This is a genomic window from Thermococcus sp. GR5, from assembly GCF_012027535.1.
Lineage (GTDB): Archaea > Methanobacteriota_B > Thermococci > Thermococcales > Thermococcaceae > Thermococcus > Thermococcus onnurineus.
This window is the reverse complement of sequence record NZ_SNUN01000011.1, coordinates 1-41,363: the sequence shown is the minus strand read 5'-3', so window position 1 is coordinate 41,363 and position 41,363 is coordinate 1. Positions and strand designations below refer to the sequence as shown.

Sequence of the window (41,363 nt, the reverse complement as noted above, 5' to 3'; positions counted from 1 at the left end):
TAAAAGAATTAAACATCGGCAAAATATAAAAACATTATGTAGCCCTTCTACCCTTTTCAGAGAACCCAATGCTCAAAGTTGATGATTATCTCGTTCACAACTGTCCATGCCATCAATGGGGCTTTGTAAAGGCTTATCTTCTTTCCGGGAATTTCACTCCTGAAGTCTCCGTGGGGAAATCCTCCGACAACCACCAGCGGGCTCTGGAGTCCTGCAAGGACCTTTCCAAACTCCTGAGGCTTCATGGACTCCCCGTTCTCGTGCATGACGAAGACTCCGTCCGGTTTTATTTCGTCGATGAGCTCAGCCAGGCTCTTCTCCTCCATGCGAAGCAGCTCAAGTCCCTCAGGCACAACACCGTTCTTGAAGAGACTTTCCATCAGACCAACGAAGCGGTTGTAGTTCCTCGGAATCCTTGTCTCTGGCTTGATGTAAATCACCTCGTCGTTCCTCGTGTGGACGTAAACGCGGAGCTTGCCCTCCTTGTTCGCTATGCTCTCAAGCGCGTTGAGGAGGCAGACGTGCACTATGTCTGGCCTCCCGCGCCTCTCGCCGTCTTCGAGCTTCTTGAGCGCCGAGTGGTGGTAAGTGCTGTCCAGGAGTACTTCCTCTGGCTTCTTGTTCCTCCTCTTGGCGTAGTTGACTATCGCTGGGTGATCAACTATCGACTTTGGAGCCAGCTCCAGCTCGGAGTCAGCTATCACCAGGTGGAGCATTCTCCCACCTCTCCAGCGTTATTCCTCTCTCGGCAAGTTCCTCAGTGATCCGTGTAAAGGTGTCTATGCGCATTCCGAGTATCTCCGGAGGTATAACACCAAAGATGCAGCCCTTCTCGGCGACGAGACGTGCTACTATCGCAGCGGTAAAGCCCGTGACTCTGGCCATGGACGTGAATCCCTCTTTCTCTTCATCGTAGAGGAGGTAGCCGATTTCCTTCTTTTTGCCGTCGAGGATTCCCCTTCCAACGACCTGCATTATCGAGAAGTCCGGGCTCTCATAGGTCATCAGGGGAGTTATAACTTCCAGTGTCTTGTCTATGTGCTCCGGCTTGAAAAAGCCCAGCTCCCTTAAAACTTTCATCTTCTCGAGGTGTCCCGGCCAGCGGAGTGTCCACTCTTCGAGCTTTTCAGCTTTAACGCTCTCTAATAAAGAGCGCAGACCGTCGCTCACGAAAGCCTCAAACTCGAAGTCACCAACGGTTACTCTCTCGATCTTCTCGAACGGGTCAACTGCCGTAACATTTCCGTTTCTTATCACTCTCGCCGGCCTCGTGTATTCTTCAATTAGATCTTTAGGTGACCATGTAATTCTGTAATACAGCGGTGGGCGGGGCTCCCTGGGAAGACCGCCGACGTAGATGTAGCCCTCCTTAAGCTCGTCTATCTCCTGCCATATTCTTCCCATAAGTATGTGGCTCAAGCCCGGAGCAAAGCCCGCATCAAAAATGACTGTAACCTGTGCTTTCTCTGCCTCCTCGCGTAGTTCCAGCGGGTTCTCGGGCATGAATGAGACGTCCACCATGTCAACGCCCGCCTTTATGGCGGCCTTGACCGAGGAGTAGCCAAACCTCCCGGGCAGAGCTCCAACGACGAGCTCAAAGCTCTTCATGGTTTCCACGAGGGAATCGAAGTTCGAGGCATCTATTTTTACAGTCTCGGCGAAGTCTTTAACGGAGTTCAGCCTCTCCTCACTCCTGTCCCCTACCCAGACCTCGAACTCGTCTCTTAAATCCCAGGCTATTGCCCTTCCAACGTTTCCAGCTCCAAGAACGAGAACCTTCATGGTAACACCAGAGAGAACCTTGGCGAAGGTATATATAAGCCCTGCTCCTAATTCCTAAGATGCCCATCAGACTCCCAACCTTCCGGAAAAAGGTACTGGAGCTGCTCGCGTCATCAGACGAAGTCAAGGTCATGCACGTAAGCGACACTCCGGAAAGTTCCTACCGCTTCATCGAAGAGCTCATCGAGAAGACGAAACCGAACTACCTGATCCACACTGGAGATTTTGCGGATAACATAAAGCTCGAGAGAAGGCCCGAGTTGAAGCCTCTATATCGGGAGGCGCTTAGAAAGCTCGCACGAATTTTAAAGGATTCTGATGCAGTAATCTACGTTGTTTCTGGCAACGAAGATGATCCGGAGATAGTGCGCGAGTTTTTCGGCGAAAGTAGTGTCGAACCGGGGAGCACCGTGGAAATAGAGGGTTTCCGCTTTGCCCTAGGTCATACTTGGAAAGACGTCGTCAGCCTTGAAGCTGACTTTAGGCTCTATGGTCACAACTTTAAGCTGATTGAGAGAGGTCTGAACGGTGTTCTTGGGGTTAACTTTGTCTTACTCCCGAGTAGGAGGACTTGTCGGGTGAAATACCCATCAGGAACGGATTTTGATAGGGGCTACAAACTCTGGAGGGGTATGTGATGAGGTTCCTGCGTTTTGGGCCCTTGATGGTCTTTTTAAGAACCAAAGACGTAGGGGCTGTAAAGTCCCGTCTCGGTGAGATTTTTGGAGTTGAAGAGATATCCATCGAAGATGCGATACGCGAGAGCAATGAGTTTGAGACCGTAGTCTTCGTCACAGACGAGTGGAAGAAGGAGACGATTCCGCCGGAGATGGCTTTTCTCATCGACAGACACGCTTCTGTTGTCTTGAGCGAGGTCATAAACCGAGCTCTACCCGTGGAGAAAGTCCACATAGAGAGTACCATAATAATGATACGCGTACCTGCCAACGTCAAAGAAGGCCTCAAACTGCTCGCGGAGAAATACAATGGGGAGATAATGAACATCAAAACGGCACTCGACAAAGGAGAAGCAAGCGATACGATAATAGCAGTAACTGAGAAGAAGCTCAACTCCCCAATAGGGCCGGAGGACATAAAGGGGGCCGTTCTCATAAAGAAGGACTTCTTCAGCGTTTATCGCGAGCTTAGCATAGACGCTTCGGTGCTGCTAATGAAGTTAATGCCGGAGTGGAAAGATATCACAATAAAAATCTACGATACAGACAAGCGCTACAATGAGAACATAGAGAGGCTTATGATGGTCATAGAAGACCTCGACCTGGGATTCATAGTTGCGGAGGGTTGGGACTGGGACTACCCGAGGCCGTTTATGCGCGTTCCGATCTACAAGCTCAAGCTGCTGACGTGGGAAGACCCTCTCCGGGTGAAGTTCCTACTGAAGGGGCTTGAGTACGTGGGCTACCAGAGGCTGTGCGACATAGATGTCTTTTTCGAGGGTAGGAAGATAAGCTGGGTAAGTGTTTCAAAGGGCTTGGAGAAGTTCGAACTCTCAAAAAAAGCGAGGGAGGAGCTCGAATCCCTATTAAGCGATGAAGTTAGAGAGAGGCTCAAGATCCTTGATGGGGCTCTGACTCGATAATATGGTTCATGGGTACAAGTATCTCGACTCCCTGTTCCTCGGGTTTTATGCTCTTCTTGATTTTTACCAATATGCCGTTGGAGCACTCCACTGAGATAACCCTTGTGGAGAGCTCTTCCAGCTGAGCCCGCGCACGCTCGCTGATCAGGCTGGGGTTGATGAAATAAACCGCGATTCTCTGGGGGACGTTAAGGAAGGATCTGAGAAGGTCCATAAAGAACATCTCATCCCTAATTCCGGCGTTGCTCTTCATAACGAACTCTTCCAACCCAAGGACAAGCAACACAGTTTTAGAATGAGAACTGAGGTACCTGCGGAACGTATCCCTGTACTTTCTAATGTAAACCCTTTCGTCGTGGGACACATCAATGTGTGCTATTATGTTTCCTGTTCTTAGCGTTCCCCCACCTTTTATAACATCAAGATTGTCTAGATCGACATCAATGCCGACGCTCTTAAGGTCTTGAACAATGATTGCTAGCCGGTCAAACCCATCTAGGATCAGAACGTTCGTACCCTTCTCCTGCGCGAACTTAAGGGCACTATAGAAAATAAGATGAAGCGGTGAACATGATGACAGCTCAACGGTTACAGTTTCTCCCATTTTGAACGACCTCACGAAATCTTCCAGAGCTTTCATGGTACCACCTCCAAACCAACGAACTCCAGACGAAGATGCTTAATGATCTCAGCTTTCTTTCCGCCCTCTTTGATCTCAAGGATAATTGGAAGGTAAAACTCCAGCTTCTCGAAAGTTTCAGGCCTCAGTACCCCTACATTGGCAAAGATGACACTGTGGAATCTCTTCTTGATACGGGTTTTCATGACCAACTCAATGAAGAACCTACTCAGGTCGTAGGGGTTGTTCTCCCAGATTGATAAGAGCTTTCCAGCCCCGAGGAAGAAAATCCTGGTTCCTGGAGTCGCAATCTCTTCAATTTTCCTGGCGAACTCTCGAGCAAAGATGGATACATCGTTGAATGGATTGATGGTTGATACGACTCTTCCCTCTTGGGCGATGCCCCCGATTCTAACTGTGGGTATGTCCTTCAAGAAAGTGACGTCCCTGCCACTCAATGCAAGAAATGTAGTAAAAATGTGGAACGTGCTGAAAGCATCTACAATAATTACGTTCTCTTCCTTTTCAAGCGCGTGCCTGACGGTACTGTAAAACAGGAGTTCCGGATGGTCGGTTGGGAGGTATCTAACTAAAATTGTATCCCCTAGAGTGGGAGATTCCAAAAACCTATCGATTCTCAATTTCATCAATGACCCCTCCTAGTTTAGCTACTTTATCTCTATGACTATATCTGATAAAAACTTTCCCTAAAGCTTCCTGAGCTTTGCCACGAAGAAGCCGCTGGTTCCATGTCTGTCAGGGTAAAAGCGCCTTGCCTTCTTTATCTCTCCGCTCAGCTTGACTCCGAAGGGCTTGATCAGGGCAGGCTCCCCGTATCTGAGAGGTAGAAGTTCGACGTCAAAGCTGTCGAGAGTCCACTGGATCACAAACTCGTTCTCTTCCGGCTCGAGGGAACAGGTTGAGTAGACGAGTATTCCACCCGGCTTGAGGTTTTCAAGGGCGACCTTAATCATCTGCATCTGCAGTCCCTGACAGAACTTTATATCTTCCATAGTTCTGTTGGACTTCCGCTCTGGGTTCTTGTGGATTGTGCCGGAGCCTGTGCATGGGGCATCGAGAAGGATTTTGTCGAACTCGATGCCAAGCTCACTCATGTGGAGTGAGGACTTGTGAATGAGTATCGTGTTGGTGATCCCGAGGCGAGAGAGGTTCAGGCGTGTCTCTTTTAACCGCTCTTCCCCAACATCAAAGGCGTAAATGATACCCTCGTTCTTCATGAGTTGAGCGAGATAGCTTGTCTTTCCACCGGGGGCGGCGGCCATGTCTGCTACAACCTCTCCGGGCTTCGGGTCTAAAGCCACGGGAGGGTACATCGAGCTGGCCTCCTGGATGTAGAGGAGGCCGCTCAGGTATTCAGGCGTAGAGGTTATCGAGAAAGGCTCGCGCGTGAGGCAGAAGCCTTCCCGAGCCCACGGAACGCGCCTGAACTGAAAGCCCTTCTTGTTGAGGAGCTTCGTGAGCGTTGGAATCTCAACGCGAAGAGTATTCACGCGGAAGCATCTTGGAAGGGGCTTTTCCATGGCCTCCGCTATTGCTAGGGCCCGCTCACCCCAGAGCTGGTAATAGCGCTCCGCGAAGGTCTTGGAGTAGCCGAGGCTGAAGAGTCTTTCTAGCATGAATAGAGTTTGAGCGGAGAATTTTAAACTTTTAGCCCTTTTTCGAAGATAATAGGGAAAAGAAAGCTCAGACCTTAATTCCACCCATAACCAGAGCCATAACCGCCTTCTGGGCGTGGAGCCTGTTCTCGGCCTCGTCGAAGACGACGCTGTTCGGGCTGTCGATGACGTCGTCAGTAACCTCATCGCCCCTGTGAGCCGGGAGGCAGTGCATGAAGATGTAGTCCTGCTTGGCGTGCTTGACGAGGTCCTTGTTCACCTGGAAGGGCTTGAATATCTTCCTCCTCTCCTCAGCCTCGGCCTCCTGACCCATTGAAGCCCAGACGTCAGTGTAGATAACGTCGGCGTCCTTAACGGCCTTGACAGGGTCGTGGAGGAGCTCAAACGAGCCGCCGCTCTCGGCCGCGTTCTGCTCGGCCCACTTGATTACGCGCTTGTCAGGCTCATAGCCTTCTGGAGTAGCAACCACGACGTGGGCACCGAGCTTGGTTCCGGCTATCATGAGGGAGTGGGCGACGTTGTTTCCGTCGCCGACGTAGACGACCTTAAGCCCCTGAATCCTGCCCTTCTTCTCGAGTATGGTCTGGTAGTCGGCGAGAGCCTGGCACGGGTGGGAGAAGTCGCTCAGACCGTTGATGACCGGAACGTCGGCATACTTGGCGAGGTCAACGACGTCCTGGTGGTCGAAAACACGAGCCATTATTCCATCCACATAGCGGCTGAGAACGCGCGCGGTGTCGGCTATGGTCTCGCCTCTCCTCAGCTGGAGGTCGTTGGCGTTGAGGTAGAGACCGTAACCGCCGAGCTGGTAGATTCCAACCTCGAAGGAAATCCTCGTCCTGGTCGAGGGCTTCTGGAATATCATAGCGAGAGTTTTGCCCTCGAGAACGCGGTGCGGCTTTCCAATCTTGTTCCAGATCTTCATCATTTCGGCCGTCTTGAGAATGGTCTCAATCTCCTCCCTCGTAAAGTCCTGAAGGCAGAGAAGGTCTCTTCCGGCTAGGCTAACCACCATGTGCATCACCGCTTAAAGCTGGCGCTCGGTTTTAATAACCCTTTCGTCGAATAAATCTGCTTCCTGCTGAAATCTTTTGAGCATTAACGCTCTGGAGCTTTCCAAACGTAATGGACATCAATGGATTACTTATGCCATCGGTGTCTTTCCGATGGAGATGTGTCCAAAAATTTATGGTTCAAAGTAGAAAGTCTTTTATAAGATTGAAACCACAGATACCTTGAGGTGTGGCTCATGGGGAAGCTTAGCAATGCCAAAATTCTCGGTGGGGTTGGTGCCCTGCTGGGTATCGTGGGACTTGGCTTTATAGGCTTCATACTGAAGCTGCTGGCCGTGAAGAATATATCCGAGGCCACGGGGAATGAGGAGATATTCAGCAAGTACCTCTGGGCGGCGATCTTAAACATAATAGCCGGCATAATACTGTTCATAGCGTTCATCCCAATGATGAGCGGTCGCGAGAAGATTGGCATGGCATCGTTCGGTATAGGCGGCATAATAGCAGTTGTCCTGATGATCGTCGGAGTCTGGTTCATGAAGCAGAGCTACGACATGATAGCAGAGGAAACCGGTGTTGGCATGTTCCACACTGTAGCACTTCTCTACATAGCCGGCGCAATCCTGCTGCTAATAATGATAGGAGCCCTGCTGATAGTCATAGCAGCCATCCTTGAGGTTGTGGCCTTCTTCTCCCTCCCGGACGAGGTTCCTGGGAAGGAAGAGGCTTCTCCGGCCATCTGATTTCTCTTTTTACCATGTTTTTAATTCCCATGTCTCTCCGAGTAAACCTAATAAACCTGAAGCGGTTTTACCTTCGGTGGCGCTCATGAGAGATGGAATCAAGGTCAGACTTGTCAATTATACGAAAAAACCCCTCGAAACTGTCACCTGGGCAGCACTGATAAGCTACTGGGACGAATGGGAGACGGAAGCTTTCGAGAGACTGGGCGAAAAAGACGTTGAGATGCATCTCCCGAGGATTCTCGGCTATGGTCACGAGTCGATTCTTGAACACGCGGTTCTTACGTTCGCGATAGAGGGCTGTTCTCGTGTGTGCAGCCATCAGCTTGTCCGCCACAGGATAGCTAGCTACACCCAGCAGTCTATGAGGTACATCAAGATAAATCCCAGGGATGTTGAAGAGACCTTTGTTATCCCGGAAAGCGTTAAGAAAAACCCAGAACTCTACGAGAAATGGAAGAAACTTATGAGGGAGACGATTCAACTATACGAGGAAACCTACAAAGCTGGGGTCCACCAGGAGGACGCGCGCTTCATCCTTCCCCAGGCGGTGAGGACCAAAATCGTCGTAACCATGAACCTTCGCGAGCTAAAGCACTTCCTCGGCCTTAGAGCCTGTGAGCGGGCCCAGTGGGAGATAAGGGATGTCGCCTGGAAGATGCTGGAAGAGATCGCCAAGAACGAAGAGCTGAGGCCGATAATCAGGTGGGCCAAGCTCGGGCCGAGGTGCGTTCAGCTTGGTTACTGTCCTGAAGGAGAGCTCATGCCGCCAGGCTGCTGGAAGAGGACGAGAGAGAAGTGGAAAGAAGTGGCTCTGGGGTGAAACCCCCGTTAAATTTCTTTTACAAGGTCAGCTCTTGGTGGGTGAAGCTTATGAGTGATGAGAGGAGGAGTATAACCGACGTTATACGGGAAGAGATAATGAGGAGACCCTTTGTGAGGGAGTGCATGAGCTTGGGAATTGTTAACTATAGCGCCCTTGCGAGACTTCTTGCTGAGGAGCTTGATCTGGACTCTTCGATTCCTGCCATTAAAATGGCACTGATAAGACTCGGCGAAGAGCTCAAAAAAGAAAAATCCCTCTTGGAAGGCAGGGTTAGGGAGGTTATCGGGAACAGCATTATAGAGTTGCAGTCAGATGTGAGCGTGATAACGGTTTCAAAGGATCGCATTACTGGAGTTATAAAAGATATCTCCGAGATAATGAGTGAGTCACGATTCCTCCAACTGACCCAAGGGAGAGAAACATTTACAATCGTTATTGCAAGTGAAGATGAGGAAAAAGTGTGTCAATTGGTGGGAGAAACCGTCAGCATACTGAGGGATCAAACGGCACTCACCATAATAAGCCCAGGGAGAATAATTGAAACTCCTGGTGTAGTGGCCTTCATGACATCAGCACTCTCATCAAACGGGATAAATATAACTCAAGTGATTTCCTGCTACAAAGACACGATCTTTGTAATTGACCGAAAAGACGCCCCAAGGGCATACCAAATTCTAGAAGAGCTGATAAGAAGGATGCGGTAAATCGTTCTAAATAAACTGTTTCAAATATAACAAAACTTGACTATTTTGAAATATTTGTTACAGAAAACATAAAAACGTTTCGATTATTCCTCGAGTGCTCCAGTTTCGGGACTTGCAGGATAGCGGATGGTTGCTGGAACTGTAAGGAGGGATGACCATGTCAGACTTTGGAGTGCTCTCACTCTTGCCGCCTCTGGTGGCTATAGGCTTGGCAATACTCACCAAAAGGGTCTTATTCGCTTTGTTTTTTGGAGTGTGGGTAGGTGGATTTCTGGTTGCAGGTGGAGATCCAGTAGGTGCAACCACTGAGACACTGAAGTGGATAGTCTTTAACATAGCTTCAGCATGGGAAGAAGACGGCCAGATCATGACAGATCTGTGGAACACTAGAATACTGTTGTTCGACGCACTCATTGGTGCCGGTGTCGCACTTATATACAAAGCGGGTGGAATGAATGCCATCGCCAAAGCCGTAACTCAGAAGGTCAAGACTAGCAGGGCCGCTTCATTGATGGCGGCTATCTTTGGTACCATAATATTCTTCGACGACTACACAAACACAATCATTGTCGGAAACACCATGAGGCCCATCACTGACAGGGCAAGAGTTTCGAGGGAGTTCCTGGCTTACGCTGACGATTCCACCGCCGCCCCGGTGGCAGTTCTGGCCGTGGTTTCAACGTGGATAGGCTACGAGCTTGGACTCCTAAAGGACGCCATAGCAAGTGTGGGCGAAAACATAAGCGCTTACTCGGCTTGGTTCGCGAGCTGGCCTTACAGGTTTTATCCAATCCTCGCGGTCATCCTTGTCTACCTCGTAGCAGCTACTCACAGGCACTACGGTCCGATGTTGAAGGCCGAGTACAGAGCCAGAAAGGAGGGTAAAGTGCTCCGCGACGGCGCCCAGCCGATGATGACCACCGAGATCGATGTTGGAATGCCTATAGGGGGCAAGGAAAGCGTCTGGGTATTCATACTACCCGTCCTAGCACTGGTTCTCATGACCTTCCTCGGCCTGTGGATCACCGGAGGTGGAAGTGCTGCCTATGCAGAGGGAGGATTCCAGGAGGTTCTGTCGAATGCAGACTCGACGTGGGCCCTCGTGTGGGGTTCGTTCTCAATGGTCATAGTTGCAATGGCGCTCGTCTTGGCTATGAAGATAATGACCCTTGAAGATGTCGAGCACACCTTGGTCGCAGGAATGAAGCAGATGCATTTCGCCATGATGATACTCATCCTCGCGTGGAGCATCAAGAGTGCCTGCGATGCCGTTGGAACTGCTGACTACATAGTCAGGGTGGCCTCAAACGTGCTCTCCCCTGGACTGGTTCCCTTCGTCATCTTTGTGGTGGCAGCGTTCATATCGTTCACGACTGGAACGAGCTGGGGAACCTTCGCGATAATGATGCCTATAGCGGTTCCGCTCTCCTACCAGCTCAGCGGAAGCTTTGGCCCGATTGTTTACGCCAGCATTGCCTCAGTCTTTGCGGGTGGAGTATTTGGTGACCACTGCTCCCCGATCAGTGACACAACCATCATGAGCTCGATGTTCTCTGGCTGCGACCATATCGACCATGTGAACACTCAGATACCCTACGCCCTCACCGCGGGTGTTGTTGGTGCAGTGATGCTTCTGCTCTTCGCCGCCGGACTAAGGAACGGCTGGGTGCTACTGGCGATAGCGGTGCTCCTTCTTGTGGTGCTTCACCTTGTCCTCAGCGAGTGGTACGGCAGACGGGCGGGTATCCCACACGGCAAGATTCCCATCTATATCGTAGAGGAAAGCTGATTTTTCTATTTCTTTTTGTGTATGCAGTCGTTGACGGGTTCCAAACCAACGGTTTAAGAAATCCTTTTTATGCCTTCTTCTTTACGAATCCTCGGTGAGGACACTGTGAAAACGAAAAGCTGGGAAGTAGAAATACCTCATCCATGGGAGAGTCTCGAAGTAGTCCTCAGCGAGCCTGAAAAAACGCTTCCGTTCTTCCCATACTTCGAGAGCATCAGCGGGGATACCGTCAGGTTCAAGGTACCACGTTTTATCTTCGACTTCGGCTACGAGTTCAAGCTTGCCGTTGGATTCCGGAAAATGGGTGCAGTATACACCTTCACCGGCGATAAGGGAGTACTCACCGTTACTTTCGAGATGATTGGGAACAAACTTAAGATCACGGCCAGCTGGTCGGGCTTTGGCGAAATGTTCATGGGAAAGCCTCTGGAGATCTTTGCCAAGGGCATAGCCGAGGCCATACGTGACTTCTGCAACGCTCAGGCAGCCTGTCCGGTAGTGGCAATAGCAGGAGAGGAAGGTATTGTAGAGCATATAACTCCTGAAACAGCCCCCGCTTTAATAAAAAGGATTTCGTGGGAACTGCAAGGGCAGGATTTTACCATTGAGGGAGTATCGGAGGATGGGACGATACTATCGGCAACGGTGAAAAATGGCTATCTTGTACAGCTTGCGGTCAGGGACGCCCAAGGAATGGAGACGACGATAGAAGCTGAGGTTCCCGTACTGGAGCTCACGTCTGAACTCTTTGAGGGACTACCTCTCCGTGAAAAGTTCAAAATAAAGGTGAAAAGGCTTTAGGGCTTTTCTTCCTCTCTTAGAACTTCTTCCAGAGCTTTCTTCAGTTCGTCGTAGGCTTCTTCGAGTGACTCTGGAATTACTTTAGTGTCAGCTATGACGGGCATGAAGTTCGTATCACCGTTCCACCTCGGCACGATGTGGAGGTGCACGTGGTCATCTATGCCCGCCCCTGCAACGCGGCCAATGTTCACGCCCATGTTGAAACCGTGGGGATCCATAGCTTTCTTCAGGGCCTTTATCATGATCTGGGAGAGCTTCATAATCTCGAGGAGCTCCTCATCTGTTAGCTCTTCCCACTTTCCGACATGCCTGTAAGGAGCGATCATGACGTGACCCGGATTGTAGGGGTAGTTGTTCATTATTATGAAGCTGTGCTTTCCGCGGTAGAGTATGAGCCTCTCCCTGTCGCGGTTCTCCTTCGGGAAGTCGCAGAATATGCATCCGTCGTATTTAGGTGAGCGTATGTACTCTATCCTCCAAGGTGCCCAGAGCACTTTCATTCTCTCACCTCCAGTGGGAGAAACGGGGCGGAGTTAAAAGCTTTTTTGAACAATCTGAAATACCTTTCGAGGTTCAGAAACATCTGACAAAGCTTTTAACGGTTGGCCACCAACCACCTCTGGTGATAGACATGAAAAGGAAGGGACTTCTGATAATCCTCGATGGTCTTGGAGACAGACCAATCAAAGAGTTCGGCGGAAAGACCCCACTCGAGTACGCGAATACGCCTAACATGGACAGGCTCGCCAAGATGGGAATCCTTGGCCAGCAGGATCCGATAAAGCCGGGCCAGCCAGCCGGCAGCGATACCGCTCACCTTTCGATATTCGGCTACGATCCATATAAGGTCTACCGTGGCAGGGGCTTCCTCGAGGCGCTGGGAGTTGGCCTCGACCTTGACGAGGACGATCTCGCCTTCAGGGTTAACTTCGCCACCATCGAGAACGGCATCATAACCGACAGGAGGGCAGGAAGAATAAGCACAGAGGAAGCCCACGAGCTCGCCAGGGCCATTCAGGAGAACGTCAAACTGCCTGTTGACTTCATCTTCGTTGGGGCTACCGGCCACAGGGCCGTTCTTGTGCTCAAGGGCATGGCCGCCGGCTATAGAGTCGGCGAGAACGATCCCCACGAGGCCGGAAAGCCGCCCCATGAGTTCACCTACGAGGACGATGCGAGCAAGAAGGTGGCGGAGATCCTGGAGGAGTTCGTGAGGCAGGCCCACGAGGTTCTCGAAAAGCACCCGATAAACGAGAAGAGGAAGAAGGAGGGCAAGCCGGTAGCGAACTACCTCCTCGTCAGGGGCGCGGGAACTTATCCGAACATACCGATGAAGTTCACTGAGCAGTGGAAGGTTAAGGCTGCTGCAGTCGTCGCCGTTTCCCTCGTCAAGGGCGTTGCAAGGGCGATAGGCTTTGACATATACACGCCCGAAGGGGCGACCGGGGAATACAACACCGATGCGATGGCCAAAGCCAAGAAGGTCGTTGAACTCCTCAAGGACTACGACTTCGTGTTCCTCCACTTCAAACCTACCGATGCTGCTGGCCACGACAACAACCCGAAGCTCAAGGCTCAAATGGTAGAGAAGGCCGACGAGATGATAGGCTACATCATTGACAACATCGATCTCGAGGAGGTTGTCATAGCAATAACCGGCGACCACTCAACTCCATGTGAGGTTATGAATCATAGCGGCGACCCGGTTCCGCTCCTCATCGCCGGCGGTGGCGTCAGGGTCGACCACACTGAGGCCTTCGGCGAGCGCGAGTGCATGCGCGGTGGAATAGGCAGGGTGAAGGGTCACGACATAGTGTCTATGATGATGGATCTTATGAACCGCTCCGAGAAGTTCGGAGCCTGAACTCTTTTCCTCTTTTCTCTTCCGTGTCGCTTGAAATGAACTTCATTTTAACGTTCAAATGAAAAACTTAATAAGATTCCGGGACGAACCCCCAAAATAGGTGATGGTGTGAAGAGAGTTCCGGTTTTTAACGACCTCAAGAGGATAGGAAGTGGCAGGGTCACTGCTATAGGCATAGGTACGTGGGGCATCGGCGGCTACGAGAGCCCTGATTACTCGCGAGATAAGGAGAGTATCGAAGCTCTCAAGCATGGTCTTGAGCTGGGCATCAACCTCATTGACACGGCGGAGTTCTACGGTGCCGGTCACAGCGAGGAGCTAGTGAGAGAAGCGATAAGGGAGTTTGAGAGGGACGATATATTTATCATCAGCAAAGTATGGCCGACGAACTTCGGATACGAAAGCGCGAAGAAGGCCGCCAGAGCGAGCGCCAAGAGACTCGGCACCTACATAGACCTTTACCTTCTCCACTGGCCCAGCGACAGCTTTGAGAAAATCAGGGAGACGCTTCACGCCTTGGAGGAGCTCGTTGATGAAGGATTAATCCGCTACATAGGAGTGAGCAACTTCGACCTTGAACTTCTCAAGCGCTCCCAGGAAGTCATGAAAAAGTACGAGATAGTCGCCAACGAGGTGAAGTACTCCCTCAGAGACCGCTGGCCAGAGACAAGCGGCCTGCTCGACTACATGAAGCACGAGAAGATTGCCCTGATAGCCTACACACCGCTCGAGAAGGGTTCCCTCGCAAGGAACGAGTGCCTGGCAAAAATCGGTGAGAGATACGGCAAAACCGCCGCTCAGGTCGCGCTGAACTACCTCATCTGGGAGGATAACGTCATAGCCATCCCGAAGGCCGGGAGTAAAGCCCACCTTGAAGAGAACTTTGGAGCCATGGGCTGGAGGCTCTCGAAGGAAGACCGTGAAAAAGCCCGGAGGTGCGTCTGATGTACGGTTACCACAACAGGATAGCACGGGTGAATCTGAGCAAAGGTAAGGTAACCTACGAGAAGCTCGACGACGAGACGATCAGGAAGTTCATAGGAGGAAAGGGGCTTGGCTACTACATCATCTACCGTGAGGTTCCGCCGGGAACCGATCCGCTCAGCCAGGCGAACAAGCTTGTCTTCGCTCCAGGAGGAATGACTGGCTTAGTCCCGGGCTCGAGTAAGGTCATAGCCGTGAGCAAGAGCCCAGAGACTGGGTTAATAAGCGATTCCAGCGGTGGAGACGCCTTCGGGCCCAAGCTCAAGGGCCATTTCGATGCCCTGATAATCGAGGGGAAGGCGGAAGAGCCAGTATACCTCTACATTCATGACGGCGAGGTCGAGATAAGGGACGCCAAAGGCCTGTGGGGCAGAGGAACCTACGAAGTTGCTAAGGAAATCTGGAAGGAGCACCCAAAGGCCAGCATGGCCATGATAGGGCCAGCTGGAGAAAAAATTGCCAGGATAGCGAACATAATCTACGACACCGAGAGGGCCAGTGGAAGGGGCGGTCTTGGCGCGGTTCTTGGAAGCAAGAAGGTTAAGGCAGTCGTTGTGGAGCCGGGCCAGAAACCGAAGGTGGCCAATCCGGAGGAGTACAAGAAGCTCTGGGAGAGCTTTTACAACGAGTTCGCCACCAATCCGAAGTACGGGCACACGAGGAACTACGGAACCACCGATGCCCTCAGGAGCTCGGCGAGCCTCGGCATGAGTCCTGCCTACAACTTCTCGAGGCCTTACATCCCGGACGAGCTGGCGAGCAAATTAGCGGGCGACGAGGTCAAGAAGTACGAGATCGAGCCGGAATGGTTCGTGCACGGCAAGAGCTGTCCGATAAAGTGCGCTCGCTACGTCGAGGTAGAATACAAGGGGAAGAAGATACGCGTCAAGCCCGAGTATGAGAGCATAGCCATGCTCGGAGCAGCAACGGGAGTCTTCAACTTCCCGGCTGTTGCGTACTTCAACTGGCTCGCCAACAATCTTGGGCTGGACAGTATAGCGGCCGGAGCTACAATAGCGTGGCTCTTCGAGATGGTGGAGCGCGGTCTAATCGGCGAGGAAGAGATAGGCTTCCCGGCGAAGGGCTTTGGTGACGAAGAGGCCGAAGAAAGACTTCTCAGGCTCATGGCCGAGAGGAAGGGCATCGGTGCGATCCTTGCCGATGGAGTAAAGCGCGCCTGCGAAAGGCTCGGAAGGGGCTGCGAGTTTGCAGTCCACGTCAAAGGCATGGAGTCACCGGCCTGGGACCCGCGTGGAAGGAGAACCTACGCCCTGAGCTACGCCACAGCCGACGTCGGAGCGAGCCACCTGAGGGGCTGGCCGAGGCCGCATCAGCTGCCCAACCAGGGGCCGGCTAAAGAACTCGTGCCGTCCCTTATCGAGGGCAGGGATGAGAGCTACATCACCGACATGCTCGGCGTCTGTAAGTTTGTGCCCTACAGGATGGAAGACCTAGCGAGGCTCTACAGCATCGTCACTGGCGAGGAGTGGACGGTCGAGAGGCTGAGGAAAGTTGCCCAAGCGGTGGAGAGCATCGCCAGAATCCACGACGCCCTCGACTGGATCACGCCGCCGTACGACGATACCATACCGCCGCGCTGGTGGGAGCCCGAGCCTGAGGGGCCAGCGGAAGGCAACGCGGCCTTCATTGATTACAACGACTTTCTTGAGGCCAGAAGGGAGTTCTACAGGCTGAGGGGCTGGCACGAGGAGCTTGGCGTCCCGCTACCGGAGATGATGGAAGAGCTTGGCTATCCTGAGTTCAAGAGCGATGCTGAGAGGGCTTTGGAGACAGTGAAGAAAAGAATGGAAAGCTGATCTCATCCTTTTTCAATTTTCTGCAACAGACAGTCCTTTTCTGTGCAGTTAAAAGTTAGGACAACGTTCGTACGCTGGGGCACAATAACCCCGATCCACCAGACGTCATAGATCCATACCCTGAGTTTGAGTGTTCCGTTTCCTCTGAAATCGGGAGGTATTTTGATTATTGCGTCTTCTCTGGCTGTTTCAAGTTCAAATGGTTCTGATGACTCGGCTGAGAAGTCAACTTTAAACCCTCTGCTTATGAAAGCTTTCCTGGATGCACTGAAGCGACAGACGAGGTAACGATAGTTGATGGCTTCCTTCGTCGAGTTCCAACAGGTTAGATTGCCCTTATAGGTTATTCCCGCAATACTGATTTCTTTCCCGTTAATGGGCGCATAATTTTGCTCCGCCAGTAAAGACGACTGGTGGACTACCAAATTAAAAAGGAGAATATAAAGGAAATAAACGACCAAGATCTCTCTAAAGTTGTTTGATATCCGATTTTTGAGGCTCATACATGGTTACCTCCAGTTACGGCCTTTGGAGCGGAACCCAGATTGGTATTGAGTAATATCTAGTGTAGAGCCTGTCTGTTTGGTATAAGGAATGAGGTACTGCTATTCCCGGTCTTACTGTGAGACAGAATTTTATCATATCTTCATCTAGCTCGTAGGGCAAGTGGACCGTGTATGTATAATACTGGCCTATCTCATCAGCTCCGAGATAGCCCAATATTACTCCCCGTGATGTTATAGTTACTGACCCTCTGTAATACTTCTTTAGAATGTTTGTACCTCTGTTGTTCCGGCTTTCTGCAGATAGGCCATTGAGTAGAATACTTATAAATCCTCCTCCTTCAATGTAATTGGAAACAAGGTCTATGAGGGTTCGATGCACTTCAGTAAATTGTCTGCTAGTACGATGTCCACCTATGGCTTCATAATTGAGTTCTATCGGAACATTTGGATATCCAGAACCGAAATAACCTCCACAAAACTCAAATTTAGTGTATAGTGAATGAAACTTTCCATATTTGGGAGCTACTGCATAGCCAACTGAGGTAAATCCTTCCATTCCGTCCTCAAGGTATGCGTAGTTGCTTCCTCTTTTTCTGCTTCCGTAGATTGTCACAACAGCCCTACCAACGACGTTGCCATCGTGGTCGTAGATGTCGAAATACCTTTTTATTGGATACCTAGCCGGTGATGGGGTGTAGTAATAATATCCCATAGGGATTATCTTGTTAGCAGGGGCTCTTTGAATAGATATTTCAAACTCCCCGATATTGAGTGTTTCGTGTTGGGATAGGTTAAATGGCCCAAATGTTAGAGAAATGCCTTGCCGGGTTATGATTGAGGATTTAAATTTTGAATATACTTCACCATACGACAAGGTAAATCTAATGTTATTGCTTTGGCCTATGATCGCTGGGGAAATTGTTCCGGTGGGATGAGCTTGCTTAGTGTTCACAGTGTCAAAATCTCTGAAGACAGGGGAATAAACATTCCACAATATTGTTAGATTTGTTACTTCTTTGGAACTAACGACAAGAATAGTTTTTAGTTTACCTCTCTCAACAAATATTATTTCTGAAACAAGTATTTTCCTAGGTGGTATTTTCTGATAATTTTTGTGGCTCCACGGTCTCTCTTGATACTAATGTTTGCAGGCTCTCGAGCCAAGTTGAAGATTGTTCCATCGTCTGATAGCAATTTGAATTCTTGATTGAGTCCTGTATATTTGAAAAATGGGATTTCCCTTAGACTGTTTGGCATAGAATTATTCTTTAGAGATACTAAGAACTTCCCCTCATCCCCTATTGGAGGCGATATTGCGCTTGCCGTTCCTGCAGTCATTCCAACCATCAGCAATCCTAGTAGGGCTACCAATAACGATTTCCACTTCACCCAGATCCCTCCGAGGTTTCTGCATCCAATATCTGGTAGTTGACTTTATAAAATTTCCTATTATTAATAGTAATCATTTCTTTGTTAATTATAATTATAGTACAATTCACACATAAATGTAAAATGTGAAAGAGGTGGAATACACCAGAAATGTCACAGAAACCTTAGAAGAAAAAAGAATACCTCAAAATTCTAGTCTGGGGGATAATATCTCACCCCTTCAAAAACGCCTCCACCAGGTTCCTCGTCTCGTTAAAGGCCTCAAGCGGGATTCCCTTCGGCAGGCCGCCTATTTCTCCCTTGACGTCCTTGAGGACGCCTTCACCGGCGCCGAGGAACATCCCCTCGCTGACTATTCCGCGGAAGTTCGCCGGCGGGAGCAGGGCAACGGCAACGCGGTTACCCTCCTTAACGGTGAGGTCGTTGGTGACCACAGTTATTGCCCTCTCGCCGATGTTGACGTTCGTAACCAAAAGCCTGTCCGCGTTGGGGTGCTTCCCGACGCTCATGACCTCGCCGACCCTTATGTCCACCGCTATGACCGGATCGTTTATCTTACCTAATGCTAGGCGCTTGTCAAGGTTGAGGATAGTGTTGAGGAAAAACCTGATTTTTGCCACAGCCTCCTCAACCTTCTCGCGCTCGCTCTTGTCGGCCAGGCTGAGGAACTTGTGGTGCCAGTCGTCTCCACCAAGAGCCTCGATTATGCCGTTGGCCTTCTCCTTCAGAGCCTGCATCTGCGGAGTCTCTATGAGTTCCTTCGGCTCGATATAGGAGTAGCGCATGGCCTGTATCTCGGGGATCATCTCCTTGGCAAGCTGGATGGCCTTCTTCTTGTCCCACTTGCCCTTGAACTTTGCTCCCTCAATCGTCTTCAGGAACAGCTCCACGCTCTTCTCCGCCACCAGTAAGCGGTAGTCCTTGCTCGTGTCCCACATCTTCTTCACCCTCCAGAGCTTTCAGAACGCGGTTCTTAACGCTTTCGTCCCTTATTCCCTCAGCTATAGAACGGGCCTTCGCTTTGTCTCCCCAGCGTGCGTAGGAAAGCGCAATCTCACCGAGGAGCTCTGAGGCCTTTTTATCGTCTCGAACAACCCCCGCGATTATCAGCGGCTCCTCGAGGAAGCCTATGCGAAGGAACCTCCTTGCGATGCGCTCCAGCTCAACATCTGTCGGCCTGAACTTGCCTACGAAGATTATCTCAAAGGCGTCGTCGAAGACCCTCCTCCCGAGTCTCGGCTGCTCGTGGAGGAAGAGCCAGTAGGCAAGCTCGAGCATCGAAATTGCTCTGCTCTCCAGCGGGAGGAAGCGCATCATTTCTATCGCCAGCTCGACTTCACCCTTCTCAAGGAGCTCCTCAACTGCAGCCTTGCCCCGCTTAAGGACGTCCATTATCAGCTCTATTTTGTCCTCCAGGTGCTTGGCCTGGAGCTTGAAGAATATCGACGTGTAAACGTCCCTCGCCAGCTCGTAGAATTCAATGGCTATCTGGTTTGGAATCTCGTCCGCGCTCTTCTCTATGAGTCTTGCTATTCTTATCAGGGAAGAAGTCGCGGCGGAGGAGAGCCCCCTTGAGGCCTGGAGGAGTTCAACCGCTTCCCTGAAGAGTCTGAGCGCGTCTTTATACCTATCGGAGAGAACGAGGTTTCTCGCTATTCCCGCTAGAGCCTCTCCCCGTATCCTCGGGGAGTCTATCGAGTTCGCCAGCTCGATGGCCTTTTCAAAGTATGCCTCTGCATCGCGGTCCCTATCGAGCGTGTACAGCGCCCTCCCCAGAAGGGAGTATGCCAATGCCCTTTCTGGGGTAGCGCTTATGGACTCAAGGGTATCGAGCATGTTTGCGAGAACCTCATCCCTCGGGAAGGCCGTTAAAATCTCAGTTAGAGCAACAAGCCTCTTTATTGGATTATCTATTCCCAGGGCGCTTCTGAGGGCACCCTTGTAATCCCCTTTTGATAGGTAAAGCTCCACCCCCTCCGCCACGAGAACCACCGACCGCTAGGAATGGGAAACCAAAGTAAAAAAGGCTATCGCTAACCCTTTACCTTTCTGTCCCACTGTTCGAGCATCATGTCAAGGGCAAGCAGACTGTTGAGTCTAAGGCGAACTTTCTTATTCTCCCAGTCTATCGAGCCCTTGAACTCGTTGAGGAGATCAAACACCTTTTCCGCTTCTTTTGTCGGCAGGTTCCTGCCGTAGAACTCCTCACCGCAACTCGGACACTTAAAGACAAACCCTTCAAAAGCCTCCATGAACCCATCCTTATCGCTGAAAATCTCCCGAGCGTTCTCCATCGGGAGCATCTGTCCAATGAGCTCTGCCCAGTCAAGAGTTGCTCCACAGAGCGGGCACTTGGCCATTTTCAACCCTCCAGATTTCTCAAAAATTTCTCTATTTCTTTCAAAATCAGCTTAATTCCCTCATCGAGGTTGGCTTTGCCGTTGGCTCCCGCGGCCCCGGCGTGACCGCCACCGGAACCCTCTATAATCGGACCGACTTTCTCCATGATCTTACCTAGGTGCAGGCCCTTCTTCACGAAGCTCTCCTTCGCTCTCGCAGAAATTCTAACGCCCTTCTTCTCGCTTCCAACTATTGCTATATCTGCCCCGAGCTGGATAAATGTCTTGCATGCTAGGGACTCGTAGGCCGAAACCTTGGAGACAGCGATTATATACTTCCGGAATTTCCTTATCTCCAGCCTCTGACAGGCCTTTAACACGGCCATCCTCTTGGCCTGGTCAATGTTCTCATCGCTAACCGGGGCAACAAGCTGGAATATCTCGCCCATCTGAATTGGGAACCTTTCCAGAATCTCGCTCACGGCTTTGAAGGTTTTGGCATTGGAATATCGGAACGTCGCGGTGTCGGTGACTATTCCCGCCAGGAGGGCCTTAGCTGAGGTCTCGTCATAAAAGCCGAGATATTTAAACAGCTCCCAGACGATTTCAGCGGTCGAAGTTCTTGAGGAATCAACAATCATTATATCGGCCCTTATCGGATTCTCCTTCTCGGCGTGGTGGTCTATCACGATTATGAACTTGTCCTTGGGAAGTTCAATAGGTTCGAGCTGCTCCATGGAGGATGTGTCGAATATCACCACGACGTCCTCACGAACCTGTGGATCCTTCTCGATAGGGACCGGAGAAAGAGTCAGAAGCCTTTTGGTGTATGAGGATATGCTTTGAGCCACGCCGATTCTGACATCCTCTATTCCAGTGGATTTAAGGTAGAGGGCAAAGGCTATTGCCGAGCCGAGGGAGTCCGGGTCTGCGTTGTGGTGGCAGAGCAGGAGGAAGGACTTGTCCCTTGAGCTCTGCAGGAAGCGCTTAAGCTTGATTTTCCCCTTCATTGGCTATCTCCCTCAGCTTCCTCTCAACAACTTCGTAGGCCCTCTCGACGGCCTCGTCGATGAGCTTATCAACGTCCACCTTGACGAAGATTGGAACCTCTAGATAAACCTCAATCTCAAGGTCGAGGGTCTCCTCCCTGTTTATCCTCATCGTGACCTCGATGTCCTTGACCTCGCTCCTCGTGAGGTGGTCGAAGACGTAGTCTATTATCGTCTCCTGGGCCAGTTCGCCTATCTCGATGAGCTGCTCTTCGCTCAGCTCTGGAAGACCTATGTGGATAACCCTCTTTCCGCTGCTCCCCTCGTCCATTGCTACCACCCCAAAGGAAAGAGAAGAGATCAGCCGGCGGTCGGCCTTAGAGCAGTCTGTATCTTCTGGGTGAGCTCCTTGAGCTTTTCGTTGAGCTTCTTCTCCTGCCTCTCGAGGGCGTTGAGCCTAACTTCGAGGGTCTCGACTTTCTCCTTCAGCTCCTCGAGAGCCTTGGCCTTGTCGGTCTTAACGATGAGCGTCCCAACGGTCTTGTAGATGACGGTTCCCTCCTCAACCTTCTCGATTTCCTCCAGAGCCTTCTTTGCCTCGGTGAGCTCGAGCTGGACCTTCTGCTTCTGCTGGATGACGAGCTGGAGCTGCTGCTGGTAGCCCTCAAGCTGTCCCAACATAGCCTGAACCTGCGGCGGGATGTTCTGCACGACAAACACCTCCGTAATCGTAATGTCAGGTTAGAATAAGGACGGGGCTTTAAATAGTTTAGGCTAAACTTCTAGAGAATCCACCGCGACCTTAATCCAGCGAAGGTATGAGTTGAGGGTTCCCCTCAAAGCCGAGTTGTCCCTCGCAAGAAAGTGGATAATGATTCTACTTCCCTCGAGGAGAAAATCGATTTTGCTCCTTCTATACGGCACGCTCTTATGCTCGTAAAGGACACTCTCATAAACTACCCTAGCCGTCTCCTCGTCGGGAAAGGAGAGCTCAATTACTCCCTCGATTGGCCAGGCTTCTTCTTTATTCCGAGGGCCTCCTTGTAGTCCCATCTCCGGCCGTCCTCCATTATCCATATCTTGACGCTTATGAGCGGGCCAACTGCCCTCTCTTTCATCACGTCGAGGCGGTAGAAGTTGACCGCCATTCCGCGCGGGTGTCTCTCGATGACGCCGAGAACATCTGTATTGTATCTGTCAGCTATACCGAGAAGGGAACGCTCCTTTCTGGGAACGAACTTCCCTCCAGTCAGCTCGGCGAAGGCCTGCGCGAAGGCAACGTGATCGAGGCCGACGCGTTTGGCGGTGGTGACGATGAAGGGCATCTCCTCGCGTATGGGCCTTATGTTTCTGAAGCCTATCTCGCGCTGGAGCTTTATGCCGTGGAGGTAGAGGTAGCCAAGGTAGCCCCAGTCGTCGGGGTCGACCTTGATGAAGGTCATCTTTAACGGGTTGCCTTTCCAGACGTTGACAATGAGAAGCCTCTCGTAGTTCCTGTCGTAGGCCTCCATGAGAAGGTCTTGGATGGTCTTCTTACCCCTCGTCAGGTAGAGGGAGTTGGGGAACACCCTCTCCAGGTCGTGCCCGAAGCTCCTCGTCCTCCTGGTGGGTCTGTGTGAAGTCGTTATCAGCATCATGGCCCTCACTCAAAACTCAGTTGATTGGATAAAAGCCTTTCGAAATTGGAAAGAATCAGATTGCCTTTACGCGCCTGGCCACCCTGGGCCTGGGCTTGTAGAGTATCTTGCTGCCGCAGTAGGGGCAGCGAACCTCTCTGGTGTTCTCGAGGTCGAGCTCGACCTCCTTTCCGCATTTCGCACAGCGGTAAACGGCCATCACCATAGTTATCACCCTAAACTAAGCAAAGGAAAGGGGTCAGGCCTTGGAGGCCGTAACACGCTTGGCGACCTTTCCAGCCGGGGTAACCGGCAGGTAGGCGCCGCCGGCAAAGGTGGCACCGCACTTCTGGCACTGCCATATGCCGGTGCTTATCCTCCTGACTGCCTTCCTTCCGCAGACCGGGCAGATGTGCTTCTGCTTCATCTTGGCCTCAACGGCCGCGACCCTTCTTCTGATCTTGAGACCGTACCTCGGACCGAACCTTCCGGCTGAACCGACCTTAGTAGTCCTTCCCATGAGCATCACCCCTAATTATCAGCAATTTTCACGACTGAAGGGTTTTTCCGGGGACGTTTTATAAACCTTTGCATATACCTGGACACCGAGCGGGCTTATGCCTAATAAACCTTTCGTGGGAAACTTTGCCAAACAACGTTTCATCAGGAAGCTTTTGGAAAAAGCTTCATTAAAAGTTCGTGATTCCTTCCAATATTGCGTCCGGTAAGACGTATTTCACAAAAAAGAATGTAATTCAAGAGTTAAAAACTGTGTTGGGTTGTGCTCTTAAAATGGATTTGCTCTTTTTGAGGCACCCGCGGGTGCCGATGGAGTGAATCCCTGCAAATTACGCGGTTTTAAGAGGTTTTGAATTCAGAACAGGAATTTCGATAGGAAATACACTTTTTTCATTGGACTCGGCAGTTCAAGAATCACGAATCTTGATCAAACTCAACGGGACTGTCGTCCCGTGCGTTGGAGCTTTGCTCCAACGTCGCGCAGGCGAAGTTTGTATCGAAAGGGGGCCTTTGGGAGTGTCGGCCCCCTGGGGGTCCCGAGATCATCGCAACCCAATACTCCTCGGGCGTTCCAATTTTAGCATAAAGCCTTATAACACTTACACTAACCTCGGTTAGGTGAAAGTATGGGTGGAACGATCAGCAAGATAGTTCACTTTCGCGATGAGGAAGAGTTTCTCGACGACATGACGGAGATAATGGAGCGCTTTACCTATCTAGCGAGCAAGTACGGCCACAACCCGGTAGAGGGCATTCTCCTCTGGGACTACATAGGAATTCAGGACGAGGAAGGCATTAAGATATTCCGTGTTGGCGAGTTTCCTTACTTCGAGGGCACGCTGAAGCTCGACCTTGAGACTCTGCGCGTCATGGAGCGCTACTTCGACGAGATGGAGAGCAAGTGGGACGAGCTCCGCGTGGAGGACATCGCCTACTTCGTGGAGATGCTGAACGAGGCTCTTGGGAGGGAGATAGTCTTCTACGAGGCCTATGATCTTGGTCTCGACAGGGACACGGCTTACATAATCCTCAACCTCGTGAGCCTCCATTACCTCGAGAGCGTTCTTGACGGGAAGAACCGGGAGATATTCGAGGAAGCCGTTCAAATGCTCATGAAGTATATTTGATTCAATGATTACAGAATCATGTAATTATGCAATTGCAGAATGGGGTGGTGGCTATGCTCGTCAAAAAGAGGGGCATCTTCACTGAAGAGGATGCGAGAAAGGTCATAGAGATAGCGAGCAGTGATAATGTCACGGAGATAATAGTCATGGCCGAAAGCGTAACCGAGGAGGCCAAGAGGCGCCTCTGGGACTACGCGAGAGGAGTCCAGCTCATGGCTGACCTCACTGGCGAGGATAGGAGCGTGAGGGTTGAGATACTCGAGGGTTACGTGAGCGATAAGGTAAAAGGAATAGACCTCAGTGAGGTGTCGGAATGAAACTCATAATGGCCGAGGTGTTCAACAGCTGGCAGGGGGAAGGAGGGAGCGTTGAGGGTTCTGCCTTTGGACGGAGGCAGATATTTGTCCGATTCGCAGGCTGTGATCTTAACTGTGTATGGTGCGACTCGAAGGAGTTCATAGATGCCTCCAAGGTCTTGCGGTGGCGCTATGAGGTGGAACCTTTCACCGGAAAGTTCGAATACAAACCTAACCCGGCGAGCTTGGGTGAGGTAGTCGATGCCATTCTGCGGCTTGATACGGGGGATATACATTCCATAAGCTACACCGGCGGCGAGCCAACGCTTCAGGTCAGGCCGCTCAAGGCCCTCATGGAGAGGATGCACGAGCTTGGCTTTTCAAACTTCCTTGAGACCCACGGCGGCCTTCCAGAGCTGATTAAGGAAGTAGCTCATCTCACGGACTACGCCAGCGTCGACATAAAGGACGAAACGGCTAAGGCAACTGAAGACTGGAAAGCTCTCGTTCTCCGTGAGGTAGAGAGCATCAGAATCCTGAAGGAAGCCGGCGCAGAGACCTACGCCAAACTCGTGGTGACGAAGGACACAAAGATAGAGAACGTCCGCTGGTATGCCTCCCTCCTGAAAGGCCTCGCACCACTTGTTATCCAGCCGCGAGAACCCATTGACATCTCCCAGCCAAAACTGATGGAGTTCTACCGCGAGGCGGCTCTGATAATGGGTCGGAAGAACGTTGGACTGAGCTTCCAGGTGCACAGGTATCTCAACGTCTTGTGAGGTGTAGGCATGAAAAAGGCCCTCGGGCTTGTAGGTCTTTCGGCGGTTTTTGTGCTCATCTCTATGTACACTCAGAACTCCAATCCGACAGCTTCCCAGGTAAGCGCTGTTCTATCTCTCGTCATTCTCATCATAGGCTCTTTCTACCTCAATCGCGACGAGAGGGGAGGTAAGATAGTCCCATGGGCAGGTTTGGTGCTGCCCCTTCTCCTCTTCCTGAACTACGGGAACCCGCTCTACCTGCTCGCTGGTCTTTTCCTTGGAATCGGCTTTCTCTGGAGATCAGAGCTCTCAGTAATTCCACTCGTTTTGGCAGGCTTTCTCCTTGGCTGGCTCGCCCTTCAGGAGGATGCATATCTCGTAAGAACCATCGGTGCCTTCATCCTCGCAGCGAGTATAATCACGGGCGTCGCTTCGCTATATTTTGCTCTCAAACTTAGGTGAGTTTTTAAGTCCGCTCGCGAACTTCCACCGGCGATGATGACATTGGCCTTTGGGGTTAGTGATGCCCGGGATCGACGGCCTGAGCCAAAAACTTTTAACCTTTAACTTCCTCCCAATCTCTGGTGGTAATAATCGAAGTCCTCAAGTGCGAGCACTGCGGCGCTCCGCTCGAGACGACGCCGGAGGATATAATAGTCGTCTGCCCTTACTGCGGCTATCCGAACGCCTATGATGAAGTCTTCTCCGAGGATAACGTCTTCTTCGTGGAGAGCCTTCCAAAGAAGGAGATCCTGCGCCTATTCTGGGAGAGGGTTGAGAATGACAAAGACTTCCTCGGACTCCGGGGAAAGATAAAGATTGCGAAGGTTGAGGGGGTTTACGTTCCCCTCTGGTTCGGCAAGGTGGAGGAAGAGGGTACGTCCGCTTCGTGGACTACGAAAGAAAGGGCAACAAAAAGAGGAAAGTCGTGAAGTACCATGAGTTCGAGGACGATTCAGTCGTCTGTATTCCTGCCAGGAGAAGTGTTTACGACATAGCTGTCGAGGCATTGGCAGAGAAATTCGAGCGCGGCGGATACATTACGTTCAAGGAGCTCAGAAACACGCTCAAATATATGATGGATGTCAGACCGATCAAAGGATTAACGCCCGAGAAGTGGGAGGGTCTTAAGCTGGAGTTTCTGAACACCGATTTTGGCAAGGAGCAGGCTAGAGCAACGTTGCTTGACAGGGCATCTGACTTTGCAAAGGAAAGACACGTTCCCAAGGACAAGCCCTTGAAGGCTTTCTCTTTTGGCGGTGATGTCGAAGAAGTTGCCCTTGTCTTCTACCCGCTCTGGAAGGTCTACTACGACTTAGAGGGTGGAACGTATTTCGTGGCCTATAACGGCGGCAAGGGGAGGGAAGTTATAGCGCTGGAGCCCGTCAGGATATGGCGTAAGGTGGCTTACTTGACCACGGCCCTCTTGGGGGTTGGAATTGCGGCTTTCTTCTCCATGTTATACGGAAACTTAGCTTACTGGGAAGTGGTTGCCACGCTAGACAGGGTGCCCTGGGTATGCTGATCCTTCCGGGTCTTGGGGCTTACTTTGGCTACGAGCTTGCGAGGGGATACGGAAGGAAGATGGCGCGCGACGTGAGGGTTGAGAGATGAAGGTCAAATGTCCTAACTGCGGAGCGGAGTTTGAGAGTGAGGAAGCTGGAATAGTCACCTGCCCCTACTGCGGCTTCCAAATCAAGCTCGGTGAAGCTAAGACCTTCACCTACGGCCTAAAGGTCGAAGACCCCTGGAGGCCTTTAAGCTCGTTCATCAGACTCCAGAGGCTCTCGCCCAATGACGTCGAGTGGAAGGCAAGAATCCTGGAGCGAGAACTGTTGTACATTCCCTTCTACGTCTTCTTTGTGAAAGCCGAAGGGCTTGCCCACAGCGGTGGACTCTCGACGGCCGATGGGCGAGTTGAGTTCTTTAACTACGTTACCGTTCCAGCCGCTGATGGCTTTGACGAGCTTATTAACTACCCGTTGCCGACGAGGGGCAGGCGCTACTTCGATGGAAATGTGGGGGGAAGGCTTGTCGAGAAGAGCCTCAATGAGGGAGATGCTGAAAAGAGGCTGAAGAGGGAGATACGCGAGCTGCTGAAGATGGAAGCCAAACGCTATTTCCACTGGAGAAGCGTGAGCATGGGCATGCCGACTTTCGAGCTCCAGTTTGATGGCCTCGTTTACTATCCCATCTGGAAGCTGAAGTACAAGTACGGCCCCTTCACCTATCGCGCGTATGTTGATGGCGCCGACGGCAGAATTCCCTATGCGGAGTTTCCCATCTCCTTCACGAAGAGAATTGTTAATGCCCTCCTCGGATTCGGTCTCCTCGCATCGGGCTTCTTCTTCGGGAGGTTCTTCATGCCCTATGGAGCCACTGCAGTTCTTGGCTCCATGGCAGGGGCGCTCTTCGGGGCTTGGCCGTCCCTAAAGCGAGCCTTCCGCTTCCACGGGAAGGCCAGCGAACACAGGCTTTTAAGCGAAGTTGCTGAGGATTTCGCTCCGGAGGGGGAAGCCTTTGAGGCAATAAGACGCTTCTTGAAGGCCCACTTCTAAGCCGTCAAATTTTTAAATCCTCACTATTTTAGTAACCGGCGGGAAGATTAATTGGAGGAGGTGAAAGCATGCCGGTCATCGAGGAGGTCGCAAAGGTTTCCTTCGAGAGGGTCGGCATGCACTCCCATATAAGGGGCCTCGGCCTCGACGAGAACGGAAAGGCGAAGTTCATGGCCGACGGCATGGTGGGGCAGGTTAAAGCGAGAGAAGCGGCTGGAATAGCCGTCGAGCTCATCAAGCGCGGAAAGCTCGCTGGGAAGGGAATCCTCCTCGTTGGCCCGACCGGGAGCGGTAAGACGGCAATAGCCATGGGAATAGCTAGGGAGCTCGGCGAAGATGTGCCCTTTGTCCAGATTGCCGGAAGTGAGATTTACTCCGCCGAGGTCAAGAAGACCGAGTTCCTGAAGCAGACCCTCAGGAGGGCCATAGGCGTTAGAATCAGTGAGGAGAGGAAGGTCTACGAGGGTGAAGTCAAGGAGATTGAAGTCAGAAAGACGAGGCACCCGTTCAATCCGTACGTGGAGATTCCCGAGAGCGTGATAATAACGCTCCGCACGAAGGACGACGAGAAGACCATAAGGGCCGGCAGGGAGATAGCCTACCAGCTCATGGAGCTGGGCGTTGAAGAGGGCGACGTCATACAGATAGACGCTGAGACGGGCAGGATTTCAAAGCTCGGAACTGTCAAGGAGGAGGAAGGCCTCTTCTTCAAGAGAAAGGTCAACCTGCCGAGCGGTCCGGTGCTCAAGATAAAGGAGTTCACCTACACTGTCACGCTCCATGACCTCGATGTTGCGAACGCGAGGGGAAACATCTTCGGACTGCTCTTTAGCTCTGGGGCGGAGATAAGCGACGACATCAGAGAGAAGGTCGACGAAATGGTCAAGAAGTGGATTGAGGACGGCAAGGCAACGCTTGTCCCGGGAGTGCTCTTCATCGACGAGGTTCACATGCTCGACATTGAGGCCTTCTCGTTCCTCGCGAGGGCCATGGAGAGCGAGTTAGCACCGATACTGATACTGGCCACCAACCGCGGAAGGACGAAGATTAGAGGAACGGACCTCGAGGCCCCGCACGGCATACCGATAGACATGCTCGACAGGCTGCTCATAATCAACACCGAGCCCTACAAGAGGGACGAAATCCGCGAGATAGTCAAGATTCGTGCAAGGGAAGAGAAGATTGACATAAGCGAGGAGGCGATTGAGTACCTGGCAGAGCTCGGCGAGAAGACCAGCTTGCGCTATGCCGTCCAGCTGCTCGCTCCCGCCAGTGTCTTAGCGAGGGGTGGAAGGGTGGAGAGAGAGCACGTAGAAAAAGCTAAAGAGTACTTCGCCGACCTCAGAAGGAGCATAGAGTTCGTCGAGAAGCTGGAAGGAATGCTCCAGTGATTCCTTATCTTCTCTTCTCCCCCATTGTCTCTATGAGCCTTCTGCACAGCTTGAGGTGGAACATGAACTCATGGTATGTTCTATTCTGCTCCGGAAAGATTACTTTCAGCTCGTTGAGCCCCCGCTTGCCTCCAAACTCACCGAAGATTGTAACCCCGTTCACCTCGACGACGCCAAAAACAGCGGCGAGGTTGAAGATGAGCGTCCTCAGCTGGTAGGCTGAAACTTCGTGCCTCCCGAGCTCTGCCGTTGGGTATTCGAAGAGGGAGTACTCCAGCCCTTCTATTTTGGCAACATCCGTTATCGCTATGTCCGCCGTCAGGAAGACGAGCAGGGTTGGTGTCATCTCGTCGTAGCGCTTGAGGGACTTGATAATGATCTCGTCGTTGTTATGGGCGAGCTCATTGACGCTTTCGGCTATGATTATCCTGTCTTTCAGCCTCTCAAACTCTTTTAGGGCAATGTATGCAGCCTTTCGAGACTTCTTGACGCGCCGGTTGCTGAACTCCTTGAGCAGGTGGGCGTTCTTGACGGCTTTCCTCATCTCGCTCAGCTGACCGTGGCGGTATTTGTAGTTCATTGAGTTCTCTATCTCCTTCTGCACACCCTCTGCGACGACTATCTGGTAACCGTCGAGCGGCCGGAAGCCCGAGATAAAGCGGTGGTAGAAGAGATTAGTGTCGGGAGCGAAGGCAACCCCTTTGCGGAGGTACTTGTAGAGCTCGAGGCTCTTCATGAACTCGTTTATGTTGTCGTAGCGCAGAATTCCGGCCGAGATGAATGCCTCGTAGAAGTCGCTGTATGTCGGCAGTTCGTAGGAGAGGTGCTCGGGAACGGCCTCGTTGAATTCATGGCGGTTTACCAAAACGTCCAGTTCGTAGCCTTTCTCGCTTGGTTCTACCCTGAATAGGGGAAGTTCGTAGAGGGGGTAGCTTACCACTATCTCTGGCAAGATATTGATGAGCACCTGAAGCTCGGGCTTCTCAATTATTTCATAGCTCAACGACATTCCCATCACCGAGGAAGTTCTTGAGGCGCTGCATATGCTTCGGGATCATCATATAGGGCCTGTCCGGAAAATCCATGTCCAGCAGGGCCATGTAGATTATCCTGTCGACTGGAAAATCCCTTATCTGAACTACTGCTGCCGTTGCGAGGGCCTTCCTTCCCGAGGTTATGTCGAGCCCGATAGTGTATCCCTCTTCCTCAAGCCTCTGGAAGAGCTCCTTGAACTTCTTATCCGCCTCGAGAAAGCTGTTGTTGGGTATCACGACGGTCTCTATCTCAGGGTTGAAGTTGTAGGCCTGCGAGATAACCTTTATGGCCTCCACAACTTTGGGCAGCTTTTTCCGGTAGACTTCCTCCGTAAAGATGAAGACCTTTCTTGGCTTCCTGTTCCTTGAAACGACGACATAGTAGGTGTTTACGAGCGCCCATTCCGAGCGACCGAGCAAAGTTACGTAGGCTATCTTTCTCGGATTTATCATGCAAAATTCCCCCATGCGAAGGCGATTACTTTATAGGCGAACGCCCGCAGGGATGGTCTAGGGGTTATCCTCCCCTCAACGGCTTTATGGGCGAGAGTGAATGGCACGAGCGGGAGGATGAAATACTCCACGCCGTAGGTTTCTATCCCTAGACCTCTTAGGATGAAGAGAACGAGCAGAGCCGCGAAAACACCCGCTGGGAGTGTCAGTACTGTGAGGAGAATCAAATCCGCGGTCTTATCCTTCTTTTCTATGCCTGGGATCGCGACAATCCAGAAGAGGAAAATCAGAACGAGGAAGTGGAGCAGGAGTTCCTCGAATGTGACATCTATCAGCGGCTCGCCCTTGGCAGGCGGATAGTAGAACCAGGCCGCTCCAAAGGAATAAACAAGGGACATCGGGATAGACACTCCCCACTTCATTCGAGGGAAGCCTTTCTCATTCTCCATGCTTCCACCTCATTCAACTAACAGCATCCCGTACAAAACGCTTTCGGAGAAGTCTATCTCCACGAGCCGGCTGATCTCTATGCCGATAGCATCTACCGACGGTCTCACTTTCGTTGGCATCCTGCAGGGCTCTCCCCTCTCAAAGGTACAGTCGTCACAGAGGTTGCAGCTGCCCGGGAAGAGTGCCATTGCGTACATCTTGCCCTCCTTGAAGAGCTCTTCTTCGCGCTTGAGAAGGTAGAGAAGGGCTTTCCTTTTTTCAGCCTCAAAGTTGTTGTAATCAATCTCAAACTTGATGATGAGCGCCTGTCTGAAGGAGCTAACCCACTCCCTGGCTTCCCTCCAGTCCGGGGCATGCGGGGGACAGCTCGGCCTCTTCCCGTACATGGGACAGGTCATGCACTTCCAGACGGGTCTTGGTGAAACAACTATCTCCCCCGCGTTAATTTCTCTCTCCCAGAGCGCCCTCATAGAGCATCGAATGTGATACTCTTGGGAGACTTAAAACCTTAGCCGTAGGATGGGTGACTGCTATTGTCATTAACAAATCTTTGGGCCAAAACATTTTTATGTTTGAAAACCTATTCACTGATATAAGGATAGTTGCGCTCGTGCTGGTTTCGGTTTTGCTGCTCTCAGCCGGTGGGTGTCTATCCCCCAATAACGAAGATTGGGATGTGAGAATGGATTTGGAGATAGGCTCCGTCTTCCACAACGGGGATTTCACCCCGGTGGAATTCACCTGCGACGGCGAAAACGTAAACCCACCGATATTCATTGGCCACATTGACTCAAGGGCCAAGAGCCTTGTGATTATAGTTGATGATCCCGACGCTCCCGGAGGAACCTTTGCTCACTGGATAGCCTGGAACATCCCTCCGCTTGGCGAGATACAAAGAGGCGTCCCACCAATGGGAGAAGTCGATGCCCCAATCCACGTCGTCCAAGGAGTGAATGACTTCGGAAAGATAGGTTATAGCGGACATGTCCACAGAGGGGACACAGGGTGCACCACTATCAATTCAAGGTCTATGCCCTTGACACAGAACTCAACCTCAAGCCCGAGGCAACGAGAAGGGAGTTGGAAAAGGCCATTGAGGGTCATGTTATCTAGTGGGGAGAGCCGGTAGGCCTCTACGAAGAAAATAAAAGTCATGGGTAGAGCAGTTTCACCACGAGATTTATTGCACTCTGAAGTGCAGACAGGAAGTTCAGGGTAAAGAATATCCAATCTCCTATTATATAGGAATATATCGTCAGCAGTGTTGCCGCTACAACGTAGATTACGATAAACTTCAGGTTCAGCGGGCAGTGTTTTTTCTTCACGGTCTCGATGGTTTGAGGCAACCACGAGCTGACCAGCAGTAGCATTCCCAGGAGTCCTATTATCTCTCCACCGTTCATTTTTCTCACCCGAACGGGAAACGGGTGAGCCTAAAAAAGCCTTGTGGATGTATACATGTTAAAACCAGGTAATAGAATGTCCTAAATAGGCAAGTCTAAGCTAAAGCTGGCTCGCGAGCCGAGACATTGCCCATGTTTTAACGTCTTCATCAAGGATACTGTTGATAATTCCCATTGCATCGGAGATCTTACCTGCTTTGGCAAGGGTTAGCGCAACTTCAGCCTGTATCTTCGAGCGGTTTGAAAGGTCAGTTATGTAGTTGGCTATTTTCATGGCCTCTTCGGGTTTGTCAAGGTTCAGAAACTCAAAGGCGAGACTCATTAAAGCCTTGGTGCTTTCGTCACGTTTGTCTATATCGAGGGCGGATTTTATGGCCCTTTCCAGGACTTCCCTATAATCGGCCCCTCTCTTTGCCAGCACGACAGCAATGCGTGAGAGGGCCTTTGCCCTGATGCCTTTGTCGGGTATATCTTCCGTCATCTTGACGGCTTCTTCGAAGTTTCCGGAATCAACAAGCTTGAGGACCGCCTCATAGAGCGCCCGAGAGCGATACCACTCCTGCATGATTATCCCCACAATTTTTGGGCTTTGGAGGATTTAAGCTTTCCGCGGCCAAGGTTTATAACCTCCCACGAGAAGTATCTGACAGGTGAGAAAATGAGGAGGACTGCTTTACTGTTGCTTTTCCTCCTGACAGTTTCGTTGCTCTCCTACGCAGTGGCCGAAACCCAGATAGATTCAAACAAAGTTCACTTTTACATGTATGGCATGAGCACCTGTCCGCACTGCCAGAACATGAAAAAGCTCATCCCAGAAATCTATGGCCTCGAAAGTCTAACCTATTACGAACTCGTGAACAATGAGGAGAACCAGAAGCTCTTCGGCGAGCAGTACAAATACACAGGCATTATGGGAGTTCCTGCGGTAGCAATAACCTACAACGGAACCCTTTACGCTATAATCGAGGGAGAGTTTAACGTCTCGGCGACGCCCGAGATAATAGAGGCTGCCATGGAGAACAACGGGCTTATCCTCTTTGTTGCCGGCCAGGCTTACATCATTAAGAACGAGACAATCATACAGAAGCTCCAGACTATATATGTCGAGCACAGGCTTCCCGAGGCCGATACAACTGAGACTTCAGAGATTACAACTTCCACGCCGTCTGAAGATGAAACCACAAGCACAAGCGAAAACAACGACAAAGTGTGCGGTCCGGGAATAATGGCCGTTCTCGTGATAGTTCCCATTGTTCTCCTGAGGAGAAGGCGCTGACCTTTTGTTCTCAACTTTTTGTTTTAGAAATCCACAAAAAGTTATAGGATGGAGTGACTACCATGAGGAGTGAAGTAAAGGCGTTGGCTATCATCCTACTAACTTCCTTTGGGATAAGCTCCTTAGCACTCTGGGCACTCGGTTTAACTCACTTCATCCCCCAGTTTTTCACGCTTGCAATGAGCGACTCCATAAACCCGTGCACCTTTGTCATCTACACCATGCTCCTCATAGCACTCTCCGTTAGAGAGATTTCACGGAGGAGGCTCTACATCGTTGGGGCGTCATTCATAGTGGCCGTATACATCTCATACTATCTTCTGGGCGTTGGCCTTCTCTACTTCGCTGGCCGCCTGCCTCTCTGGGCTGCCGGCGTTGCGGCCATAATCTTCGGCCTTTATACTATCGTTACTGGATTAATGGAGAGGTCTAGGGTTTTTGGTAAGAGCGGCCTCAGGAAGAAGATATTCAGCAGCGACGCGACACTCTTAGGAGCTTTTACCCTCGGTGTTATAGTGTCGACGACTCTCCTTCCTTGCTCTGCCGGGAGCTATCTCGTCTATGCGATAATAATCTCAAAGAGCGGAAAAACGCTCGCTTTTCTCCTGCTTGCGCTCTACAACCTCGTCTTCGTGCTCCCGCTGGTGGTCATACTGTTGGCGATGGGAAGCGTCACAGAGAGCAAGCGCTTCTCCCAGGCGATGGTGAGGCACAGCAGGGAGCTATCCGTGATAGCGGGGATACTGCTCATAGCGATAGGGATCTGGGTTCTCACGGGGGCCTCACTGTAGGCCTAGCAGCATCCTTACTTTTCTCTCGAACTCCCCAAAGTTCGGCACGCCTATAAACTCCACTCTGTTATTTATCAGTATGGTGGGAGTTCCTAGGATGTTGTGCTCCATAGCCTTTCTCTGTCCTTCTGGCGTTGCAACACTCAGCTCTCTTGCAACGACGCCGTTATACTTCCTCTCGAGCTCCCTTGCCATCTGGACTGCTATTGGACAGTAGGGACAGCCTGGGGCGGTAATAACCTCAATGACGACCTTCGGCCCCTTTGACTTGACCTCTATCATTCCAGTCCTCTTCATCAGCTCGAGCATCTTTTTTCTCCTGATCATCTCCAGCTCGTCCATGACTCACCCCCCAATAAAGATGTAGAAAAGGGGGCTTAAAAAGAAATTCTTGAAAAAAGCTTCAATCAACGGCGTTGAGGTGAATGAGGAGCAGTATCGCGAATATTACCGCCAGTGCAATGTGAACCTTCTTCCAGTTCCCCAGTATCTTGACGAACTTCTTGGCCATGGTACTGTCGTGTTTCTTTGCAGCTACTGTTACTTTGCCGTGAATGTAGCGTCCAACAAAGCCGCTGACGTTCAGCAGAACAAGTGTTATGGCCATGCTGAGACCGGTTATTCCAGCGAGACCTGAGTAATTATCGCACGAGAAGAAGTGAACGAACACCAAAAGGGTACCTGTTATCGTGAGGGCATGGTGTATCGTAAGTGGATAAATCGGCCCAAACACCGTCACGTAAGGCTGCTCAGGCTTTATTTCGAAGCCCCACTCGCTCGCTTTCTTGTGAATTATCAGAAGTTTCCGCTTGGTTAGGGAGTAATAAACTACTCCAGTAGCAATCATCGCCACACCGACTACGGCGAAGGCGGTGTAGCCAGCCTCGTATTCGTCTTCTTCCCCTTCGTACTCGTCGGCAAGAACGAGTGGAGCTAAAAGGAGAATTAAAAGAACCAAAGCGAGAGCCCGCTTCATCAGGATTCACCTCAGAAAGCTCCGCTTCCTAACCCACATATCTTCGCGAAGGGACAGACGGCACAGTCCTCTGTGTACGGCTTGAGGTATGGCTCACCCTTCACGGCCTTCGTTATCTCCTTGGCTTTTTCCATGGCCTCGTCTTCTCCTTTAAGAACGAGTGTTACGCTGCCCTCGGCTCCACCGGCACCTCCGGCAGCGATTGGTATTGCCTCAACGTCGGCAAGTATTCTGTATGCCTCAACTTCCGTCACTGGGTGAGCATGGGGGATTGGAACGAGAGCCGCGTAGAGGCCTGTACCCCAGTCGAAGGAATATATGCCAGTGAGCTTGGCGCTCTCTTCGACTGGAGTGGGTACGAACTTTTCCAGGCTTATGGGCGTTATCGTAAAGACTCCTTTGGTTATCGTCCAGCCGAAGGTCTTGCCTATCGTTCCTCCGTCTGGGGCGGCGGCAAAGACGGCCACATTCCAGTTTACATCTATCGCATTTCCGCCCTTGATGAAGACGTCCTTCGGCCCCATCTCTTTCAGAGCTTCTATCGGCTCGCCCTCAAAGGGCTTCCCCTTGTAGAGGACGAGATGCTTCGGCCAGGTATTCTTGGGGGTAACGCACGTTCTGCCTTTGCTTATTGTTCCAACGGTCCACTTCTCCTTTTCGATTTTCTCCCCGAGAAGTTCCTCGGCTATATAAGCTGCGGTTGTTCCGGTCGCGATGTAGACAAAGCCGTGCTTAAGGGCGTGCTGGACTTCTTCCATGGCCACTACCGCTTTGGCTATCAACCTTTTGCTCTCGGGTGGAGTGAGGGTTACAAGTGCCCTTTTCATGAGAATCACCCAGTTAAGATACACGTCGAAACATATTAAATGTTGTGTTAGTCTCAGCGTAAACTTTCGGCTAACCGAACAGCTCCAGGCAGACCCTGCACTGGGCAGGGTTCAACTCAGGATCAATTTGAGAGTGGAAAGAACAGACATAACCTTTGCTCAGCATCTCCAGTGAGATTTGAACTAGCCTTAAGTGGATTTCGTACTCGGTAGGCCTCTTCTGGATTATCTCCTCGGCGAGCTTTTTGAGGCCATCATCTATGTCTGGGAATTGGGCAACGTCTATTAAAGCCCCCCTGTCCATCCTCAGATATCGAGAAACGGCAGACTGGGTAATGTGCAAAAGCTCCGCTATCTGTGTCTGCTTGAGTCCCTTCTCCCTGAGTATCTCTACAAGCCTGCGCCTCAGCGAGGGATAGACATAGCGTGAAGCAACTTCGAAAGCATTCGTTTTCATATACCCTTGTATGACGCACGGAATATTTAAGACTTTTGGTCGAATTTAGGCCAAGCCTTAGGTTGGATTAAACGGACATTTTCTTTGTCATAACTCGTGGTTCTCTGGAGATTACAATGTAATGACACATGTCATATATACTTTGGGTGGGCGGGAAAGTCGAAAACATCTACTTCAAAAATTAGAACATGATGTAACAGTTAATACAATCATGCGTCCCGAATATTTTCTTTCCAGCTATGTAAATATGGCCTTTTAGGTTAAGAAACCGCAAACTTTTTATGAAGGTATCTTCATTTATAACTCGAAGTATATGACAGGTGTCATAGGAGGGATCGTGATGAAGTTGTCTGGAGGTGTTGGGATGCTCTGCAACCAGTGTTCGATGAGCCTAAGTGGTGGCTGTACCGTTAGGGGCGTGTGCGGAAAAGATCCGGACTTGAACTCCCTTCAGGAAGCGCTGCTCTATGGAATAAAGGGCACCGCCGCCTACTACTACCACGCGCTCGAGGTTGGCTACGACAATCCAGAGATTGGCCACTTCCTTGCCGAGGCCCTATACTCTACCCTGACGAACGTCAACTTCGACAAAAACCGCTTCCTTGGACTCATTCTTGAGAACGGAAGGATTCACCTAGAGGCCATGAAGCTCCTAGACAGAGCCTATGTGGAGACCTTCGGCAGGCCGGAGCCGGTAGAGGTCCCCACTGGAACTGCTGACGGGCATGGTATATTAGTCACCGGCCACAGCTATAAGGCACTCTACGAGCTCCTGAGGCAGATAGAGGAGATGGGGCTGCAAGATGAAATTAAGGTGTACACCCACGCAGAAATGTTTCCCGCTCATGCATATCCAGAGCTGAGGAAGTTCAAGTCGCTCTACGGCAACTGGGGTGGCTCGTGGCTCTATCAGAGGAAGGAGTTCGCGGAGTTTCCAGGGGTCATACTGGGCACGAGCAACTGCGTCCAGCAGCCGACAAAGGCCTACGCGGACAGAATATTCACAGTTGGAATAGCCGGCCTTGAGGGAGTTCCTCACATCGAGGACTACAACTTCGAGCCGCTTATCAAGCGCGCCCTTGAAACACCGAAGATGGAGAAGATAGAGGGAGGAAAGCTCCTCACGGGTTTCCACCACACCAACGTGCTGGCGATGAAGGACAAGCTGATAGAGCTGATCCAGGAGGGCAGGATAAGGCACATATTCGTGGTTGGCGGCTGTGACACGCCACACAAGGGCATGAGGTACTACGAGAGGCTCACCGAGCTGATTCCGGAAGATGCCATAATACTCTCCGCCGCCTGCGGTAAGTTCCGCTACAACGCGAGGGACTACGGGACGATCGAGGGCATTCCAAGGTTCCTGGACTTCGGCCAGTGCAACAACGTCTACTCGATAATAGAGATAGCACTAGCCCTGGCAAGCGAGCTCGGAACCGACGTTAACTCACTCCCCGTCAGCATAGTACTGTCGTGGATGGAGCAGAAGGCAATCGGCATACTTTACACCCTTCTGTACTTGGGAGTGAAGGGCATTTACATAGGTCCAAAAGCGCCAGAATTCCTAACGCCGAACGTTTTCGAAATCCTAAGGAAGCAGTTTGACCTCAGGTTAACTGGTGACCCAGAGAAGGATCTGAAAGACATGCTCAGTAAGGGAATAAAGGTGGAGGAAGGAGCAGTCTCAGTGGAGGAGGTAGATTAATTCCTTTCCTCCAGTTTTTTCAATTCTTCCATCATGGCCTTGAACTTCTCGTCGCTCATACCGAGAAGCTTTTTGGCCTGCCTAAGGGTCACTGTCCTGGCCAGGGTTTTCCTCATCACAGGGTTCTGGAGCGGGGAGAAGCCATACTTGACGAGTATCTCAAGGGACTGAGGATAGGCCTTGAGAAGCTTGGCTACGTTGGTGTCTTCTGTTATCTCATCCAGCCTATCGTCGCACTCTTTAACTTCCATCTTAAGCTCCTTTGAGCTTTCGGTCTTCGTAACTTTGAGGACGAAGAAACCGCCGACTCCTCCAACTTCAATGTTGTATCCTGCCTCCTCTAACTTGGGAATCGGGTCAACAAAGGGCCTGTCACCTATCACCTCAAGGGTATCACCAACCTTGAGCTTCCCGAGACTCTCGAGGATCATAACCGCTGGTTGGGGTGGTTTCAAACCCCCAACATCGAGCATCATTTTCGCTTACCGTTCGAATGTATGACACTCGACATATAAGCTTTGCTGGTCAGGATTGTTTAGTTTTCTATGCCCAGATATGTCCAGAAATACTTATAAGCGCCACCTATGACATATGTCATGAAGGTGACTAAGATGACCGAGTTACTGAACAACAGGGAGTATAAGAAGGAGCAGCTCAAGAATCTGCTCAAAAAGATACACGAGGGAGAAGATGTAAACAAGCTGAAGGCCGAGTTTAAGGCAGTCTTAAGTAGCATCTCCCCCCTTGAAATCCCGCTCATCGAGCAGGAGCTGGTGAAGGAAGGCATCTCCGCCAGGGAGATAGCCAAGATGTGCGACATCCATGTCGAGCTCTTCAGAGAAGCCGTTGCAGGAACAGAGGAGCTCGAGGAGAATGATCTACCCGACGGACACCCCCTCAAAACTCTCTACCTTGAGAACAAGGAAATAATGAAGGACGCCGAGATGCTCAATCTCTACGCATCAACGTTAGCGAACACCAAGGACGAGCGCATGAGGAAAGAAATCCTCGGCGTTCTGGAGGAGATAGTGGACAACCTCAGGAAGGTCGGTTTCACGCACTACAATCGCGAGGAGATGCTTACGTTTCCGTACATCGAGAGGAGGGGTCTAACTGCAATAGCCACCGTCCTCTGGACAAAGCACGACGAGATAAGGTTCATGATTAAGCGCCTTGCTGAGCTTCTAGCGAGAAGAGAAGAGATGTCTTGGGAGGAATTTGTGGAGAAGTTCAAGGCCAAGGCGAGTGAGACCGCATTCGCCCTTAGTGACATGGTCTTCAGGGAGAACAACATTTACTATCCGACCCTCAAAGCCCTCCTCACGGAGAGAGAGTGGAAGGCCATCCGCCAGCAGGAAGACGAGATTGGCTACTATAAGGTGAACCCTCCCATGTGGGATCCCGGTGAGAATGTAAAGCCGCTTCACCCATGGGAGATTGATCCCGAGCTGAGCGTTGAACAGCTCCTTGAGCTTCCAAAGGAGGTTCAACAGGCCCTGAAGGGCCAACCCCTGGAGTTTGACAAAGCTGAGCTCAAACGTGAGGGCGACATAGACCTTGGAACCGGCTACGTTAACGTCGAGGAACTCAAGGCAATATTCGAGGCCCTTCCGGTTGATGTGACCTTCATAGACAAGGACGACCGCGTGAGGTTCTTCTCACCGGGCGAGAGGATATTCGTTAGGACTCCTTCCGTGCTCGGAAGACCTGTCCAGCTCTGCCATCCGCCCAAGAGCGTCCACATCGTGAACAAAATCCTCAAGGCCTTCAAAGAGGGCAGGAAGAAAGAGGCCACCTTCTGGATACGAATGGGGCCGAAGTATGTTTACATCAAATACGTGCCGCTGTTCGATGAGAACGGCAACTACCTCGGGACGCTGGAGATGACTATGGACATAGCAGAGTATAAAAAGATTGATGGCGAGAAAAGACTGCTTGACTGGAGGGATTGAAATGATTGTTGTCAATGTTGAAAATGCTGAGATGATGGAGAACCCACATGGTGTCGATGTCAGAAAGCTAGTAGCGATGGAGAAGGCTCAGATATTCCACGTCACACTGAAGCCAGGTGAGGCTCTCAAAAGGCATGCAACGCCCGTGGATGCCTTTATCTACGTCGTCAAAGGAAAGGGCATTGTGGAAGTTGGCGACGAGAGGGCGGAGGTTAAGGAAGGAAGCCTTGTATACCTGCCGAAGGACGTTCCCCACACGGTTTCTAACTCTGGGAGCCTAGAGATGGCGTTCCTTGTTATTAAGGTGGTGTGAATGATTAGAGGAAACCCGGAGATATTCAGAAGGCGTGTGGAGAGGTTCCAGAAACT

55 protein-coding genes and 1 pseudogene are annotated in these 41,363 nt (G+C 51.2%); 25 read left to right on the top strand and 31 right to left on the bottom strand.

Annotated features, from left to right (window positions below):
• Positions 1–56: 56 nt before the first annotated feature.
• Both E3E33_RS10340 and E3E33_RS10335 read right to left on the bottom strand, forming a co-directional pair.
• Positions 57–716: a 16S rRNA methyltransferase gene (locus E3E33_RS10340; RefSeq protein WP_012571385.1), complete on the bottom strand. Its 660-nt coding sequence runs from the start codon at positions 714–716 to the stop codon at positions 57–59.
• Positions 694–1,782: a saccharopine dehydrogenase family protein gene (locus E3E33_RS10335; RefSeq protein ID WP_167710756.1), complete on the bottom strand. Its 1,089-nt coding sequence runs from the start codon at positions 1,780–1,782 to the stop codon at positions 694–696. The genes E3E33_RS10340 and E3E33_RS10335 overlap by 23 nt, the downstream gene beginning before the upstream one ends.
• Before the next feature lie 59 nt (positions 1,783–1,841).
• Between E3E33_RS10335 and E3E33_RS10330 the strand changes: the two genes are divergently transcribed.
• On the top strand, positions 1,842–2,420 hold the full coding sequence (locus E3E33_RS10330; RefSeq protein WP_167710755.1) for a metallophosphoesterase: 579 nt from the start codon (positions 1,842–1,844) through the stop codon (positions 2,418–2,420).
• A complete protein-coding gene (locus E3E33_RS10325) occupies positions 2,420–3,382 on the top strand; it encodes a hypothetical protein (RefSeq protein WP_167710754.1) in 963 nt (320 codons plus the stop codon). Before E3E33_RS10330 ends, E3E33_RS10325 begins: the two co-directional genes overlap by 1 nt.
• On the opposite strand, the gene E3E33_RS10320 is transcribed toward E3E33_RS10325, so the two are convergent.
• The 4 genes from E3E33_RS10320 to argF all read right to left on the bottom strand — a co-directional run bounded on the left by E3E33_RS10320 (position 3,351) and on the right by argF (position 6,653).
• Complete coding sequence (locus E3E33_RS10320; RefSeq protein ID WP_167710753.1) at positions 3,351–4,022, bottom strand: DUF257 family protein; 672 nt, start codon at positions 4,020–4,022, stop codon at positions 3,351–3,353. The two genes, E3E33_RS10325 and E3E33_RS10320, sit on opposite strands and share 32 nt — an antisense overlap.
• Complete coding sequence (locus tag E3E33_RS10315) at positions 4,019–4,648, bottom strand: DUF257 family protein (RefSeq protein ID WP_012571390.1); 630 nt, start codon at positions 4,646–4,648, stop codon at positions 4,019–4,021. Before E3E33_RS10315 ends, E3E33_RS10320 begins: the two co-directional genes overlap by 4 nt.
• Before the next feature lie 60 nt (positions 4,649–4,708).
• Entirely contained in the window at positions 4,709–5,638 is a 930-nt protein-coding gene (locus tag E3E33_RS10310; protein WP_167710752.1) for an RsmB/NOP family class I SAM-dependent RNA methyltransferase, read from the bottom strand.
• A gap of 67 nt (positions 5,639–5,705) precedes the next feature.
• Complete coding sequence (gene argF / locus E3E33_RS10305) at positions 5,706–6,653, bottom strand: ornithine carbamoyltransferase (protein ID WP_167710751.1); 948 nt, start codon at positions 6,651–6,653, stop codon at positions 5,706–5,708.
• Positions 6,654–6,887: 234 nt separating this feature from the next.
• Here argF and E3E33_RS10300 point away from each other — a divergent pair, with 234 nt between their 5' ends.
• The 5 genes from E3E33_RS10300 (at position 6,888) to E3E33_RS10280 (ending at position 11,514) form a co-directional block, all read left to right on the top strand.
• On the top strand, positions 6,888–7,394 hold the full coding sequence (locus E3E33_RS10300; RefSeq protein ID WP_012571393.1) for a DUF996 domain-containing protein: 507 nt from the start codon (positions 6,888–6,890) through the stop codon (positions 7,392–7,394).
• A gap of 85 nt (positions 7,395–7,479) precedes the next feature.
• Complete coding sequence (gene thyX, locus E3E33_RS10295) at positions 7,480–8,217, top strand: FAD-dependent thymidylate synthase (RefSeq protein WP_167710827.1); 738 nt, start codon at positions 7,480–7,482, stop codon at positions 8,215–8,217.
• Between the two features lie 50 nt (positions 8,218–8,267).
• A complete protein-coding gene (locus E3E33_RS10290) occupies positions 8,268–8,924 on the top strand; it encodes an ACT domain-containing protein (protein WP_167710750.1) in 657 nt (218 codons plus the stop codon).
• Between the two features lie 157 nt (positions 8,925–9,081).
• On the top strand, positions 9,082–10,713 hold the full coding sequence (locus E3E33_RS10285) for a Na+/H+ antiporter NhaC family protein (RefSeq protein WP_167710826.1): 1,632 nt from the start codon (positions 9,082–9,084) through the stop codon (positions 10,711–10,713).
• 105 nt (positions 10,714–10,818) lie between these two features.
• Entirely contained in the window at positions 10,819–11,514 is a 696-nt protein-coding gene (locus tag E3E33_RS10280) for a hypothetical protein (protein WP_342764285.1), read from the top strand.
• On the opposite strand, the gene E3E33_RS10275 is transcribed toward E3E33_RS10280, so the two are convergent.
• Positions 11,511–12,014, bottom strand: a complete 504-nt coding sequence (locus tag E3E33_RS10275) for an HIT domain-containing protein (RefSeq protein ID WP_012571398.1) — start codon at positions 12,012–12,014, stop codon at positions 11,511–11,513. The two genes, E3E33_RS10280 and E3E33_RS10275, sit on opposite strands and share 4 nt — an antisense overlap.
• A 131-nt stretch (positions 12,015–12,145) precedes the next feature.
• Here E3E33_RS10275 and E3E33_RS10270 point away from each other — a divergent pair, with 131 nt between their 5' ends.
• From E3E33_RS10270 to E3E33_RS10260, 3 genes are all read left to right on the top strand, one after another.
• Positions 12,146–13,378: a 2,3-bisphosphoglycerate-independent phosphoglycerate mutase gene (locus E3E33_RS10270; protein ID WP_167710825.1), complete on the top strand. Its 1,233-nt coding sequence runs from the start codon at positions 12,146–12,148 to the stop codon at positions 13,376–13,378.
• 108 nt (positions 13,379–13,486) lie between these two features.
• Positions 13,487–14,323, top strand: coding sequence for an aldo/keto reductase (locus E3E33_RS10265; protein ID WP_167710748.1), 837 nt, complete (start codon positions 13,487–13,489; stop codon positions 14,321–14,323).
• Positions 14,323–16,179 carry an aldehyde ferredoxin oxidoreductase family protein gene (locus E3E33_RS10260; protein ID WP_167710747.1) on the top strand — a complete coding sequence of 619 codons (1,857 nt, stop codon included), beginning with the start codon at positions 14,323–14,325 and terminating at the stop codon, positions 16,177–16,179. Before E3E33_RS10265 ends, E3E33_RS10260 begins: the two co-directional genes overlap by 1 nt.
• Before the next feature lie 2 nt (positions 16,180–16,181).
• Here E3E33_RS10260 and E3E33_RS10255 read toward each other — a convergent pair whose 3' ends face one another.
• The 13 genes from E3E33_RS10255 to E3E33_RS10195 all read right to left on the bottom strand — a co-directional run bounded on the left by E3E33_RS10255 (position 16,182) and on the right by E3E33_RS10195 (position 23,538).
• Positions 16,182–16,682: a hypothetical protein gene (locus E3E33_RS10255; protein ID WP_167710746.1), complete on the bottom strand. Its 501-nt coding sequence runs from the start codon at positions 16,680–16,682 to the stop codon at positions 16,182–16,184.
• A gap of 16 nt (positions 16,683–16,698) precedes the next feature.
• Complete coding sequence (locus tag E3E33_RS10250) at positions 16,699–17,637, bottom strand: hypothetical protein (RefSeq protein ID WP_167710745.1); 939 nt, start codon at positions 17,635–17,637, stop codon at positions 16,699–16,701.
• 113 nt (positions 17,638–17,750) lie between these two features.
• Entirely contained in the window at positions 17,751–18,032 is a 282-nt protein-coding gene (locus E3E33_RS10245; RefSeq protein WP_167710744.1) for a hypothetical protein, read from the bottom strand.
• A 254-nt stretch (positions 18,033–18,286) separates the two neighbouring features.
• Positions 18,287–19,012, bottom strand: coding sequence for a tRNA-binding protein (locus tag E3E33_RS10240; protein WP_012571403.1), 726 nt, complete (start codon positions 19,010–19,012; stop codon positions 18,287–18,289).
• Entirely contained in the window at positions 18,939–20,057 is a 1,119-nt protein-coding gene (locus tag E3E33_RS10235) for a tetratricopeptide repeat protein (RefSeq protein WP_167710743.1), read from the bottom strand. The genes E3E33_RS10240 and E3E33_RS10235 overlap by 74 nt, the downstream gene beginning before the upstream one ends.
• Before the next feature lie 50 nt (positions 20,058–20,107).
• The gene (locus E3E33_RS10230) at positions 20,108–20,434 is read right to left on the bottom strand and encodes a hypothetical protein (protein ID WP_012571405.1); all 327 of its coding nucleotides are present in this window, start codon (positions 20,432–20,434) and stop codon (positions 20,108–20,110) included.
• Positions 20,435–20,436: 2 nt separating this feature from the next.
• On the bottom strand, positions 20,437–21,423 hold the full coding sequence (locus tag E3E33_RS10225) for a bifunctional oligoribonuclease/PAP phosphatase NrnA (RefSeq protein WP_167710742.1): 987 nt from the start codon (positions 21,421–21,423) through the stop codon (positions 20,437–20,439).
• Positions 21,401–21,733, bottom strand: a complete 333-nt coding sequence (locus E3E33_RS10220; RefSeq protein ID WP_167710741.1) for a DUF3194 domain-containing protein — start codon at positions 21,731–21,733, stop codon at positions 21,401–21,403. Before E3E33_RS10220 ends, E3E33_RS10225 begins: the two co-directional genes overlap by 23 nt.
• Before the next feature lie 29 nt (positions 21,734–21,762).
• Positions 21,763–22,113, bottom strand: coding sequence for a prefoldin subunit beta (locus E3E33_RS10215; protein WP_012571408.1), 351 nt, complete (start codon positions 22,111–22,113; stop codon positions 21,763–21,765).
• Between the two features lie 63 nt (positions 22,114–22,176).
• The gene (pcc1, locus tag E3E33_RS10210; protein WP_167710740.1) at positions 22,177–22,455 is read right to left on the bottom strand and encodes a KEOPS complex subunit Pcc1; all 279 of its coding nucleotides are present in this window, start codon (positions 22,453–22,455) and stop codon (positions 22,177–22,179) included.
• Positions 22,398–23,039: a ribosomal biogenesis protein gene (locus tag E3E33_RS10205; protein ID WP_167710824.1), complete on the bottom strand. Its 642-nt coding sequence runs from the start codon at positions 23,037–23,039 to the stop codon at positions 22,398–22,400. Before E3E33_RS10205 ends, pcc1 begins: the two co-directional genes overlap by 58 nt.
• Before the next feature lie 55 nt (positions 23,040–23,094).
• Positions 23,095–23,244 carry a DNA-directed RNA polymerase subunit P gene (locus tag E3E33_RS10200; protein ID WP_012571411.1) on the bottom strand — a complete coding sequence of 50 codons (150 nt, stop codon included), beginning with the start codon at positions 23,242–23,244 and terminating at the stop codon, positions 23,095–23,097.
• A 33-nt stretch (positions 23,245–23,277) separates the two neighbouring features.
• A complete protein-coding gene (locus E3E33_RS10195) occupies positions 23,278–23,538 on the bottom strand; it encodes a 50S ribosomal protein L37ae (RefSeq protein ID WP_012571412.1) in 261 nt (86 codons plus the stop codon).
• 625 nt (positions 23,539–24,163) lie between these two features.
• Between E3E33_RS10195 and E3E33_RS10190 the strand changes: the two genes are divergently transcribed.
• The 8 genes from E3E33_RS10190 (at position 24,164) to E3E33_RS10160 (ending at position 29,670) form a co-directional block, all read left to right on the top strand.
• Complete coding sequence (locus E3E33_RS10190; protein ID WP_167710739.1) at positions 24,164–24,664, top strand: hypothetical protein; 501 nt, start codon at positions 24,164–24,166, stop codon at positions 24,662–24,664.
• A gap of 53 nt (positions 24,665–24,717) precedes the next feature.
• Entirely contained in the window at positions 24,718–24,981 is a 264-nt protein-coding gene (locus tag E3E33_RS10185) for a hypothetical protein (RefSeq protein ID WP_167710823.1), read from the top strand.
• A complete protein-coding gene (locus E3E33_RS10180; protein ID WP_167710738.1) occupies positions 24,978–25,739 on the top strand; it encodes a 7-carboxy-7-deazaguanine synthase QueE in 762 nt (253 codons plus the stop codon). The genes E3E33_RS10185 and E3E33_RS10180 overlap by 4 nt, the downstream gene beginning before the upstream one ends.
• 9 nt (positions 25,740–25,748) lie before the next feature.
• Complete coding sequence (locus tag E3E33_RS10175) at positions 25,749–26,183, top strand: hypothetical protein (protein ID WP_012571416.1); 435 nt, start codon at positions 25,749–25,751, stop codon at positions 26,181–26,183.
• Between the two features lie 122 nt (positions 26,184–26,305).
• On the top strand, positions 26,306–26,653 hold the full coding sequence (locus E3E33_RS11030) for a hypothetical protein (RefSeq protein ID WP_240912085.1): 348 nt from the start codon (positions 26,306–26,308) through the stop codon (positions 26,651–26,653).
• Positions 26,611–27,246: a hypothetical protein gene (locus E3E33_RS11025; RefSeq protein WP_240912084.1), complete on the top strand. Its 636-nt coding sequence runs from the start codon at positions 26,611–26,613 to the stop codon at positions 27,244–27,246. Before E3E33_RS11030 ends, E3E33_RS11025 begins: the two co-directional genes overlap by 43 nt.
• A gap of 85 nt (positions 27,247–27,331) precedes the next feature.
• Complete coding sequence (locus E3E33_RS10165; RefSeq protein WP_167710737.1) at positions 27,332–28,279, top strand: hypothetical protein; 948 nt, start codon at positions 27,332–27,334, stop codon at positions 28,277–28,279.
• A gap of 68 nt (positions 28,280–28,347) precedes the next feature.
• A complete protein-coding gene (locus E3E33_RS10160) occupies positions 28,348–29,670 on the top strand; it encodes a RuvB-like helicase (protein WP_167710736.1) in 1,323 nt (440 codons plus the stop codon).
• Between the two features lie 4 nt (positions 29,671–29,674).
• Here E3E33_RS10160 and E3E33_RS10155 read toward each other — a convergent pair whose 3' ends face one another.
• The 4 genes from E3E33_RS10155 to E3E33_RS10140 are packed head-to-tail and all read right to left on the bottom strand — an operon-like array spanning position 29,675 to position 32,077.
• Positions 29,675–30,679 (bottom strand): PIN domain-containing protein, encoded by a 1,005-nt coding sequence (locus tag E3E33_RS10155; RefSeq protein ID WP_167710822.1) that lies wholly within the window; start codon positions 30,677–30,679, stop codon positions 29,675–29,677.
• Positions 30,663–31,157: a hypothetical protein gene (locus E3E33_RS10150; protein ID WP_167710735.1), complete on the bottom strand. Its 495-nt coding sequence runs from the start codon at positions 31,155–31,157 to the stop codon at positions 30,663–30,665. The genes E3E33_RS10155 and E3E33_RS10150 overlap by 17 nt, the downstream gene beginning before the upstream one ends.
• Complete coding sequence (locus E3E33_RS10145; protein ID WP_240912082.1) at positions 31,154–31,606, bottom strand: hypothetical protein; 453 nt, start codon at positions 31,604–31,606, stop codon at positions 31,154–31,156. The genes E3E33_RS10150 and E3E33_RS10145 overlap by 4 nt, the downstream gene beginning before the upstream one ends.
• 9 nt (positions 31,607–31,615) lie before the next feature.
• Positions 31,616–32,077 carry a DUF2284 domain-containing protein gene (locus E3E33_RS10140; RefSeq protein WP_167710734.1) on the bottom strand — a complete coding sequence of 154 codons (462 nt, stop codon included), beginning with the start codon at positions 32,075–32,077 and terminating at the stop codon, positions 31,616–31,618.
• Positions 32,078–32,175: 98 nt separating this feature from the next.
• On the opposite strand from E3E33_RS10140, the pseudogene E3E33_RS11170 reads away from it, so the two are divergent.
• Positions 32,176–32,532 (top strand): annotated as a pseudogene (locus E3E33_RS11170) (YbhB/YbcL family Raf kinase inhibitor-like protein); the annotation flags it as partial.
• Positions 32,533–32,612: 80 nt separating this feature from the next.
• The gene (locus E3E33_RS11165) at positions 32,613–32,720 is read left to right on the top strand and encodes a hypothetical protein (protein WP_342764287.1); all 108 of its coding nucleotides are present in this window, start codon (positions 32,613–32,615) and stop codon (positions 32,718–32,720) included.
• Positions 32,721–32,758: 38 nt separating this feature from the next.
• Here E3E33_RS11165 and E3E33_RS10130 read toward each other — a convergent pair whose 3' ends face one another.
• Positions 32,759–33,010 (bottom strand): PQ-loop domain-containing transporter, encoded by a 252-nt coding sequence (locus tag E3E33_RS10130; RefSeq protein WP_167710820.1) that lies wholly within the window; start codon positions 33,008–33,010, stop codon positions 32,759–32,761.
• A 100-nt stretch (positions 33,011–33,110) separates the two neighbouring features.
• Entirely contained in the window at positions 33,111–33,575 is a 465-nt protein-coding gene (locus tag E3E33_RS10125; RefSeq protein ID WP_167710733.1) for a hypothetical protein, read from the bottom strand.
• A 93-nt stretch (positions 33,576–33,668) separates the two neighbouring features.
• Here E3E33_RS10125 and E3E33_RS10120 point away from each other — a divergent pair, with 93 nt between their 5' ends.
• Both E3E33_RS10120 and E3E33_RS10115 read left to right on the top strand, forming a co-directional pair.
• On the top strand, positions 33,669–34,286 hold the full coding sequence (locus E3E33_RS10120; protein ID WP_167710732.1) for a glutaredoxin domain-containing protein: 618 nt from the start codon (positions 33,669–33,671) through the stop codon (positions 34,284–34,286).
• A 62-nt stretch (positions 34,287–34,348) separates the two neighbouring features.
• Positions 34,349–35,077, top strand: coding sequence for a cytochrome c biogenesis CcdA family protein (locus tag E3E33_RS10115; RefSeq protein ID WP_167710731.1), 729 nt, complete (start codon positions 34,349–34,351; stop codon positions 35,075–35,077).
• Here the strand turns inward: E3E33_RS10115 and E3E33_RS10110 are convergent.
• From E3E33_RS10110 to E3E33_RS10095, 4 genes are all read right to left on the bottom strand, one after another.
• Complete coding sequence (locus tag E3E33_RS10110) at positions 35,069–35,419, bottom strand: thioredoxin family protein (protein WP_012571430.1); 351 nt, start codon at positions 35,417–35,419, stop codon at positions 35,069–35,071. The genes E3E33_RS10115 and E3E33_RS10110 overlap by 9 nt on opposite strands.
• Before the next feature lie 61 nt (positions 35,420–35,480).
• On the bottom strand, positions 35,481–36,053 hold the full coding sequence (locus tag E3E33_RS10105) for a hypothetical protein (protein ID WP_167710730.1): 573 nt from the start codon (positions 36,051–36,053) through the stop codon (positions 35,481–35,483).
• An 11-nt stretch (positions 36,054–36,064) separates the two neighbouring features.
• Positions 36,065–36,880, bottom strand: a complete 816-nt coding sequence (locus E3E33_RS10100) for a hypothetical protein (protein ID WP_012571432.1) — start codon at positions 36,878–36,880, stop codon at positions 36,065–36,067.
• A 70-nt stretch (positions 36,881–36,950) separates the two neighbouring features.
• A complete protein-coding gene (locus tag E3E33_RS10095) occupies positions 36,951–37,337 on the bottom strand; it encodes a transcriptional regulator (RefSeq protein ID WP_012571433.1) in 387 nt (128 codons plus the stop codon).
• Positions 37,338–37,677: 340 nt separating this feature from the next.
• On the opposite strand from E3E33_RS10095, the gene hcp reads away from it, so the two are divergent.
• Positions 37,678–39,042, top strand: coding sequence for a hydroxylamine reductase (hcp, locus tag E3E33_RS10090; RefSeq protein WP_240912081.1), 1,365 nt, complete (start codon positions 37,678–37,680; stop codon positions 39,040–39,042).
• On the opposite strand, the gene E3E33_RS10085 is transcribed toward hcp, so the two are convergent.
• A complete protein-coding gene (locus E3E33_RS10085; protein ID WP_240912236.1) occupies positions 39,039–39,515 on the bottom strand; it encodes a DUF1858 domain-containing protein in 477 nt (158 codons plus the stop codon). The genes hcp and E3E33_RS10085 overlap by 4 nt on opposite strands.
• A 138-nt stretch (positions 39,516–39,653) precedes the next feature.
• On the opposite strand from E3E33_RS10085, the gene E3E33_RS10080 reads away from it, so the two are divergent.
• Together E3E33_RS10080 and E3E33_RS10075 are read left to right on the top strand one after the other, a co-directional pair.
• Complete coding sequence (locus tag E3E33_RS10080) at positions 39,654–40,994, top strand: DUF438 domain-containing protein (protein ID WP_167710728.1); 1,341 nt, start codon at positions 39,654–39,656, stop codon at positions 40,992–40,994.
• A gap of 1 nt (position 40,995) precedes the next feature.
• On the top strand, positions 40,996–41,307 hold the full coding sequence (locus tag E3E33_RS10075; protein WP_167710727.1) for a cupin domain-containing protein: 312 nt from the start codon (positions 40,996–40,998) through the stop codon (positions 41,305–41,307).
• Positions 41,308–41,363 lie beyond the last annotated feature (56 nt).

Excerpts from the sequence above, each read along its gene's own strand:
- E3E33_RS10340 (WP_012571385.1), bottom strand. The coding sequence starts at position 716 with ATGCTCCACCTGGTGATAGCTGACTCCGAGCTGGAGCTGGCTCCAAAG.
- E3E33_RS10335 (WP_167710756.1), bottom strand. The coding sequence starts at position 1,782 with ATGAAGGTTCTCGTTCTTGGAGCTGGAAACGTTGGAAGGGCAATAGCC.
- E3E33_RS10330 (WP_167710755.1), top strand. The coding sequence starts at position 1,842 with ATGCCCATCAGACTCCCAACCTTCCGGAAAAAGGTACTGGAGCTGCTC.
- E3E33_RS10325 (WP_167710754.1), top strand. The coding sequence starts at position 2,420 with ATGAGGTTCCTGCGTTTTGGGCCCTTGATGGTCTTTTTAAGAACCAAA.
- E3E33_RS10320 (WP_167710753.1), bottom strand. The coding sequence starts at position 4,022 with ATGAAAGCTCTGGAAGATTTCGTGAGGTCGTTCAAAATGGGAGAAACT.
- E3E33_RS10315 (WP_012571390.1), bottom strand. The coding sequence starts at position 4,648 with ATGAAATTGAGAATCGATAGGTTTTTGGAATCTCCCACTCTAGGGGAT.
- E3E33_RS10310 (WP_167710752.1), bottom strand. The coding sequence starts at position 5,638 with ATGCTAGAAAGACTCTTCAGCCTCGGCTACTCCAAGACCTTCGCGGAG.
- argF (WP_167710751.1), bottom strand. The coding sequence starts at position 6,653 with ATGGTGGTTAGCCTAGCCGGAAGAGACCTTCTCTGCCTTCAGGACTTT.
- E3E33_RS10300 (WP_012571393.1), top strand. The coding sequence starts at position 6,888 with ATGGGGAAGCTTAGCAATGCCAAAATTCTCGGTGGGGTTGGTGCCCTG.
- thyX (WP_167710827.1), top strand. The coding sequence starts at position 7,480 with ATGAGAGATGGAATCAAGGTCAGACTTGTCAATTATACGAAAAAACCC.
- E3E33_RS10290 (WP_167710750.1), top strand. The coding sequence starts at position 8,268 with ATGAGTGATGAGAGGAGGAGTATAACCGACGTTATACGGGAAGAGATA.
- E3E33_RS10285 (WP_167710826.1), top strand. The coding sequence starts at position 9,082 with ATGTCAGACTTTGGAGTGCTCTCACTCTTGCCGCCTCTGGTGGCTATA.
- E3E33_RS10275 (WP_012571398.1), bottom strand. The coding sequence starts at position 12,014 with ATGAAAGTGCTCTGGGCACCTTGGAGGATAGAGTACATACGCTCACCT.
- E3E33_RS10270 (WP_167710825.1), top strand. The coding sequence starts at position 12,146 with ATGAAAAGGAAGGGACTTCTGATAATCCTCGATGGTCTTGGAGACAGA.
- E3E33_RS10260 (WP_167710747.1), top strand. The coding sequence starts at position 14,323 with ATGTACGGTTACCACAACAGGATAGCACGGGTGAATCTGAGCAAAGGT.
- E3E33_RS10255 (WP_167710746.1), bottom strand. The coding sequence starts at position 16,682 with ATGAGCCTCAAAAATCGGATATCAAACAACTTTAGAGAGATCTTGGTC.
- E3E33_RS10245 (WP_167710744.1), bottom strand. The coding sequence starts at position 18,032 with ATGGTTGGAATGACTGCAGGAACGGCAAGCGCAATATCGCCTCCAATA.
- E3E33_RS10240 (WP_012571403.1), bottom strand. The coding sequence starts at position 19,012 with ATGTGGGACACGAGCAAGGACTACCGCTTACTGGTGGCGGAGAAGAGC.
- E3E33_RS10230 (WP_012571405.1), bottom strand. The coding sequence starts at position 20,434 with ATGGCCAAGTGCCCGCTCTGTGGAGCAACTCTTGACTGGGCAGAGCTC.
- E3E33_RS10225 (WP_167710742.1), bottom strand. The coding sequence starts at position 21,423 with ATGAAGGGGAAAATCAAGCTTAAGCGCTTCCTGCAGAGCTCAAGGGAC.
- E3E33_RS10220 (WP_167710741.1), bottom strand. The coding sequence starts at position 21,733 with ATGGACGAGGGGAGCAGCGGAAAGAGGGTTATCCACATAGGTCTTCCA.
- pcc1 (WP_167710740.1), bottom strand. The coding sequence starts at position 22,455 with ATGGGACTACAAGGAGGCCCTCGGAATAAAGAAGAAGCCTGGCCAATC.
- E3E33_RS10205 (WP_167710824.1), bottom strand. The coding sequence starts at position 23,039 with ATGATGCTGATAACGACTTCACACAGACCCACCAGGAGGACGAGGAGC.
- E3E33_RS10200 (WP_012571411.1), bottom strand. The coding sequence starts at position 23,244 with ATGGTGATGGCCGTTTACCGCTGTGCGAAATGCGGAAAGGAGGTCGAG.
- E3E33_RS10195 (WP_012571412.1), bottom strand. The coding sequence starts at position 23,538 with ATGGGAAGGACTACTAAGGTCGGTTCAGCCGGAAGGTTCGGTCCGAGG.
- E3E33_RS10190 (WP_167710739.1), top strand. The coding sequence starts at position 24,164 with ATGGGTGGAACGATCAGCAAGATAGTTCACTTTCGCGATGAGGAAGAG.
- E3E33_RS10185 (WP_167710823.1), top strand. The coding sequence starts at position 24,718 with ATGCTCGTCAAAAAGAGGGGCATCTTCACTGAAGAGGATGCGAGAAAG.
- E3E33_RS10180 (WP_167710738.1), top strand. The coding sequence starts at position 24,978 with ATGAAACTCATAATGGCCGAGGTGTTCAACAGCTGGCAGGGGGAAGGA.
- E3E33_RS10175 (WP_012571416.1), top strand. The coding sequence starts at position 25,749 with ATGAAAAAGGCCCTCGGGCTTGTAGGTCTTTCGGCGGTTTTTGTGCTC.
- E3E33_RS10165 (WP_167710737.1), top strand. The coding sequence starts at position 27,332 with ATGAAGGTCAAATGTCCTAACTGCGGAGCGGAGTTTGAGAGTGAGGAA.
- E3E33_RS10160 (WP_167710736.1), top strand. The coding sequence starts at position 28,348 with ATGCCGGTCATCGAGGAGGTCGCAAAGGTTTCCTTCGAGAGGGTCGGC.
- E3E33_RS10155 (WP_167710822.1), bottom strand. The coding sequence starts at position 30,679 with ATGTCGTTGAGCTATGAAATAATTGAGAAGCCCGAGCTTCAGGTGCTC.
- E3E33_RS10150 (WP_167710735.1), bottom strand. The coding sequence starts at position 31,157 with ATGATAAATCCGAGAAAGATAGCCTACGTAACTTTGCTCGGTCGCTCG.
- E3E33_RS10145 (WP_240912082.1), bottom strand. The coding sequence starts at position 31,606 with ATGGAGAATGAGAAAGGCTTCCCTCGAATGAAGTGGGGAGTGTCTATC.
- E3E33_RS10140 (WP_167710734.1), bottom strand. The coding sequence starts at position 32,077 with ATGAGGGCGCTCTGGGAGAGAGAAATTAACGCGGGGGAGATAGTTGTT.
- E3E33_RS10130 (WP_167710820.1), bottom strand. The coding sequence starts at position 33,010 with ATGAACGGTGGAGAGATAATAGGACTCCTGGGAATGCTACTGCTGGTC.
- E3E33_RS10125 (WP_167710733.1), bottom strand. The coding sequence starts at position 33,575 with ATGCAGGAGTGGTATCGCTCTCGGGCGCTCTATGAGGCGGTCCTCAAG.
- E3E33_RS10120 (WP_167710732.1), top strand. The coding sequence starts at position 33,669 with ATGAGGAGGACTGCTTTACTGTTGCTTTTCCTCCTGACAGTTTCGTTG.
- E3E33_RS10115 (WP_167710731.1), top strand. The coding sequence starts at position 34,349 with ATGAGGAGTGAAGTAAAGGCGTTGGCTATCATCCTACTAACTTCCTTT.
- E3E33_RS10110 (WP_012571430.1), bottom strand. The coding sequence starts at position 35,419 with ATGGACGAGCTGGAGATGATCAGGAGAAAAAAGATGCTCGAGCTGATG.
- E3E33_RS10105 (WP_167710730.1), bottom strand. The coding sequence starts at position 36,053 with ATGAAGCGGGCTCTCGCTTTGGTTCTTTTAATTCTCCTTTTAGCTCCA.
- E3E33_RS10100 (WP_012571432.1), bottom strand. The coding sequence starts at position 36,880 with ATGAAAAGGGCACTTGTAACCCTCACTCCACCCGAGAGCAAAAGGTTG.
- E3E33_RS10095 (WP_012571433.1), bottom strand. The coding sequence starts at position 37,337 with ATGAAAACGAATGCTTTCGAAGTTGCTTCACGCTATGTCTATCCCTCG.
- hcp (WP_240912081.1), top strand. The coding sequence starts at position 37,678 with ATGAAGTTGTCTGGAGGTGTTGGGATGCTCTGCAACCAGTGTTCGATG.
- E3E33_RS10085 (WP_240912236.1), bottom strand. The coding sequence starts at position 39,515 with ATGCTCGATGTTGGGGGTTTGAAACCACCCCAACCAGCGGTTATGATC.
- E3E33_RS10080 (WP_167710728.1), top strand. The coding sequence starts at position 39,654 with ATGACCGAGTTACTGAACAACAGGGAGTATAAGAAGGAGCAGCTCAAG.
- E3E33_RS10075 (WP_167710727.1), top strand. The coding sequence starts at position 40,996 with ATGATTGTTGTCAATGTTGAAAATGCTGAGATGATGGAGAACCCACAT.